The organism is Arthrobacter bambusae, assembly GCF_022606295.1.
GTDB classification, from domain to species: Bacteria; Actinomycetota; Actinomycetes; order Actinomycetales; family Micrococcaceae; genus Arthrobacter; species Arthrobacter bambusae_A.
In genome coordinates this window covers 1-55953 of the sequence record NZ_JAHHZS010000002.1, presented here as the reverse complement: position 1 = coordinate 55953, position 55953 = coordinate 1, and the positions used below count along the sequence as shown (strand labels likewise).

General features: G+C 64.2%; 56 protein-coding genes and 1 tRNA gene (1 of these 57 only partly in view). 24 read left to right on the top strand and 33 right to left on the bottom strand.

What is annotated here, in order from left to right; genetic code table 11:
- The 3 genes in view from KNN17_RS01610 to KNN17_RS01600 are tightly spaced (each overlapping or abutting the next) and all read left to right on the top strand, a layout consistent with a single transcriptional unit that may run on beyond the window.
- Positions 1–521, top strand: the end of a protein-coding gene (locus tag KNN17_RS01610; RefSeq protein WP_241707194.1) for a homoserine dehydrogenase. Its footprint begins 532 nt before the window's first position; only the last 521 of its 1053 coding nucleotides appear in the window; its start codon lies beyond the left edge, outside the window; it ends in the stop codon at positions 519–521.
- A complete protein-coding gene (locus KNN17_RS01605) occupies positions 514–1935 on the top strand; it encodes an aldehyde dehydrogenase family protein (RefSeq protein ID WP_241707193.1) in 1422 nt (473 codons plus the stop codon). The genes KNN17_RS01610 and KNN17_RS01605 overlap by 8 nt, the downstream gene beginning before the upstream one ends.
- Positions 1932–3341: an aspartate ammonia-lyase gene (locus KNN17_RS01600; RefSeq protein WP_241707192.1), complete on the top strand. Its 1410-nt coding sequence runs from the start codon at positions 1932–1934 to the stop codon at positions 3339–3341. The genes KNN17_RS01605 and KNN17_RS01600 overlap by 4 nt, the downstream gene beginning before the upstream one ends.
- An 11-nt stretch (positions 3342–3352) precedes the next feature.
- Here the strand turns inward: KNN17_RS01600 and KNN17_RS01595 are convergent, their stop codons facing one another.
- On the bottom strand, positions 3353–3811 hold the full coding sequence (locus KNN17_RS01595; protein WP_241707362.1) for an Lrp/AsnC family transcriptional regulator: 459 nt from the start codon (positions 3809–3811) through the stop codon (positions 3353–3355).
- Positions 3812–3885: 74 nt separating this feature from the next.
- Between KNN17_RS01595 and KNN17_RS01590 the strand changes: the two genes are divergently transcribed.
- Together KNN17_RS01590 and KNN17_RS01585 are read left to right on the top strand one after the other, a co-directional pair.
- Entirely contained in the window at positions 3886–4605 is a 720-nt protein-coding gene (locus tag KNN17_RS01590; RefSeq protein ID WP_241707191.1) for an HAD hydrolase-like protein, read from the top strand.
- Between the two features lie 62 nt (positions 4606–4667).
- Positions 4668–4877 carry a dodecin gene (locus KNN17_RS01585; protein ID WP_241707190.1) on the top strand — a complete coding sequence of 70 codons (210 nt, stop codon included), beginning with the start codon at positions 4668–4670 and terminating at the stop codon, positions 4875–4877.
- 92 nt (positions 4878–4969) lie between these two features.
- Here the strand turns inward: KNN17_RS01585 and KNN17_RS01580 are convergent, their stop codons facing one another.
- The 3 genes from KNN17_RS01580 to KNN17_RS01570 form a co-directional block, all read right to left on the bottom strand.
- Positions 4970–5242, bottom strand: a complete 273-nt coding sequence (locus tag KNN17_RS01580; RefSeq protein WP_241707189.1) for a hypothetical protein — start codon at positions 5240–5242, stop codon at positions 4970–4972.
- On the bottom strand, positions 5239–5442 hold the full coding sequence (locus KNN17_RS01575) for a hypothetical protein (RefSeq protein WP_241707188.1): 204 nt from the start codon (positions 5440–5442) through the stop codon (positions 5239–5241). The genes KNN17_RS01580 and KNN17_RS01575 overlap by 4 nt, the downstream gene beginning before the upstream one ends.
- A gap of 145 nt (positions 5443–5587) precedes the next feature.
- On the bottom strand, positions 5588–6490 hold the full coding sequence (locus tag KNN17_RS01570) for a helix-turn-helix transcriptional regulator (protein ID WP_241707187.1): 903 nt from the start codon (positions 6488–6490) through the stop codon (positions 5588–5590).
- A gap of 164 nt (positions 6491–6654) precedes the next feature.
- Here KNN17_RS01570 and KNN17_RS01565 point away from each other — a divergent pair, with 164 nt between their 5' ends.
- From KNN17_RS01565 to KNN17_RS01545, 5 genes are read left to right on the top strand one after another with little or no spacing between them, the layout of a single operon-like run.
- On the top strand, positions 6655–7500 hold the full coding sequence (locus KNN17_RS01565; protein ID WP_241707186.1) for an aldo/keto reductase: 846 nt from the start codon (positions 6655–6657) through the stop codon (positions 7498–7500).
- A 29-nt stretch (positions 7501–7529) separates the two neighbouring features.
- Positions 7530–8501, top strand: coding sequence for an aldo/keto reductase (locus tag KNN17_RS01560; protein WP_241707185.1), 972 nt, complete (start codon positions 7530–7532; stop codon positions 8499–8501).
- The gene (locus KNN17_RS01555; protein ID WP_241707184.1) at positions 8495–9502 is read left to right on the top strand and encodes an NAD-dependent epimerase/dehydratase family protein; all 1008 of its coding nucleotides are present in this window, start codon (positions 8495–8497) and stop codon (positions 9500–9502) included. The genes KNN17_RS01560 and KNN17_RS01555 overlap by 7 nt, the downstream gene beginning before the upstream one ends.
- Before the next feature lie 19 nt (positions 9503–9521).
- Positions 9522–10352 (top strand): aldo/keto reductase, encoded by an 831-nt coding sequence (locus tag KNN17_RS01550; RefSeq protein WP_241707183.1) that lies wholly within the window; start codon positions 9522–9524, stop codon positions 10350–10352.
- Between the two features lie 7 nt (positions 10353–10359).
- Positions 10360–11430: a lactonase family protein gene (locus KNN17_RS01545; RefSeq protein WP_241707182.1), complete on the top strand. Its 1071-nt coding sequence runs from the start codon at positions 10360–10362 to the stop codon at positions 11428–11430.
- Positions 11431–11506: 76 nt separating this feature from the next.
- Here the strand turns inward: KNN17_RS01545 and malQ are convergent, their stop codons facing one another.
- Entirely contained in the window at positions 11507–13699 is a 2193-nt protein-coding gene (malQ, locus tag KNN17_RS01540; RefSeq protein ID WP_372489599.1) for a 4-alpha-glucanotransferase, read from the bottom strand.
- Positions 13700–14022: 323 nt separating this feature from the next.
- On the opposite strand from malQ, the gene KNN17_RS01535 reads away from it, so the two are divergent.
- Positions 14023–15045, top strand: coding sequence for a PHP domain-containing protein (locus KNN17_RS01535; RefSeq protein WP_241707181.1), 1023 nt, complete (start codon positions 14023–14025; stop codon positions 15043–15045).
- Positions 15046–15240: 195 nt separating this feature from the next.
- Here the strand turns inward: KNN17_RS01535 and KNN17_RS01530 are convergent, their stop codons facing one another.
- The 9 genes from KNN17_RS01530 to KNN17_RS01490 form a co-directional block, all read right to left on the bottom strand.
- On the bottom strand, positions 15241–16296 hold the full coding sequence (locus KNN17_RS01530) for a HoxN/HupN/NixA family nickel/cobalt transporter (protein WP_241707180.1): 1056 nt from the start codon (positions 16294–16296) through the stop codon (positions 15241–15243).
- Positions 16296–17276 carry an urease accessory protein UreD gene (locus KNN17_RS01525; protein ID WP_372489598.1) on the bottom strand — a complete coding sequence of 327 codons (981 nt, stop codon included), beginning with the start codon at positions 17274–17276 and terminating at the stop codon, positions 16296–16298. Before KNN17_RS01525 ends, KNN17_RS01530 begins: the two co-directional genes overlap by 1 nt.
- The gene (ureG, locus tag KNN17_RS01520) at positions 17273–17890 is read right to left on the bottom strand and encodes an urease accessory protein UreG (protein WP_078106937.1); all 618 of its coding nucleotides are present in this window, start codon (positions 17888–17890) and stop codon (positions 17273–17275) included. The genes KNN17_RS01525 and ureG overlap by 4 nt, the downstream gene beginning before the upstream one ends.
- A 16-nt stretch (positions 17891–17906) precedes the next feature.
- The gene (locus KNN17_RS01515; RefSeq protein ID WP_241707179.1) at positions 17907–18575 is read right to left on the bottom strand and encodes an urease accessory protein UreF; all 669 of its coding nucleotides are present in this window, start codon (positions 18573–18575) and stop codon (positions 17907–17909) included.
- Positions 18576–18631: 56 nt separating this feature from the next.
- Positions 18632–19111: an urease accessory protein UreE gene (ureE, locus tag KNN17_RS01510; RefSeq protein WP_241707178.1), complete on the bottom strand. Its 480-nt coding sequence runs from the start codon at positions 19109–19111 to the stop codon at positions 18632–18634.
- Positions 19112–19130: 19 nt separating this feature from the next.
- A complete protein-coding gene (gene ureC, locus KNN17_RS01505; RefSeq protein WP_241707177.1) occupies positions 19131–20876 on the bottom strand; it encodes an urease subunit alpha in 1746 nt (581 codons plus the stop codon).
- Positions 20873–21277 (bottom strand): urease subunit beta, encoded by a 405-nt coding sequence (locus KNN17_RS01500; protein ID WP_241707176.1) that lies wholly within the window; start codon positions 21275–21277, stop codon positions 20873–20875. Before KNN17_RS01500 ends, ureC begins: the two co-directional genes overlap by 4 nt.
- A 9-nt stretch (positions 21278–21286) precedes the next feature.
- Complete coding sequence (locus tag KNN17_RS01495) at positions 21287–21589, bottom strand: urease subunit gamma (RefSeq protein ID WP_078106942.1); 303 nt, start codon at positions 21587–21589, stop codon at positions 21287–21289.
- Between the two features lie 204 nt (positions 21590–21793).
- Positions 21794–22402 (bottom strand): DedA family protein, encoded by a 609-nt coding sequence (locus tag KNN17_RS01490; RefSeq protein WP_241707175.1) that lies wholly within the window; start codon positions 22400–22402, stop codon positions 21794–21796.
- Positions 22403–22498: 96 nt separating this feature from the next.
- Between KNN17_RS01490 and KNN17_RS22500 the strand changes: the two genes are divergently transcribed.
- Positions 22499–23890, top strand: coding sequence for a CoA transferase (locus KNN17_RS22500; protein ID WP_241707174.1), 1392 nt, complete (start codon positions 22499–22501; stop codon positions 23888–23890).
- A gap of 54 nt (positions 23891–23944) precedes the next feature.
- Here KNN17_RS22500 and KNN17_RS01480 read toward each other — a convergent pair.
- Positions 23945–24017: transfer RNA gene (locus KNN17_RS01480), tRNA-Lys, on the bottom strand.
- 218 nt (positions 24018–24235) lie between these two features.
- On the opposite strand from KNN17_RS01480, the gene KNN17_RS01475 reads away from it, so the two are divergent.
- The 3 genes from KNN17_RS01475 to KNN17_RS01465 all read left to right on the top strand — a co-directional run bounded on the left by KNN17_RS01475 (position 24236) and on the right by KNN17_RS01465 (position 26766).
- Positions 24236–24895 (top strand): hypothetical protein, encoded by a 660-nt coding sequence (locus tag KNN17_RS01475; protein ID WP_078106945.1) that lies wholly within the window; start codon positions 24236–24238, stop codon positions 24893–24895.
- A gap of 238 nt (positions 24896–25133) precedes the next feature.
- Entirely contained in the window at positions 25134–25751 is a 618-nt protein-coding gene (locus KNN17_RS01470; protein WP_078106946.1) for a DUF47 domain-containing protein, read from the top strand.
- 1 nt (position 25752) lies between these two features.
- On the top strand, positions 25753–26766 hold the full coding sequence (locus tag KNN17_RS01465) for an inorganic phosphate transporter (RefSeq protein WP_241707173.1): 1014 nt from the start codon (positions 25753–25755) through the stop codon (positions 26764–26766).
- A 94-nt stretch (positions 26767–26860) separates the two neighbouring features.
- On the opposite strand, the gene pstB is transcribed toward KNN17_RS01465, so the two are convergent.
- The 4 genes from pstB to pstS all read right to left on the bottom strand — a co-directional run bounded on the left by pstB (position 26861) and on the right by pstS (position 30988).
- A complete protein-coding gene (gene pstB / locus KNN17_RS01460; protein ID WP_078106948.1) occupies positions 26861–27640 on the bottom strand; it encodes a phosphate ABC transporter ATP-binding protein PstB in 780 nt (259 codons plus the stop codon).
- A 48-nt stretch (positions 27641–27688) separates the two neighbouring features.
- Entirely contained in the window at positions 27689–28798 is a 1110-nt protein-coding gene (gene pstA / locus KNN17_RS01455) for a phosphate ABC transporter permease PstA (RefSeq protein ID WP_241707172.1), read from the bottom strand.
- Positions 28798–29730 carry a phosphate ABC transporter permease subunit PstC gene (gene pstC / locus KNN17_RS01450; protein ID WP_241707171.1) on the bottom strand — a complete coding sequence of 311 codons (933 nt, stop codon included), beginning with the start codon at positions 29728–29730 and terminating at the stop codon, positions 28798–28800. Before pstC ends, pstA begins: the two co-directional genes overlap by 1 nt.
- Positions 29731–29869: 139 nt before the next feature.
- A complete protein-coding gene (gene pstS, locus KNN17_RS01445; RefSeq protein ID WP_241707170.1) occupies positions 29870–30988 on the bottom strand; it encodes a phosphate ABC transporter substrate-binding protein PstS in 1119 nt (372 codons plus the stop codon).
- A gap of 282 nt (positions 30989–31270) precedes the next feature.
- Between pstS and KNN17_RS01440 the strand changes: the two genes are divergently transcribed.
- Both KNN17_RS01440 and radA read left to right on the top strand, forming a co-directional pair.
- The gene (locus tag KNN17_RS01440) at positions 31271–32401 is read left to right on the top strand and encodes an FUSC family protein (RefSeq protein ID WP_078106952.1); all 1131 of its coding nucleotides are present in this window, start codon (positions 31271–31273) and stop codon (positions 32399–32401) included.
- A 41-nt stretch (positions 32402–32442) separates the two neighbouring features.
- Complete coding sequence (radA, locus tag KNN17_RS01435) at positions 32443–33816, top strand: DNA repair protein RadA (protein ID WP_078106953.1); 1374 nt, start codon at positions 32443–32445, stop codon at positions 33814–33816.
- A gap of 346 nt (positions 33817–34162) precedes the next feature.
- Here radA and KNN17_RS01430 read toward each other — a convergent pair whose 3' ends face one another.
- Positions 34163–35257: an IS110 family transposase gene (locus tag KNN17_RS01430; RefSeq protein ID WP_241707169.1), complete on the bottom strand. Its 1095-nt coding sequence runs from the start codon at positions 35255–35257 to the stop codon at positions 34163–34165.
- A gap of 428 nt (positions 35258–35685) precedes the next feature.
- A complete protein-coding gene (locus KNN17_RS01425) occupies positions 35686–37299 on the bottom strand; it encodes a peptide chain release factor 3 (protein ID WP_078106955.1) in 1614 nt (537 codons plus the stop codon).
- Between the two features lie 335 nt (positions 37300–37634).
- Here KNN17_RS01425 and KNN17_RS01420 point away from each other — a divergent pair, with 335 nt between their 5' ends.
- Both KNN17_RS01420 and disA read left to right on the top strand, forming a co-directional pair.
- The gene (locus tag KNN17_RS01420; RefSeq protein WP_078106956.1) at positions 37635–37895 is read left to right on the top strand and encodes a hypothetical protein; all 261 of its coding nucleotides are present in this window, start codon (positions 37635–37637) and stop codon (positions 37893–37895) included.
- Positions 37896–38130: 235 nt separating this feature from the next.
- Complete coding sequence (gene disA / locus KNN17_RS01415) at positions 38131–39207, top strand: DNA integrity scanning diadenylate cyclase DisA (RefSeq protein WP_078106957.1); 1077 nt, start codon at positions 38131–38133, stop codon at positions 39205–39207.
- Here disA and KNN17_RS01410 read toward each other — a convergent pair.
- Positions 39204–39923 carry a hypothetical protein gene (locus tag KNN17_RS01410; RefSeq protein ID WP_241707168.1) on the bottom strand — a complete coding sequence of 240 codons (720 nt, stop codon included), beginning with the start codon at positions 39921–39923 and terminating at the stop codon, positions 39204–39206. The two genes, disA and KNN17_RS01410, sit on opposite strands and share 4 nt — an antisense overlap.
- Before the next feature lie 160 nt (positions 39924–40083).
- Between KNN17_RS01410 and KNN17_RS01405 the strand changes: the two genes are divergently transcribed.
- On the top strand, positions 40084–41052 hold the full coding sequence (locus KNN17_RS01405; RefSeq protein WP_241707167.1) for an A/G-specific adenine glycosylase: 969 nt from the start codon (positions 40084–40086) through the stop codon (positions 41050–41052).
- Between the two features lie 22 nt (positions 41053–41074).
- Here the strand turns inward: KNN17_RS01405 and KNN17_RS01400 are convergent, their stop codons facing one another.
- A complete protein-coding gene (locus KNN17_RS01400; protein WP_241707166.1) occupies positions 41075–41743 on the bottom strand; it encodes a class I SAM-dependent DNA methyltransferase in 669 nt (222 codons plus the stop codon).
- Between the two features lie 182 nt (positions 41744–41925).
- Here KNN17_RS01400 and KNN17_RS01395 point away from each other — a divergent pair, with 182 nt between their 5' ends.
- Entirely contained in the window at positions 41926–42414 is a 489-nt protein-coding gene (locus KNN17_RS01395; protein ID WP_241707165.1) for a hypothetical protein, read from the top strand.
- 48 nt (positions 42415–42462) lie between these two features.
- Here KNN17_RS01395 and dhaM read toward each other — a convergent pair whose 3' ends face one another.
- From dhaM to lysS, 10 genes are all read right to left on the bottom strand, one after another.
- Positions 42463–43158, bottom strand: a complete 696-nt coding sequence (gene dhaM / locus KNN17_RS01390; protein WP_078106962.1) for a dihydroxyacetone kinase phosphoryl donor subunit DhaM — start codon at positions 43156–43158, stop codon at positions 42463–42465.
- Positions 43155–43805, bottom strand: a complete 651-nt coding sequence (gene dhaL, locus KNN17_RS01385; RefSeq protein WP_241707164.1) for a dihydroxyacetone kinase subunit DhaL — start codon at positions 43803–43805, stop codon at positions 43155–43157. Before dhaL ends, dhaM begins: the two co-directional genes overlap by 4 nt.
- Before the next feature lie 2 nt (positions 43806–43807).
- Positions 43808–44809: a dihydroxyacetone kinase subunit DhaK gene (gene dhaK / locus KNN17_RS01380; protein ID WP_078106964.1), complete on the bottom strand. Its 1002-nt coding sequence runs from the start codon at positions 44807–44809 to the stop codon at positions 43808–43810.
- 162 nt (positions 44810–44971) lie between these two features.
- A complete protein-coding gene (locus KNN17_RS01375) occupies positions 44972–45178 on the bottom strand; it encodes a hypothetical protein (protein ID WP_241707163.1) in 207 nt (68 codons plus the stop codon).
- Between the two features lie 120 nt (positions 45179–45298).
- Complete coding sequence (locus KNN17_RS01370; RefSeq protein ID WP_241707162.1) at positions 45299–45808, bottom strand: amino-acid N-acetyltransferase; 510 nt, start codon at positions 45806–45808, stop codon at positions 45299–45301.
- Positions 45809–45836: 28 nt separating this feature from the next.
- Positions 45837–47939 carry a S9 family peptidase gene (locus KNN17_RS01365; protein ID WP_241707161.1) on the bottom strand — a complete coding sequence of 701 codons (2103 nt, stop codon included), beginning with the start codon at positions 47937–47939 and terminating at the stop codon, positions 45837–45839.
- Positions 47940–48093: 154 nt separating this feature from the next.
- Entirely contained in the window at positions 48094–50586 is a 2493-nt protein-coding gene (locus KNN17_RS01360; protein WP_078106967.1) for an ATP-dependent Clp protease ATP-binding subunit, read from the bottom strand.
- Positions 50587–50951: 365 nt separating this feature from the next.
- Positions 50952–51278: a histone-like nucleoid-structuring protein Lsr2 gene (locus KNN17_RS01355; RefSeq protein ID WP_078106968.1), complete on the bottom strand. Its 327-nt coding sequence runs from the start codon at positions 51276–51278 to the stop codon at positions 50952–50954.
- Between the two features lie 160 nt (positions 51279–51438).
- The gene (locus KNN17_RS01350) at positions 51439–51615 is read right to left on the bottom strand and encodes a hypothetical protein (RefSeq protein ID WP_241707160.1); all 177 of its coding nucleotides are present in this window, start codon (positions 51613–51615) and stop codon (positions 51439–51441) included.
- A gap of 2 nt (positions 51616–51617) precedes the next feature.
- The gene (gene lysS, locus KNN17_RS01345) at positions 51618–53147 is read right to left on the bottom strand and encodes a lysine--tRNA ligase (protein WP_241707159.1); all 1530 of its coding nucleotides are present in this window, start codon (positions 53145–53147) and stop codon (positions 51618–51620) included.
- A 77-nt stretch (positions 53148–53224) separates the two neighbouring features.
- Here lysS and KNN17_RS01340 point away from each other — a divergent pair, with 77 nt between their 5' ends.
- The 3 genes from KNN17_RS01340 to KNN17_RS01330 are packed head-to-tail and all read left to right on the top strand — an operon-like array spanning position 53225 to position 55841.
- Positions 53225–54112: an alpha/beta fold hydrolase gene (locus KNN17_RS01340; protein WP_241707158.1), complete on the top strand. Its 888-nt coding sequence runs from the start codon at positions 53225–53227 to the stop codon at positions 54110–54112.
- A gap of 9 nt (positions 54113–54121) precedes the next feature.
- Positions 54122–54976 carry an alpha/beta fold hydrolase gene (locus KNN17_RS01335; protein WP_241707157.1) on the top strand — a complete coding sequence of 285 codons (855 nt, stop codon included), beginning with the start codon at positions 54122–54124 and terminating at the stop codon, positions 54974–54976.
- Between the two features lie 31 nt (positions 54977–55007).
- A complete protein-coding gene (locus KNN17_RS01330; protein ID WP_241707156.1) occupies positions 55008–55841 on the top strand; it encodes an alpha/beta fold hydrolase in 834 nt (277 codons plus the stop codon).
- Positions 55842–55953: the final 112 nt, after the last annotated feature.

Sequence of the window (55953 nt, the reverse complement as noted above, 5' to 3'; positions counted from 1 at the left end):
GCATCCTCAACGGCACGAGCAACTATGTCCTCGGGCGGATGGAAGCCGGCCTTGATTTCGAAACGGCCGTCAGCGAGGCGCAGGAACTTGGCTACGCGGAGGCAAACCCTGCCGCGGACATCGAGGGCTACGATGTCCAGCTCAAGGTCCTCATCCTCGCTAACGAATTGCTCGACGCGGGCATCGAACTCAAGGACGTCCAGCGGCAAGGGATCTCGACCGTCACGGCCGAAGATGTCCGGAAGGCGTCCCAGGACGGACGCCGCTGGAAGCTCGTCGGTTCGGCCCGGCGGAATCCTGACGGGACCATCACCGCAGGCGTAGCCCCCATCGCACTCCCCCTCGACCATGGACTCGCCGGGGTTTCAGGCGCGACGAACGCGGTGTCTTTCGACACTGACCTCCTCGGTCCGGTCACCGTCTCCGGACCCGGAGCCGGTCGCGTCGAGACCGCCTATGCCTTGCTATCGGACATCATCGCGATGCACGCAGCCAAGGCAGGGGCACCCGCACATGTCTAGCACCACGCTTTGCGCCCAGGAAACCAAAATGCCGCAGTTCCGTGAAGTAACGAGTCCCTACGACGGCAAGGTGGTCGGTGCAGTTCCGCTGAGCGATGCCACCGCCGGCGAAGCAGTGCTCAACGTGGCCCGGACCGGCGCACGGAAGGCACAAGCCCTCTCCCGCAACGCACGCGGAAAAATCCTCGATGCCGCGGCTACGGACATCGAGCACAGAAACGATGAGTTCGCACAGACCATAGTTGCCGAGTCCGGAAAAACCATTCGCCAGGCACGAAAGGAAGTGCTGCGAGCTGTCAACACACTAAGGCTTTCCGCCGTCGAAGCACGCAGGAACGCCGGCGAAGTCATCCCCTTTGACTCCTATGAGGGTTCGGAGGACCGGACGGGGTGGTACTCGCGGGAACCGCTTGGCATCATCGCAGCGATCACGCCCTTCAATGACCCCCTCAACCTGGTGGCGCACAAGATCGGTCCGGCCATCGCTGGGGGAAACGCCGTCGTCCTCAAGCCCTCGGCCCTGACTCCCCTGTCGGCGCAGCTGCTCGCGGACGCCCTGGTGGACGCCGGGCTCCCCCAAGAGGTCCTGACCGTGATTCACGGTGACCGGGAGGTGGCCGAAACCATCATCCGGTCCAGGGATGTGAGAATGGTGTCCTTCACTGGCGGGTTCTCCACTGGAGAAAGCATTGCCCGCGCCGCCGGCCTGAAGAAGCTATCCATGGACCTCGGCGGAAACGCGCCAGTCATCATCCTGAGCGACGCCGACATCGACGACGCCGTGGAATCCTGTGTCTCCGGAGCGTTCTGGGCCGCTGGCCAGAACTGCGTAGGGGTACAGCGGATCCTCATAGCCACATCGTTGTATGCTGACTTCCGCCAGCGCTTCCTGGACGCGACGGCCCGCCTGGTTGCCGGAGATCCGTCGGATGAGCGGACGGACGTCGGCCCGATGATCAGTCGGGCCGCGCTGGACCAACTCCAAGCCAAGCTGGATGAGGCGATCCAGGAGGGCGCAACTCTTCTCGCTGGCAACGTGGCGGAGGGCAATGTGCTTCGGCCGACTGTCCTGGAGGCCGTCCCGGCGGACAGCAGGCTCTGGAAAGAAGAAGTGTTCGGGCCTGTAGTCATGCTGCACGCCTTCAACACCTTCGAAGACGCCATCGACGTCGCAAACGCCATCGACTTCAGCCTGCATGCCGGCATTTTCACGGATTCCCTGGGCAACGCGATGGAAGCGGCCAGGCGGCTCGATGCAGGCGGGGTGATGATCAATGATTCTTCGGACTACCGCTTTGACGGCATGCCGTTTGGAGGGTCCAAGTACGGAAGCATGGGCAGGGAAGGGGTCCATTTCGCCTATGAAGAGATGACCCAGCCGAAAGTTGTCTGCATCAGAAACGCGAAGCCATGAAAACCCGCAACGAAGCTGATTCGCTGGGAAAAATTCTTGTACCAGAGAGCGCATACTGGGGGGCGCATACCGCCCGCGCGCTGGGAAACTTCACCATTAGCGGCATCCCCATCTCCTCCCACCCTCACTTGGTTCGCGCTCTGGCAATGATCAAGAACGCCGCAGCGCAGGCCAACTGCGAACTCGGCGTGCTCTCGCCCCGGCAAGCAGCAGCAATCCGTGAATCCTGCCAGGAAATCCAGGACGGGCTGCACCACGAACAGTTCTGCGTCGACGTCATTCAAGGCGGCGCGGGAACGAGCACCAACATGAACGCCAACGAAGTGATCGCGAACCTTGCCCTGGAAAGACTGGGCCACCGCCGCGGCGAATACCAGCACTTGCACCCCATTGACCATGTCAATCGATGCCAATCGACCAATGACACCTATCCAACAGCAATTAAACTGGCCCTCATTTTCGCGGCTGCGGAGCTCAATCAGGAACTCGGCCACCTCGCTGAAACCGCCAGAAGCAAGGGTGCCGAGTTCGGCGCGGTCGTGAAGATGGGCAGGACCCAGCTTCAGGACGCTGTCCCGATGACCCTTGGCCAGGAGTTCAACGCCTTCGCCGCCACCTTGGAGGAAGATCGCTCAAGGCTCCTTGAGTCCACCGAGCTGATGCGTGAGTGCAGTCTGGGCGCCACCGCCATCGGCACCGGCATCACGGCCGAACCCGGCTATCAGCGATTGGCGCTGCGGGCACTCTCTGAGATCTCCGGCGTCGCACTCGTTCCTGCCGCCGATCTGGTCGAGGCGACGTCCGACGTCGGGGTTTTCATGCACATGTCGGGCATGCTGAAAAGGACGGCAATCAAATTGTCCAAAATCAGCAGCGACCTTCGCTTGCTGTCCAGCGGCCCGCAAAACGGCTTTGGTGAAATCACTTTGCCTCCCCGCCAAGCCGGGTCGTCCATCATGCCGGGGAAGGTCAATCCTGTTATTCCGGAGACGGTGAATCAGATCGCGTTCGCCGTTGCGGGAGCCGACACAACGGTCACCATGGCGGCAGACAACGGCCAGCTCCAGCTCAATGCCTTCGAGCCGGTTATCGCGCATGTCCTCCTTCAAGGCGTTTCGTGGCTCAAACAAGGAGCACACATTCTCCGGACGCACTGCCTGGACGGCATCGAAGCGAACGTGGAGCGTATCGCGGGCCAGACAGCAGCGTCCGCCGGCCTTGCAACAGCACTGGTACCGGCCATCGGCTACGTAGCGGCAGCTGAAGTAGCCAAGGAAGCCCTCCGGGACCGATCAACCATTCTCGACGTGGTCACGGAAAGAAAACTCCTGGACCGGGCCGTTGCTCGATCGATCCTTGAATCCGCTGCGTTTCCAGCCAAGGGCACCCACATGAAAGCGGTTTGACCACTAAGTGGTCACGCGGTCGGATCCACATCACGTCGGATGAGACTGGAAAGCGTCATGGCCGTCACCGTATCCGTGACACCTGGAAGGGCGGCAATTTGCTCCCAAATCTCCTGGACTCTCTCCAAGGACCGGGCTTCAAGCCTTACCAGAAGATCAAAGTCACCACTGACGACGTCGCACAAGACCACTTCCGGAATCGAGCGCAAAACGGTGACGACGTCTGAACCACGCACTCGGTCTTTCCTGTAAACCATGAGGAAAGCCGAGACAGGACTTTGCCCCGATGTGCCCGCAACCACGGTATATCCCTGGATATATCCTTGCCGTTCCATCCGGTCGACCCGCTGCCGCACGGCATTCCTTGAAAGCAGGACTTTGGTCGCCAGTTCGGCATGACTAATGCGTGCATTCTTGGTGAGCTCCGCGAGGATCCTCTGGTCTATCTGATCAAGACTCACTCGGCCGATGTCCACCCTTCAAAAAGTAAATTCTCGTGCACAACCCAAGCAGAACCAGATCCACGACCGAAAGCTCCAAAAAGATGATACTTCCGCATCACACACGCCCGCCGTTCGGCGGCATCACCTGCGTCCTGTTCGACATGGACGGAACGCTCATCGACTCAGCCTTAGGTGTTACTTCGAGTGCCGCCCAGGCCTTGGAATCCGTAGGAGCGACTCTCCCGTCACCGGATGAACTGCTCAGGTTCGTCGGCCCACCGATGGTGGACTCATTCAGAACAGTCTCCGGGCTGGATGAAGCGACTGCCCAGAGAGCCCTCCAACATTACCGCAAGGCATACGCGGATCACGGCGCGGAGCAATCCAGTCTGTACGAAGGGGTCATCGAGTTGCTGGAGCAACTGCAGTTGGCCGGAATCCCCATGGCTGTTGCTACCTCCAAAGTGGAAGATCAAGCACTGCGACTCGCGCGACGCTTTGGAATCGAGAGCAACTTCATCAACATTTGCGGGGCATCGGACGTCGAAAGAAGATCGACCAAGCCAGAAGTCATCGGTGAAGCGCTGCTCCGCCTCGCCTCCGAGGGCGTTGACATCTCCACTCCGGTAATGGTCGGCGATAGAAGCTACGATGTCGCGGGCGCAGCCGAACACGGAATTTCCACGTTATTCGCGCTCTGGGGATACGGGGGAAAAGAGGAAGCGTTGCACGCTGCCGCCGTTGTCACCTCACCCGCAGCCTTGCTACCGATGATCCTGGCAGCAGCGCCACCCCTAGTCCCCCGGCCCCGCGTCCGCTAGTCTGCTTTCACGGCCTGCCAGGCCCGCAGTTCAGGCATCAAGGACGATCATGAGGAGCAAGAATGGCTGACCACACATATAGCGTTTCCGAAATTGTCGGAACTTCGTCCGAGGGCGTCGACGCCGCCATCAGGAACGGAATCGCGGCTGCGAGCCAGACCCTCCGGAACCTCGACTGGTTCGAGGTCAAGGAAATCCGGGGCCACCTCAACGAGGGCGCCGTCGCCGACTGGCAGGTAACCATCAAGCTCGGCTTCCGCCTCGAACGCTAGAAACCTCGAGCGTTAGCCCGCTAACCCCAAAACGACAATGGCCGTCAGCCTTTCTGTGGAAAGGCTGACGGCCATCGGTTGCGAGGCTGGACTCACCCGCGGATCCAGACTTGGACGGGGTCACCGCCACAGAGGAGTCGCCGGCCACGGCCGGCAAAATCGATCCATAGGAATTCGTGGTCGGAAGAAACTTCGTCCACAAGGCCGGCGTCGAAACCCCATTTGTCCTCGTGGATCCAGACGGTTTCGCCGCGGCTGAGCTCCGACCATTTCGACGGCGGCAGGCGCAGTGCCGCTCCAACGGGCCGTTGCGCCGACGTCGTGAAGTGGCTTGGGCCCCAAGCGCCCAAGGTTTCGGGGCTCATCGGGACTCGACGACCAGGTACTGGCGGTGCCACACCGTTGCCGCACCGTTGTGGGCCGGGAAGACGTGGCCTTCGAAGAACGTGTGCACCACGTGGGGTTCACCTTCGGGGCTCCACTGGCCGGATGCCGGGCAATGCGAGCCCGTGGATCCCGCGGACCCGGTGGTTGCCCGCTCCCTCAGCAGCGCGATGCGTTTCATCCTTGAATTCCATCCTTGGTATGCGAAAAGGTCTGGATTCAGCGTAAACGCGATTCAAAAGCCGACCAATGGGCACATAGACAAAATCACACCGATTCACTATGCAGCAGCACAGTGACGTGGAGCACTTTTGGCTGAAATCCGTTCAGCTCTCGTCCATAGCGTGGCGTTCGGACAGCTCCGCGCTCGTCGTCGTTCCCGCACCAAACGCCGTTCCAGCACCGTAACTGCCCAGCAACTTCAGGGCATCGTCCGACGGCGAACCCGCCTTCGCGGAGTAGACCCGCAGGACCTGGTCCGGGTCCTCCGGCAGGGCCAGGTTCTCGAAATTCAGTTCCAGGTCCCCCACCGTGGGGTGGTGCAGGCGGACCGTGCCGGCCGAGCGTGCCGCGACTCGATGCCCTGCCCACCATTGACGGAAATGTTCGCTGTTCACTGCCAGTTCGCCTACGAGCTGGTTGGCTTGGGGGTCGTCGGGGTGCCGCCCGGTATCCGCCCGCAGGGAACCGGCGGCTTCTGCGGCGACCGTCTTCCAGTCCCGGAACAGTTCGCGTGCGTGGGGGTCCAGGATCAACCAACGCGTGAGGTTCCGCTCAGCCGGCGGCATGGACGGAAAGTCGGCAAACAACAGGACTGCCATGCGATTGGCTCCGAGCACGTCGCTGCGCCGACCAAGCAAAAGCGCCGGAACGTCGCCCACGGCGTCCAGAAGTTGACGCAAGGCCGGCCGCACCCGTGGTGCGGGAGTCGGCGTCTTGACAGTCGACGCACAGTGCTCCAGCAGGTCCATCATGTGGGTGTGCTCGCTTGAATCCAGGCGAAGTGCCCTCGACACCGATTCAAGGACTGCCCGGGACGGATGGATGTGGCGTCCCTGTTCGAGCCGCGTGTAGTAGTCCGTGCTGACGTCGGCCAAGCGCGCAATCTCTTCCCTGCGCAGCCCGGGAACGCGGCGCGCGCCGGAAGCTTCCGGCAACCCTGCATCCTCCGGCGACATCCGGGCACGCATGGCTTTGAGGAACTTTCCAAACTCGGCGCTTTGACCCATGTCCCTATTCTTCCTTCCGGAGGGCCCTGTTTCTACGGCCAAGGTAGGACTGCGAGTCCTAGGAAAAACAGGGGGCGTCAAAACTACTGCTTGTTGTGCCGAAACTGCATAGGCTCGAAAAAGCCAGCCAGGCAATCCACCCACCAGCGACGAAAGGGCCGGACATGTCCAAAGCTCAGAATTCCACCGTTCCCGGGCTCGTCCTGAATAACTCGGTCACCATCCCCCAGCTCGGCTTCGGCGTCTTCCAGGTCCCGCCTGCCGAGACCCAGAAGGCCGTCGAGGACGCCCTTGAAGCCGGGTACCGGCACATCGACACCGCCGCGGCGTACCGGAACGAAGCCGGCGTCGGTGCGGCAATCAAGGCTTCCGGCATTGCCAGGGAGGAACTCTTCATCACCACCAAACTCCGCAATGGCGAACAAGGCCGTGCCGCGGCGGCATTCAACCACAGCCGCCGCGAACTCGGCCTCGACGTCATCGACCTCTACCTGATCCACTGGCCCGTGCCGTCCCAGGGCTTGTTCGTGGACGCGTGGAAGGCCCTGGAAAAGATCCATGCCGACGGCGGCGCCCGGGCCATCGGGGTGTCCAACTTCCTGCCCGAACACCTCGATACTCTCCTGGCATCGGCCGACGTCGTTCCCGCCGTCAACCAGATCGAACTGCACCCGACCTTCCAACAGCGGGAACTGGCCGCGAAGAGCCGCTCCTACGGAATCGCCGTCGAGGCCTACAGCCCGCTGGGGCAGGGAGCAGACCTTGGGTCGGCAACAGTCACCGAGCTTGCCGAAGCGCACGATGCCACCCCGGCCCAGATCGTGCTGGCCTGGCACCTCGGAACTGGCAACATCGTCATTCCCAAGTCCGTCCACCCGGAACGGATCCGCCAGAACCTCGCAGCGGCGGCGCTGCAGCTTTCCCCCGAGGAATTGGCGGCCATCAGCACGCTCGACGACGGTACCCGCCTCGGCGCCGACCCCGCCGTCGCGTCCTTCAGCCAGATGTAAACCCACCACAGCGTAAGGAAACCTAAACCATGCAGTACACCCACTTGGGCCGCTCAGGCCTCAGCGTCTCCCGCCTGTGCCTCGGAACCATGAACTTCGGCCCTCAGACCGAGGAATCGGCAGCGCACTCCATCATGGATTCCGCGCTGGACTCCGGCATCAACTTTTTCGACACCGCCAACGTCTACGGCGGCACGCAGCACCGGGGATGGACCGAGGAAATCCTGGGCCGCTGGTTCGCCAAGGGCGGCGAGCGCCGCGAGCGCGTCGTCCTGGCCACCAAGCTCTACGGAACCATGACGGACCGCCCCAATGAGTCCAAGCTCTCCGCCCTCAACATCCGGCGCGCCTTGGACGCAAGCCTCAAGCGTCTTCAGACGGACTACATCGACGTCTACCAGTTCCATCACGTGGACCGGAACACGCCGTGGGACGAGATCTGGCAGGCCATCGAGGTTGCTGTGCAGCAGGGCAAGATCCTGTACTCCGGAAGCAGCAACTTCGCTGGCTGGCATATCGCCCAGGCCCAGGAGGCTGCCGCACGGCGCAGCTACAACGGACTCGTGAGCGAGCAGTCGATCTACAACCTGCTCACGCGGAACGTCGAACTGGAAGTCATCCCGGCCGCCCAGCAGTACGGCCTCGGGTTGATCCCGTGGTCGCCTCTACACGGCGGCCTTCTGGGCGGCGTGCTGAAGAAGGACCGCGACGGCGTCCGTCGCCTTGAGGGCCGCGCGGCCGAAACGCTGAAGAAGCACGAAGACCAGATCCGCCAGTACGAGGACTTCGCCGACGATCTCGGCCAGCAACCCGGCGACGTCGGCTTGGCCTGGTTGCTGCACCAACCGGCCGTGACCGCACCGATCGTGGGTCCACGCACGCAAGAGCAACTGGATGCCGCCATCAGGGCTTTGGATGTCACCCTCGACGCCGATGCCCTCAAGCGGCTCGACGACATCTTCCCGGGCCACCGGACGGCGCCCGAGGACTACGCGTGGTGACGTCGGCACCGTTGCGCCTGCTGTTCATCGGCGGGACGGGGACCATCAGCGCGGCGGCGGCGGAGCGCGCCGTCGCGCTGGGCCACCGGCTCACCATTCTCAATCGCGGACTGAGCTCGGAACGGCCGGCTCCCGCGGGCACGGAACTGCTCCAGGCAGACATCCGCAACCCCGCCGAGGTGGCGGAGGTGCTGAGCGGCCGCGAGTTCGACGCCGTCGCGGACTTCATCTCCTTCACGCCGGAGCATGTGGCCACCGCCGTGGAGTTGTTCCGCGGCCGGACCGGCCAGTACGTGTTCATCAGTTCAGCGTCGGCCTACCAGAAGCCGCCCGCGCACTTGCCGATCCTCGAGTCGACCCCGCTCAGGAACCCGTTCTGGAAGTACTCGCAGGACAAGATCGCGTGCGAAGACCTGCTAGTCCGGGCCTACCGCGACGAGGGATTCCCCGTCACCATCGTTCGGCCCTCGCACACTTATGACCGCACGCGGATCGCCCTCCTGGGCGGCTGGACGGACATCCATCGGATGCGGGAAGGCCTGCCTGTGGTAGTCCACGGCGACGGTACCTCGCTGTGGACCCTCACCCATGCAGATGACTTTGCTGTCGCTTTCGTTGGTCTCCTTGGCCGGCCGCAGGCTGTGGGTGAAAGCTATACCATTACCTCGGACGAGGCACTCCCGTGGGACCAGGTCTACCGGCTCTTCGCCACCGCGGCAGCGGCGCCGGAACCCGAACTGGTGCACATCGCCTCGGACACCATTGCCGCGCACTCCCCGGAGCTAGGCCCCGGGCTTCTCGGGGACAGGTCGCATTCCGTGGTCTTCGACAACACCAAGATCAAGACCCTGGTGCCCTGGTATCGGGCAGAAATTCCCTTCGCCGCGGGCGCACGGGAGATCGTCCGGTGGCATGATGAACATCCAGGCATCAAGCACGTGGACCAGGACTTCATGAAACTCAGCGATCAACTGGTCCAATGGGCGCGGAGGCCGATCTAGCAACCGAAAGGACAGGACCATGGCACTTGCTCCGACCGTCAGGCTCAATGACGGTAATGCCATTCCGCAGATCGGCCTCGGAACCTGGCCGCTCGACGACGCCCAGGTCGCCGCGGCGGTGGTGTCCGCCGTCGGGCTTGGCTACCGGCACGTCGACACGGCGTACCGCTACGGTAACGAGGCCGGCGTCGGGCAGGGCGTGCGGGATTGCGGCCTCCCGCGCGAGGAACTGTTCATCACCACCAAACTGGACGGCACGCATCAAGGCCGCGATCGTGCCGTCGAGGGGCTCGAGGGATCCCTCAAGCGGCTCGGACTGGACTACGTGGACCTCTTGTTGATCCATTGGCCGCTCCCCCAACGGAATGAATTCGTGTCCACTTGGGAGACTTTCGAGCGGCTCCAGGCTGAGGGGAAGGTGCGATCGATCGGCGTGTCCAACTTCAAGCCCTCGCATCTCGAGCGGCTCCTCGAGGAAACATCGGTGGTGCCGGCCGTCAACCAGATCCAGATCTCGCCGTCCATTACCCGGATCAACGAGCGGGCATTCAATGGCAGCCATGGCATCGCCACGGAATCGTATAGTCCGTTGGGGGCCGGCCGCGATCTCCTGAACGCGCCGGTGTTGGCCGCGATCGGGAAGAAACACGGAAAGACTCCGGGTCAGGTGGTGCTGCGCTGGCACGTCCAGGAAGGGCTCGTTGCCATCCCGAAGTCCGCCAATCCGCTGCGCATGAAGGAAAACCTGGACGTTTTCGACTTCACTTTGGATCACGACGATCTGTCCGCGATCGCTACTTTGGACGCGGGTGCCGATGCCGGAGTCGACTCGGACGTACAGGGACACTGAGGACGGCATGGCAGAGGACATCGAGGGAACGCTCATCTGGACAGGTGCGTACACCGTGGACAGCGACGGGATCGGAACGGGCATTGGGGCGGTTTCGGCCCGGGGAGGTGGCCACCTGAGTTGGCTCGGCACTGCCGTCGAAGCACCGTCGCCGTCGTTCCTTGCCGTTCACCCCGCGCTGCCCGTGGTCTATGCGGTAGCCGAGGCCGCCCAGACGGTCCGGGCATACCGGCAGGCGGGGCCCTTCGTCCTTGAACCCTTGGGCGAGGCCTGGCCGGCTGGGTCTGCGGCCTGCCACGTCGCCGTCGACCCTTCCGCCCGTTTCATCGTGGTCAACTGTTGGGGCGACGGCAACGTGCTGCTGTACGGGCTCGACGACGACGGCGGCATCACCTCGCGCTTTGCCGCGCCGCCGGCGAAGGACCCGTACGCCGGCGTCGACGGAGGCATCGACATCGCCACAGGCGGCCCCAGGGTGAGCCGCGCCCACGCAAGCCTCATGCTCGAGGACGGCCGGATCATGACCACCGACCTCGGGTTCGACCTTGTGCGGGTGTGGAACTACTTCCCGGACAGCGGCCTGCTCCCGGACCACCAGGTGGCCCTCCCCATGGGCAGCGGTCCGCGGCACTTGGTCCAGCACCCCTCTGCCGACGCCGTGTTCGTCCTGACCGAATATTCCATCGAGGTCGCAGTGCTCTTGCCCGGCGGGGACGGCCGCTTTGCGCTCCACCATCGCGGTCCTGCGACGGCGGGTGGATCCGCGGACGGCGACGCAGCAGCGGAAATCGCGCTGTCCCCGGACAATCGCTTCGTCTACGCGGGCATCCGCGGCTCGAACCGGATCTCGGTACTCGCCGTCGAAGGCAGCGGAACCCGGCTCCGGCCCGTGGCGGACGTGCCCAGTGGTGGTGACTGGCCCCGACACCACCTGGTCCGCGACGGCTGGCTCCACGTGGCACACGAGCGATCCAACCAAGTCACAACCTTGGCCTTGGACCGTGCCACGGGCATCCCGGGCGAAGTCCTCGAGCAGCTGAGCGTAGGTTCACCCACCGCTTTGGTCATCGCGACCTGAGTTCACCCATCCATGCGTGAGATCTCGGCGTTTTCGCGACCCGAAAGAGGCGAGATCTCACGCCTCGATGCGGTGCCTAACCCCGCACAGCCTCGTCCACGGCAGCCAGCAGGGAGTTGAACCGCGGGTTGGCATCAAGGTCATCAATCAGTACCGCGCGGCCGTGGTCGTCGGCCAGCGGCACTTGCCAGTTGGGGTAGACCTCCGACGTCGTTCCCGGCTGGTTCTGCACGCGCCTTTCGCCCACGGCATCCACCAACGCAACGCCCAACAGGACTGAGGGCGCGAGGGCCAGCAAGCGGTGGAGCGCCTCAATGACTTGCTCTTCGCCCAGCGCTTTTCCGTCGGCCGGCAAGAGGCCCTTTTCCTGCAGCAACCCCATCATCTTGTCCAGGCCGGCCTCGTGCTCGGCCCGTTCCTCGGCCACGCTTCGTTCGAGCAAACCCAGTTTGCTCCGGAGTTCCACGTGATCGCCGGCGAGGTACCCGGCAGTCGGCGGGAGGTCGTGGGTGTTGACGCTTGCGAGGGCCCTCGTTCGGTACCGTTCGGGCGGGAGAGGCGAGTCGCCGTCGTACTCGAACCAGAGGATCGACGTGCCCAGGATGCCGCGGGCCGCAAGGTAGTCCCTCACCCACGGCTCGAAAACGCCCAAGTCTTCGCCGATGACCACCGCGCCCGCGCGGTGCGCTTCCAGAGCGAGGATGCCGATGAGGGCCTCGTGGTCATAGCGGACGTAGGCGCCGTCGCGGGCGGAGTTGCCAGCGGGCACCCACCACAAACGGAACAGCCCCAGGATGTGGTCCACACGGATTCCGCCGGCATGGCGGAGGACGGTGGAGAGCATCGCGCGCAGCGGCGCGTAGCCCGCCTCGGCCAAGCGGACCGGGTGCCATGGCGGCTGGTTCCAGTTCTGGCCCAACTGGTTGTACATGTCCGGCGGTGCGCCCACACTGACGCCCGGCGCGAAGCTGCTGCGCAGGGTCCAGGCGTCGGCGCTGCTCAGGTCCGCCCCGACAGCGAGATCGTGCACGACTCCCAGCCTCATGCCGGATCGCTTCGCCGCGGCCTGGGCCGACTCGAGCTGCTCATCGCAGATCCACTGCAGCCAGCGGTGGAAACCAATCCGATCGGCCAAGGCCTGCCGCATCGCCTCAACCTCGGGCGAGCCAAGGGTGGCCTCGGGTTCCTGCCAGAAGGGGTCGTCCGGCGAGCGGTCCTCGCGGATGGCGCACCAAAGGGCGAAATCGTCCAGGCCCGCACCGGACTCCCGGCAGAACTCCTCGAAGGCGCGCTGCCGGGCAGGAGAAAGCTTGACGGTGTGAAGGAGTTCCAGTGCAGCGAGCTTCGCGGCGAAGATCTGGTCCCGGTCCAGCCGTTCCGCGTCCTTGTTGAGCGCGTGGACGTCATCCAACAACCGGTCCACCGTGGCGCGCTTGCGGGGTTTTACATATGCCAATTCGGGAATTTCTTCAATGCGAATATAAATGGGGTTGAAGAACCGCCTGGTGGACGGAGAATACGGCGACGCTTGAACCGGAGGCACAGGGTCCGCGGCGTGCAGCGGATTCACCAGGATGTAGTCGGCCCCGCGCGCCCCGGCCAAGGACGCCAGATCAGCCAAGTCCGCGAAGTCCCCGATACCCCATGAGCGCTTCGAGCGCACCGAGTACAGCTGCGTGGCGAGTCCCCAGCCCCGCCGCTCTTCCAGCTGTGCTGCCGTCTGCAACGTGGCCGGAACCACGGCCAGCGCCGCGGTGGCCGTCACGCCGTCGGACTCGGCCGTGAGCGAGTGCCAGCCGAGCGGCAACCCGGCGGGCACCTCAAACGTGGCACGGCCTGTGGGCACTCCATCCACGTCGCGCGAGGGCGCCCAATCCTCCTGCTGGGTGGCTTCGCGTTCCGTTCCGTCCTCGAGCGAGATCGACAGCCGGGCCGGCGAACCGTCGCGGACGTGGACGTGCACAGCCGCGGTCGTTCCCTCTTGGACGACGACGGCGGGCGGCAGCATCCGCCGCCACGGCGCCACTTCTGCGTCCACGAGGGCCGCCTCGATCTGCTCGTTGGAATGGGCCGTAACCCCGAGGGCGCCCAGCACTTGAATCAACGTGGTGGGCGAAACGTCGTGTTGCAGCCCATCCCAGCCATGGAACGACGTCCCGACGCCGTGAGCATCCGCGAGCCGGTGAAGCAGGTCCTCGTCAGTGGCGGGGTTCATAGCGATGGGCTTCGCCGTGGTGTCGGTGTCCTGCTGGATGGGGGTGTTGGTCATGTCCGCCTCGTCTGCGATGTGATTCGTCCGAACGTTCATACCGCCCCGCGTGCAACTCGAGCGAGGCAACTGGTTCCGATTATTGCAGGGCAGTGCGGGCCGTCCCAGTAATTCCGGCAGCATGACGCCCCACCCCGGGACGCCCGCTCACATATACGCCCCCAAACCCAGACCCCCGCTCACCTCATGTGAGCGAGCGTCGGTCGTGGAACCGACATAGGTGAGCGAGCGTCTGAAATCTCAAACGCTCGCTCACCTATCGGCACCCGAATCCAAACCCTCGCTCACCTACGTCTGGGCGCGGTGTGGTACATGATTGAGCCATGGACGCCATCGACGCGCTCAACGAAACCGCCTTCTGGCTGGAACGGGAACTGGCGGACAGCTTCAAGGTCCAGGCCTTCCGCCGGGCCGCGGGCGTCATCGCCGGCCTGAGCCAAGAGGAACTGGCTGCCCGGGTCAAAGATGGCCGCCTCAAGCGGACCAAGGGAATCGGCAGCCGGACCTTCGAGGTGATCAGCCAAGCCCTGAGCGGCGCTGTTCCTGACTACCTCGAGAATCTCCGCCGTCGTGGCGCCGAGCCCTTGGTCAACGGTGGGCACGAGCTAAACGCCGAGCTCCGGGGTGATCTGCACAGCCATAGCAACTGGTCCGACGGCGGCTCGCCGATAGAGGTCATGGTGACCGCTGCGAATATTCTCGGACGGGAATATCTCGCTTTGACCGATCATTCCCCCAATCTCACCATCGCCAACGGACTCAGCCCCGAGCGTTTGATGGAGCAGCTCACGGTCGTGGATGGGATCAACAACGGGCAATCGTCCAGCTTTCGGCTATTAACCGGAATCGAAGTGGACATTCTTGAAGACGGCGAGTTGGATCAGTCCGCGGAACTGCTGAGCCAACTCGACGTTGTGGTGGCCAGTGTCCACTCGAAGCTCCGATCAGACAAACGGTCGATGACTCGACGCATGCTCGCCGCTATCGAAAACCCCCATACGAACGTCCTTGGTCACTGCACCGGCCGCTTGGTCAAAGGATCACGAGGAACACGGCCCCCATCGGAGTTCGACGCAGAAGAAATATTCGCGTCGTGCGCGGAACACTCAGTCGCGGTCGAGATCAACTCGCGGCCTGAACGCCAGGACCCGCCGGACGAATTGATTCGTATTGCCCTCGATGCCGGCTGCCTTTTCAGCATTGACAGTGACGCGCATGCCCCGGGCCAGCTCGATTTCCTGCAATATGGTGCCGAGCGCGCGGGAGCCAACGGCGTACCCGCCGATCGGATCATCACAACATGGCCGGTCGATCGGCTTCTCGAGTGGCTCCAGCCCAAGCCGTAGCCCGCCGTCGCCGCCAACTATTTAATGCCCGACGGCGACTTCCGCACCCAGTGCCGACCCCCGCCGTCGACCCCCGGCGATACAACTGCAGGAGGGTTGACAAAAATTGCCCCAAAAGAGAGCGAGCGTCGTCGATTTTCCCGGCATAAGTGAGCGGGCGTCGTCAGAATTCGGGTTATAAGTGAGCGGGCGTCGTCAGGGCTTCCCACGGAGCGCTGCGCGGACCCGGAACCGCACGGCTGCGACCACCCAAACGACGACGAACAGCCCAATCAGCACCAGCCCGGCGTCGCCGAGGTCTATTTCGCCCAACCACGTGGTGACCGGATCGCGCAGCCCGAAGGCCGCGTTGAGGAAACCACCCAGCGTGATGACCGAGATGAAGAGCGCCGAGAAGGCCGAGATGCCAGTGATGATCGCATTGAATCCAAGCTTGCGCCGGGGATCGTTGATAGCCGACTTGTACATACGCATCATGGCCACCCCGTTGACGGAATCGCAGAGGGTCATTGCCGCGGTGAAAGCCAGCGGTAGTGCCAGGAGGGCGAGCACGGACACTCCCGCAAGCGAGGCCGCCGTCGTAAGCACCAGCAGCCCGATGGTGGTGGCGGTGTCGAATCCGAGGCCGAACAAGAACCCGATCACGTAGATGCTCCGCGGACGCTGGACCTTGGACAGCGGCTTGGCCAGGAGGCGCGCGATGAACCCTTTGGTTTCGAGGTCGTCGACGGCGATCGCGCCACCGGCCTGGGCGGCGCGGTACAACTGCATCGTACGAAGGAACGCAGACCCGTTGAAGATACCCATGGCCAGGAGGAAGATCCCGGAGACGCCGCTGCCGATCAGCCCCAGCACGAGGTGTCCGGTGGTGCCGTCCTCCATGAGCTGGCCCACGAGGCTGGCGCCGCCGACCACCATTACACCGGCCAGGATCACCACGGAGCTGTGGCCTAGGCTGAAGGCAAAGCCGACGCTTACTGGGTCCTTGCGTTGCGCCACGAATTTTCGCGTGGAATTGTCGATCGCGGCGATGTGGTCCCAGTCGTAGCTGTGCTTTATGCCGGCCACATAGGCCGTCAGCACGAGCCCCAACGCCAGCGGCTGCCCGCCACCGGCGCCACCCACCAACAGGAGCACGACGGCGCCAAGGTGCAGGAGGACGACGGAGCCGAACATGAACGCGAGGCGCGATTTCATCGGGAGATGCTCACGCCGGCGGTACATCGAGGCAAGTTCCGCGAGTGACGTCATCAGTACTTCCTGAGGTTCAGCGGGGCCCTGCCGTACCAGCTTTCGCGCAAGAGGCCGGTACAGGCGCCCAGCAATCGATTCAGTTCCTCGGTGCTGTTCGAAAGGGACCGCAGGACCAGGCCCGTTGTGCCCGCGATGCTCCGACTCAGGGACAAGCCGGAGTACGCGTCATACCCTGCCGTCAGCCGGTGCAGTTGATCGGCGAGCGCCTGATCAACCCGCGGATCCACCACAACGAGCGAACCCAGGTGGCTGTACCCCTCCATGAAGCCCAACCCGGTCACATCGCCCAGGGGCGGCCGGATCAGGAGGTTGTCGAGCGCGAGCAGCGCCGCGCCGTCGTCGCCCTCCACCTGGATCTCGTTCCGGAGGCGCAGTTCCCGGTACTTGAAAGAAGCACCGTCCGGCGACCAGCCCGGAGTGATGACTTCCGCCATGACCAGGCTCGACGTCGGGCGCACAGTGATGCGCGTATTCTGCCGATAACTGGCCTCCCGGTAGGCGATGAGCTGGTCCGGAGCCAACTCCAGCTCCGCCCCCTCCCCCAGCCGGATTGTCATCCGCTGCTCGGCAAACGATTCCGGCGTCCGATAGATCTTCGTGGCCGACTGCGTCGTCAAGAGCAGAGAGGCCCCATCCTCGACCTCGACATCCACAACATAGAGATCCGCCCCCAAATACGCCCCGCCCGGATTGACCATGACATAACAAACCTGTCCCGACCCATCCAAGTAATGCGGCCTCAACACCCGCAAGGCACCCTGATGAAACTGCTGCACGGCCACGGATCGACCAGCACGCAAGGCGACCCGCAGGCTGAGCTCGCCCCGCGGCGAGTTGCTCGAAGAGGCGGCGAAGCCGGATTTGGGGGCCGCGGCGTGGCGGGCACCGCGAAGCGGGCACGGCCCCAAATCCGGCGGAGCCGCCGGAGGTGACCCATCCGCCGGTGAGAGCTCAGCCGCCGTAGCCGTCGTGCTCATTGGGCCAGATCGAGCATCAGGACATCGTGCCGCATCCATGCGATGACCTTGTCGAGCCCTTCGTCGGTCTTCAGGTTGGTGAAGCAGAACGGCTTGTCGCCGCGGAATTCCTTGGAGTCCCGCTCCATCACTGACAGGTCTGCGCCGACGAACGGGGCGAGGTCGGTCTTGTTGATGATGAAGAGGTCCGACTTGATCATGCCTTGGCCGGCTTTGCGGGGGATTTTTTCGCCCTGTGCGACGTCGATGATGTAGATCGAGAAGTCCACGAGTTCGGGGCTGAACGTTGCGGAGAGGTTGTCGCCGCCGGATTCGACGAAGATGACCTGCAGGTCCGGGTGGCGTTTCTTGAGTTCCTCGATGGCGGCCGTGTTCATGGAGGTGTCTTCGCGGATGGCGGTGTGCGGGCAGCCGCCGGTTTCGACGCCAATGATGCGGTCCTCGGGCAGGATGCCGTTGGCCGCGAGGATTTTGGCGTCTTCGATCGTGTAGATGTCGTTGGTGATGGCGGCCATGGAGATTTCCCGGCTCATGTGGCGGGTCAGGCGCTCCACGAGCTGCGTTTTGCCGGCACCTACCGGGCCGCCGATGCCGATCTTGATGGGTTCAGACATGTGTCCTCCTTTGGTTCTAGCTCATGAACATGCGTGCACGTTGCCATTCGTGCCGCATCTGCGAAATTTCCAGGCCGGGGCTGACGGCTCCGAAGTCGTCCCAGCCGAGGTGCCGGACATGTTCGACGGCGGCAGCGACGTCGTCGTGCGCTTCGCGCAGCAGCCGCTGCCCGGAGTTCTGGCCGAGCGGGATGGCGCGCACGGCGTTCTGGGTCAGGGAGGTGACCGCCGCGAAAAGGTACCCGGCCAGCGCTTCTTCGAAGGGCACGCCCAGCGAGCGCGCGACGACGGCGAACGCCAGCGGCTGATGGCCGGCGGCCCGGCCCGTGGTCACCAGAGTCCGGTACGCCTCCAGCTCGGCCGACCGAAAGACTTCGGTTCCGATCTCGATCAGCCGCCCGCCCATTTTGGTACTGGCCTCCCGCAACTGCCGAGGCAAGAGCTGGGCGCTCAAATGAGCATCCAACTCCCCCACACTCACCCCTTCATAAAGGAACCGAAAGCCCAAACCATCGGAATAAGTCAACTGCTGCCCCACAAACGCAGCCAGCCAGGTGCCGAACGAGGCTTCATCGTGAACCAACCCGCGGTCAATGTACGTCTCGAATCCAAGAGAATGCGCAAACGCCCCAGTAGGCAACGCGGAGTCAGTGAGCTGCTGCAACGCAAGCTGATAAGAAGCCATGCCACCCCCTCAAGGCGAGACGACAAAGCAGCCAACCCGACCATCGGCCCAGGAGACTAGTGCGTGTGTTCAGCATGGCGGAAAGGCACCGGCATGACGCGTTCCTGGCGGTCGTAAGGCACACCGACGTGCTTGAGGTAGTCCTCGACCGTGTGGTCGTACTGGCACACCATGACTTCGGCCCCGTACTCGGAAGACCCGTCGAAGAACTGGGCCTGGAGGTGCCGGTTGCCGAGGGAGTGCGCCACTACGCCCATTTCGTAGATGCTGCGGGCGGCGATGACCAGGACGTCGCTCGGCAGCACGGACACCACGATCAGGTTCGCGTCCTCGACGACGAGGATGTCGCCGTCGCGCAGGTCGCCGGATCCGGCCGGGAGGCGGATGCCGAGCTCTTTCCCGTGGTCCGTGGTGACGCGCTGGATGCGTTTGACCAGTTGGGCGCTGGGTAGGACGACCTTCTCCTTGTGGTGGCCGGCGTACTGTTCGGGGTCGGGCAGTTCGTGCAGGTTGCCGAGGATCTTTTCGATGATCATGTGTTTCTCCTCGGGCGATCTAGAAAAGGAAGTAGCGCTGGGCCATGGGCAGCACGTCGGAAGGCTCACAGGTGACGTCTTCGCCGTCGACCGTCACTTTGTAGGTTTCGGGGTCGACGGCGATATCGGGCGTCTCGCCGTTGAACTTCAGGTCCGCTTTGCGCAAGTTCCGGATGCCGGACACCGGGCGGATGACGCGTTCAAGGCCAAGCTCTTCCGGTACACCGGCATCGATGGCGGCCTTCGACAGGAAAGTGATGGAGGACTGCTGCAAGGCCTTGCCGTGAGTGGCGAACATCGGGCGCATGGTGCGCGGCTGCGGGGTGGGGATGGAGCCGTTGGAATCGCCCATGAGGGCGTAGGCAATCTGGCCGCCCTTGAGGACCAGTTCCGGCTTCACTCCGAAGAAGGCTGGATTCCAGAGGACGAGGTCGGCGAACTTGCCCACTTCCACGGAGCCGATGGAGTCCGCCATGCCCTGCGCGATGGCGGGGTTGATGGTGTATTTGGAGATGTAGCGCTTGATCCTGAAGTTGTCGCTTTCCCCGCCAAGGCCGTTTGCAGCGCCGTGGCTTGCACCTGACGGATCCTTGAGCACACCCCGCTGCCGCTTCATGGCGTCGGCCACTTGCCACGTGCGGATGACGACTTCGCCCACGCGGCCCATGGCCTGGGAATCCGAGGACGTCATGGAGAAGATGCCCAAGTCTTGGAGCACGTCTTCGGCGGCGATGGTTTCGGCCCGGATGCGGGAATCGGCGAACGCCACGTCTTCCGGGATGTCCGGGTTGAGGTGGTGGCACACCATGAGCATGTCCAAGTGCTCTTCGATGGTGTTGCGCGTGTACGGGAGCGTGGGGTTGGTGGACGCCGGGAGCACGTTGGTCAGTCCGGCGATCTTGATGATGTCCGGGGCGTGCCCGCCGCCCGCGCCTTCCGTGTGGAAAGTGTGGATTACGCGGCCGTCGATGGCCTTGATGGTGTCCTCCACGAATCCGCACTCGTTAAGGGTGTCGGTGTGGATGGCTACCTGGACGTCGTATTCGTCGGCTACGCGCAGGGACATGTCGATCGACGACGTCGTGGCGCCCCAGTCCTCATGGACTTTGAGGCCCACTGCTCCTGCGCGGATCTGTTCGGCGAGCGGCTCGATGGCGGACGCGTGGCCCTTGCCGAACAGGCCGATATTGATCGGCAGCCCTTCCGCGGCTTGCAGCATCCGTGAAATGTGCCATTTGCCAGGCGTGATGGTGGTCGCCTTGGTGCCTTCTGCGGGCCCCGTGCCACCGCCCACCATGGTGGTGATGCCGCTGCACAGGGCCGTGGGGACCTGGTCCGGGGAAATGTAGTGGATGTGGGTGTCGACGCCGCCTGCGGTGAGGATCTTGCCCTCTCCGGCGATCATTTCGGTGCTGGCCCCGATCACGATGTCCACGCCGTCGGCGATTTGGGGGTTGCCTGCCTTGCCGATCTTGAAGATGTGGCCGTCTTTGAGCGCCACGTCGGCCTTGTAGATTCCCGTGTAGTCGAGGACCATCACGTTCGAAATGACGGTGTCCGGGACGTCCTCATCCCGGGTCACTTGGCCGTTCTGCCCCATGCCGTCGCGGACCACCTTGCCTCCGCCGAACATGACCTCTTCGCCGTAGACCGTGTAGTCCTTCTCGATCTCAAGGAAAAGCTCGGTGTCCGCCAAGCGGATGGAATCGCCCGTCGTCGGGCCGTAGAGGTCTGCGTACTGCTTGCGCGAAATTTCGAAGCTCATTGGGCTGTCCCTTCCTTGCTGGCCCCGGGCCCTTCGGTGGCGGCAGACCCCCCGGTGGAAGCGGCAGCGCCGCCGTCGTTCTTTCCGGCGTCCGCGTCAAGGGGACCATTGACGGCGTTCCGCAGTCCGTAGACTTCGCGGCTGCCCGCAAGGGCCACGAGCCTGACGGTCTTGGAATCGCCTGGTTCGAAGCGCGCGGCCGTTCCCGCGGGGATGTCCAGCCGGCGGCCATAGGCGGCTTCGCGGTCGAAATCGAGCGCGGGGTTCGATTCGGCAAAGTGGTAATGCGAACCCACCTGGACGGGGCGGTCGCCACGGTTGACTACTTCGACGGCGATTGCCTCGCGTCCGCTGTTGCAAGCGATGGGCTCCGATTGGAGACGGTATTCACCGGGAATCATGTTGGCCTCCTAGCGGATCGGATCGTGGACGGTGACGAGCTTGGTGCCATCAGGGAAAGTCGCCTCGATCTGGACATCATGGATCATCTCGGGCACTCCCTCCATGACATCCTCACGGCGAAGCAGGGTGGTTCCGTAACTCATCAGTTCGGCAACGGTCTTGCCGTCCCGGGCGCCCTCGATCAGTTCGTAGCTGATGATCGCCACGGCTTCGGGGAAGTTGAGCTTCAGGCCGCGGGATTGCCGACGGCGGGCGAGGTCTGCCGCGACCACGATCATGAGCTTTTCCTGCTCACGGGGCAAAAGATGCATCGGTTCTCCTTAAAAGTTCTGTGCTGCAGAAGCGGACATCAGATCACTCGAGGCTCAGATAAGCCGAGGACGTCGGGGCAGCTACTACGGTTATAACGCCAAACGTCAGACATATCCAGTTCGACCTTTCACTACCCCTCCCGAACGAATTGTGACCAGCCTAAAGCCCTGAGGTTTCGGCGGGATTTCCACGCTCCTGCGGCATCACGCCTTCTTGGCGCGGTGCCTCCTGAGCTGCCACACAAGCAGGATCGCCACTACGATTACTGCCACCACAGCCGCGGCGCCCCGGCCCACCACGCGCGCCACTTCTTCGTACGAATTTCCGGCCACATAGCCGAGCGTCACGAACAAGGACCCCCAGATAATGCCGCCGCTGAAGTTCCAGAACGCGAAGCGCCGGTAGGGCATGCGGCTGAGTCCTGCGAGCGCGGGCATGACGGCACGAAAGAAGGCGGTAAACCTGCCCAGGAGCACCGCCAGGCCGCCTTTGTCCTTGAGGAAGTCTTCGGCCCTCTGCAATTGGGCGCGCCTCTTGTCCAGAATTTTCAGCGCCATCACCCGCGGGCCGAGGTGCTTGCCAATCTCGTAGCCCACGGTGTCTCCCGTGATCGCGGCAGTCACCACAATGAGGATCATGGCCCACAATTCGAAGAGCCCCCGGCTTGCAATCACGCCGCCGACCACCGCTGCCGTTTCACCGGGGATCACAAAGCCCACAAAGATTGCATCCTCAGCGAACACGAGGGCAAAAACGATGCAGGCGATCACGAGCGGGCTGGTATTCAGGAGTCCGTCCAAAAGCGCTTGCATGAAGAACAGTCTGGCAGTTGAAGGCCCACTTGGGCAGGAAGCGTTGGATCCGGCTGCCATTGCTCGTTTCGTGTTGGCCCGTCAAGAATGGTGAGTGTGAACGACAGTTTCGCTGATGCGGCCTCCCGGATGTGGCACGCAATCGGTGCCGATGATGCTGATTGGCCGGCCACTCAGCTAACGACTACCGGACCGAGGTCGGTTCTCCCGGCGGCGTTCGACGTGACAGGACTCGCGACGGGAACGGTCGCCGTCGCGACAGTGGCCGCTGATCAGTTCCTCGCAGCCCGCCGCCAGTCAGGGCCGCGAGCGGTGACGATAGACAGTCGGGAGTCGTGCGCGGCGTTCGCCTCCGAGAGGCTGTTCGCCCCGATCGGCTGGACCCGCCCACCTTTGTGGGACCCCATCGCCGGCAACTACCGCGCGGCCGACGCCTGGATCCGGCTGCACACCAACTACGCGAGCCACCGCGCCGCCGTCGAGCGCGTTCTGGGCGCCCACGACCGCGACACGGTTCAGGCCGCGGTGGCAGGGTTGCGCGCCGAAGAGTTGGAGACGGCGATCGTCGACGCGGGCGGATGTGCCGCCGTCATGCACCACCGCGGGCAATGGCTCGCTTCCGCTCCAGGGATGGCGACGGCGGACGCGCCGCCCATGTCCGTCGTCGAGCGCCCCTCGCCGGGCAACGGGATGCCGAACGCCGTCGGGCGTCTGCCCTTCGACGGGGTCCGCGTGCTGGACCTGACGCGGGTGATCGCTGGACCGGTGTGCACCAAGTTCCTCGCTGGTTACGGTGCCGACGTGCTGCGGATCGACCCGCCAGGCTTTGACGAGGTGCCCTCGTTGCTGCCTGAGACGACGCTCGGCAAACGTACCGCCGCTTTGGATCTCACTGCCCCAAGCGACCGCTCGACGTTTGAGGAACTGCTCGCGGGTGCCGATGTGCTCGTATCGGGGCTGCGGGCCGACGCCCTGAAACGCCTGGGTTACGACGACGAGGCGCTGGTCGCCGTGAACCCCGGCCTGATCATCGCCAGCCTGGACGCGTACGGGTGGGAGGGACCTTGGCGCAACCGCCGCGGCTTCGACAGCCTGGTCCAGATGAGCTGCGGGATCGCTAACGACGGAGCGACGGCCACGGGCGAAGCGGAGCCGACACCGCTTCCCGTTCAAGCGCTCGACCATGCGACCGGCTGGCTATTGGGTGCGGCCGTTGCCCGTGCCCTGACCCGGCGGCTCACCCACTCGATGACCGCCCGCATGCAGGGCTCACTCATTGGCACGGCAAACCTGCTGTACTCGCTGACCCCGCCGGACGACCACCTGGCCGTAGCTACACCGACAGACTTCACCCTGACCGCAACCACCACTCACTGGGGGCCGGCGCAACACGTGCCTCTCCCCGGTCGCATCGACGGCATCCCCGCGCGGTGGTCGCAGCAAGCCGGACCGCTCGGCCGCCACCCGGCCACGTGGGCCACGCCGTAGTTTCGCCTGGCACAGGTAAACCCCCGGAACCGAGCGGTTCCGGGGGTTTAAGGGTGGGCCCTGTGGGGATCGAACCCACGACCCACGGATTAAAAGTCCGATGCTCTACCAACTGAGCTAAAGGCCCCTGCCGACTGTAGAAACAGCCATAAATACTGTACCTCAAGCTCAAGGCCGTTTTGACACAGGCAGCACCCGCGCCGTCCTGACCTCTTTTGATCCAAACCCCGACGACGACACACGCCCACAACGGCGAGTCGCGGTGCCCACGGATTCAAAGAAGGTCAGGAAGGAACGCCCCCAGTCAAGAGTGCACGAGCGAAAACACAGGAGTAGCGTTGGGGCATGAGCGAACAATCGGGACCTCCTGTGTACGGCGGAGCAAATAGGCACCACAAGCCGAAACCCTTCGCGCCGGTTGACTTCGAGCCTTTTGCCGGTGGAGCGGACCCCGCGCGCGTGTCCGAAGCCGCGCACCTTGCCGCCCAGGCCCTCGTGCGCCGAGGCAGGGACAGTGACGATCCCAAGATCACCAGGCGCCTCGTGAAGCTCGCCGACGAGCAAGGCCTTGAAGCCATCGCCGAAATGTGGGCCGAGAGTCCCGCGCGGTCCTTGCCCGGCGCCTTGTGGCGGCTCTATGCGTTGCGCGCGGCCACCATGCAGAACTCCGAGCGCATTTCCGTGTACTTCAAAGCAGGCCGGGACACCGCCCAGGTGTCGCACGTTGTGGCGGGGGCCGCCGAGCCGCCGGGAGCCGACGAGATGAAGCAGATGGCGGATGCCATCCTTTCGGGAGCGTTCGACGGCGATTTCGACGTCGCGCTGGAACGCTCAGCCGCGTTTTGCCGCGTCGTCGCGCTCGGCCAAGCCACCTTGGCGGACAGCGCCGAGCATTCGAACGAAGGCCACGCAAGCAAGCTGACCCGGAACTCCCACCAGCTCGTGAAGACCGCCGAAGATCTGGAGCACGCGGCCAATGCATGGCGCCTCGGAGAGCTGGACTGACGTGAAATATAAGGGCGACGGGCCGTCACAACCACCCCGACCGCCAGCTGTCAATGTTGACTTAGCTCGGACGACGTAGAAAACTGAAACTGGTGTCGAACCGCGAAACCCCCGGGCTTCAACTTATAGCCGCTTCGAGCGGCCTACCGCCGAGAGGCGTATCCGGTTCGGCACCATTTTTATGCCCTTCGGCGAAGACGCCGCCCCATCCCGATCCCTCCCGCCTACCGGAAGCCAAATGAAGCTGCGTCTCTTCCCTCAAGAACCCGCCGGGTTGCAATTGTTGTCGCAAATGGCCCGCCAGATTCTTGAGGCAACAGGGACGCTTTCTGAGATCTTCGGAGCTCCTGTCGCGGAGCACGAACGGCTTGTGGAGGAGATGCACGAGCACGAGGCGAAATCCACGGATCTGCATTTCGCCCTCCTGACCCATATGCGCACGAGTTTCGTGAACCCGCTCCCCCGCGAAGACATGTATGCCCTTTCCCGTTTCCTCAACGAGGCCATGGAAAAGCTGGATGCCGCGGGTGAGCTCGTGGCCCTCTACAAACTGGACCGGGTGCCCAAGCGTGCGGCGGACCAGTTGGAGATCATCAGCCGCCAGGCGGAACTCACGGTCGATGCCATGCGCCAGCTGGACGATCTTGACGAACTCGAGGACTACTGGATCGAGGTCCTGCGGCTGGCGAAGCGTGCGGAACGCAGCCACCGGACCTGGGTGGCCGAGATGCTCCGTGACATGAAGTCCACCCAGTTTTCCAGGAATCGCGACGTAGCCAACCAACTGGTCGACGTCACCAAGGACATGCGCCGGGTCGCTACCCAGGTAGGCAGCATCATCGTCAAGGAAGCATGAGGTGGCGGTCGCGTTCTACGCCCTTGTGGTGGTACTGGCGGCTGGCTTCGCATTCCTGAACGGCTTCCGCGACGTCTCCACCGCCGTCGCACTCTCTGTGCGGACGCGTGCCCTCACTCCGTCTGTAGCCGTCGTGTTGGCGGCTGTCTTCAACTTTGCCGGTGTACTGCTCAGCGGCGGATTCGCACTGATTTTCAGCCAGTCGTGGGTGGTCCTGCCCCCGGGAATGACCGGCCTGACTGTGCTCACCGCAGGGCTGTGCAGCGCCATCCTTTGGGGAATCTACGCTTGGTGGCGCGGTGTGCCGCTCTCGTCAACCCACGCTTTAGTGGGAGGCCTGGTGGGCGCCGGAGCCGCCAGCGCCGTGATGGGTGGCAGCTCCGTCAACGGGGTAGACGATATCCTGCTGGCACAAGTGGTCTTGCCGCTGCTGCTGTCCCCCGTGATTGCCTTCCTCGGCGCCTACCTGCTCGTGTGGCCTGTCACGTGGGCCGCGCGCTACACCCAGCCCGACGTCGTGCATAGCCGCTTCCGTCATGCACAATCCGTCTCGGCCGCTGCCGTCGCGTTCGGCCACGGACTGCAGGACGGGCAGCGATCCGTAGCGGTGATCCTGTTGGGCGCCGTTGCGGCCGGGGTGTCCGGCCCCAACGACCTCCCGGTCTGGGTCATCCTGCTGACGGCTGTCATGCTCACGGCGGGAACGCTTTGCGGCGGCTGGCGCATCTCGTACACCCTCGGCTACAAGCTCACGAGGGTCGACCCAATGCGGGGATTCATAGCCCAGAGCCTGACCTCGCTGATGCTGTTCGTCGGCGCCATCGGATTCCACTTGCCGCTTTCCACCACGCACACGGTCACGTCGGCAGTGCTTGGCGCAGGAACCAACCAGAACTTTTCGGTCACCAACCGCCGGATGGTGCTGCGCATACTGGGATTCTGGGTCGCGACGCCGATCGTCACCGCCGTGGTGGCGTTCGTCGTCGGGCTGGCGCTCTCGCCGCTGTCGCACTGACTTGAGGAGTCGTCCAGGCACGCGAAAGCCCGACGCCGGCAGTCACCTCGGAAGGTGACGGTCGCCGTCGGGCTTTTAGGGAGCCGCTGGGGCCTTATCCGAACCGGCCGGAGACGTAGTCCTCGGTGGCCTTCTGGGACGGGTTGTTGAAGATGGTGGTGGTGTCAGCGAACTCGATGAGCTTGCCCGGCTTGCCGGTGCCGGCGATGTTGAAGAACGCCGTCTTGTCGGAAACACGTGCAGCCTGCTGCATGTTGTGCGTCACGATCACCACGGTGTATTCGTCCTTGAGCTCGTTGATGAGGTCTTCGACGGCCAAAGTGGAGATCGGGTCCAGCGCGGAACAGGGTTCGTCCATGAGGATGACCTGCGGTTCCACTGCGATCGCACGGGCGATGCAGAGCCGCTGCTGCTGGCCGCCTGAGAGGCCGGAGCCCGGTTTCTCGAGGCGGTCCTTGACCTCGTTCCACAGGTTGGCGCCGCGCAGGGACTTCTCCACGAGCGCGTCGGCCGCGCCCTTGCTGATCTTCCTGTTGTTCAGCTTCACGCCGGCCAGCACGTTGTCGCGGATGGACATGGTGGGGAACGGGTTGGGCCGCTGGAAGACCATGCCAACCTGGGTGCGGACCGTCACGGGGTCCACGCCGGGGCCGTAGAGGTTGTCGCCGTCGAGCAGGACTTCACCCTCGACGCGCGCCCCGGGCAGTACTTCGTGCATGCGGTTGAGGGTGCGCAGGAAGGTGGACTTTCCACAGCCGGACGGGCCGATGAACGCCGTCACCGATTTGGCTTCAATGTTGATGTTGACGCCTTCAACAGCCAGGAAGCTGCCGTAGTAGACGTTCAGATCCTTGACGTCGATCCGCTTAGACATGGTGTTCCTTCGGTGCTGTGGTTGGAAGTGTGCGGGTGGCCTGGCGGGTCAACGGCCGGCCTTGGGGGCGAAGATCCGGGCGATCAGCCTGGCGCCGAGGTTCAGGAGCATCACCAGGATGATCAGGACCAGTGCGGCACCCCATGCCCGCTGGCTCGACGGGTCCGGGTTGGACGGCGAGGTCGGGTTCAGGATCTGCGTGTAGATGAACGTAGGCAGCGAGGCCATCCAGCCGCCGAACACGTTGTTGTTGATGGTGGTGGCGAAACCGGCGGTGACGAGGATCGGGGCAGTCTCGCCAATCACGCGGGCGATCGCCAAGGTGACGCCGGACGCGATGCCGGAGATCGCCGTCGGGATGACCACCTTGAGGATGGTGCGCCACTTGCGGACGCCCAGCGCGTAGGCAGCCTCGCGGAGCTCGTTCGGGACGATCTTGAGCATTTCCTCGCTGGAGCGGACCACCACCGGGATCATCAGTACTGAAAGCGCGACGGCGGCGACCGCACCGGTCTTGGTGCCGGGGCCGACCACGGCGAAGAAGAACGCTGCAGAGAAGAGGCCTGCCACGATGGAGGGGATTCCGGTCATGACGTCGACGAAGAACGTGATGGCGCGGGCGAGGGCCCGGTCATTGCCGTATTCCACCAAGTAGATCGCGGTCAGCAAGCCCACCGGAACCGAGATGACCGTGGCGAGCAGCGTGATCTGCACCGTGCCCAGGACAGCGTGGTAGATGCCACCGAGGACCTTCGTGCCGTCGTCCACGCTCTTGTTGTCGAGGGAACCTGTGACGCCGTTCATGGATGTGGTCAGGAAGCCGGGGGTGATGATGCCCGGGATGCCGTTCACAAGGACGGTCCAGATCACCGAAATCAGGGGCAGCAGGGCCACCAGGAACGAACCGACGATGAGGCACGTGGCGAGCTTGTCGCGCGCCTTGCGGCCGCCTTCGACCACTGCGCTCCAGCCGACCAGGCCGATCGCGAAGAGGATGGCGGACACGAGGCCCCAGCCGAAGGCGTTGAAGCCGATCAATGCAAGGATCGCTGCGCCGAGAACCAGGGCGACGGCCAGGACGACGTACGGTGCGAACGCGGGCAACTGGCCCTTGGTAAGTGCGGAGCGTTTGCGCGCTACGGGGGCTGTGACAGTCATTAGTTGGCTCCCGAAAATTCTTTGTGCCTGGAGATGATCCAGCGTGCAATCATGTTGACACCGAGCGTGATGACGAACAATACCAAACCGGCTGCGATCAACGTGCTGACCTTGAGTCCGCTGGCTTCAGGGAAGTTCAAGGCGATTTCCGCGGCAATGGTCTGGTTGCCGGTCTGGATCAGGCTTGCGGTCAGGGCACCGGAGGACAGGACCAGCGCGACGGCCATGGTCTCGCCAAGTGCACGGCCGAGGCCCAGCATGATCGCGCTTACGATACCCGGGCGGCCGAACGGCAAAACGGCCATCTTGATCATTTCCCAGCGGGTCGCGCCGAGGGCCAGGGCGGCTTCCTCGTGGAGCTTCGGGGTCTGCAGGAAGATCTCACGCGACAGGGAAGTGATGATCGGCAGGACCATGACGGAGAGGACGATGCTCGCGGTCAGGATGGTCTTGCCGGTAGCCGAGGCGGGGCCTTGGAAAATCGGCAGCCAGCCCATGTAGGTGGCCAGCCAGCCGTAAGCCGGCGAAATTTGGGGGGCAAGGAATGCCGCACCCCAGGCGCCGTAGACCACGGAAGGAATGGCCGCGAGAAGGTCCACGACGTAGCCAAGACCCGAAGCAAGCCTGCGGGGCGCGTAGTGCGAGATGAACAGGGCAACGCCGATGGCGACGGGGGTTGCAATCACAAGAGCGATGACGGCGGCAATCAGGGTGCCAACCACGATCGGCCCGATGTAGGCGAAGAAGCCCTGGCCGCCTTGGATGTCTGAGGGCGGAGCCACGAGCGCCGGAATGGCCTGGATGACGAGGAAAAGTGCGACGCCGAAGAGAACCACGAGGATCAGGCATCCCGCAGCCAGGGTGGCTCCGGAGAAGACCTTGTCCCCGGCGCGTCCGGCACCTTGGGAAGTGGTCAAGGAGTTGGTGGTCACTTCACGATCCTTCAGATTCACTCAAAAATGGCCAAGTTCCCCGCCCCGCCCGGTGATGTTTCACCAGCGCGGGACAGGGAACCTCGATATTCAGGGTAGTGGTGCTGCGGTCCGCAGCACCACTACTCCATTGTGGTCCTTAGGCCTTGGCCTTGATGGAGTCAACAGCAGCCTTTGCCTTGTCCTGCAGCGCCTTGGAGAGCGGAGCGGACTTGGCGGAGCCGGCGGCGGCCTGCTGGCCGGCGTCGGAGACTACGTAGCTCTCGAATGCCTTGACCAGGTCAGCGGTTGCCTGCTTGTCGTAGGTGGTGCAGACGACGTGGTACGAAACCAGGACGACCGGGTAGGCCGAGGAATCCGTGGTGGTGCGGTCGAGCTTGATGGAAAGGTCGCCGGCCGGGCGGCCTGCAACGGGCTTGCCCAGTTCAACGGCCTTGGCGGCAGCGTCGGCGGAGATCTTGACGAAGTCCGAGCCAACCTTGATCTGCGCGGTGCCGAGCTTGCCGGAAACTGCGGAATCGTCAGCGTAGGTCACGGCACCAGGGGTGTCGGTGACCGTCTTGACGACGCCGGAGGTGCCCTTGGCGTTCTCGCCCTTCAAGGATGCAGGCCACAGGCCGGCAGCCTTGTCGGTCCAGACGGAGGGAGCGGCGGATGCCAGGTAGTCCGTGAAGTTCTGGGTGGTTCCGGAGTCGTCAGAGCGGTTGACCGGGGTGACCTTGAGGTCCGGAAGCGTGACGCCGGCGTTCAGGGCGGCGATTGCCGGGTCGTTCCAGTTGGTGATCTGGCCACGGAAGATCTTGGCAACCGTGGTGGCGTCGAGCTTCAAGTCCTTGACGTTCGGGATGTTGAAGGCTACGGCGATCGGCGAGATGTAGACCGGGATGTTGATGGCGCCGTCGGTGCCGCACTTGGTCTTGGAGCTGGCCAGCTCAGCGTCGGTCAGGTAGGCGTCAGAGCCTGCGAACTGCGCGGAGCCGTCGAGGATGGCCTTGCGGCCTGCGCCCGAGCCGTCCGGGGAATACTGGACCGTGGCACCCGGGTTCGCCGAAGCGAAGTTGGTCTTCCAGGCGTCCATTGCGGCGCCCTGCGCCGAGGAGCCGATGCCGGTCAGGGTGCCGGTGACCTTGACGCCTGCGGCGCTCTGGGTAGCTGCCGGGGCGCCGGTTGCGTTGTCTGAACCGCAAGCGGTCAGCGCAAGGGCGCCGACTGCGAGGACCGCGATTGCCGCGTTGCGGCCGAAGCGAGTTGCCTTCACTGGGATGTACCCCTTCCAGGGATTCTCTGATGCGTACCGAGGGAGAAAGTCGGCATACGAAAGATTTGCGTACGAGTTTGTACCTTTATTGACGGTATGAGCCGCAGGTAACGGGATCGGCGGTCCAAAGTGAACGGCAGATGAACGGCTGTGGACCATTGGCTTACAAGTGCAGCGTCGCCCTTGCGCTTGGCACGCCGTGAGGGATTAAGTGACGCCCCTCACTTTCCGGCTCCCACGGCGTGCCGCACCCCGCACGCCGCTCCTGAATAGACTTGAGCCATGACCGCCCCACAAGGACTTTCAACAAGCAAGAAATTCCTGCGGGCGCGGCTGCGCACCGGCTTCGTCCGCAGCAGGAACTCCCTGGTTCCGGCCGTCCAGATGACCGTCTGCGCGGTGGGCGCCTACGCGTTCGCCGAATACATCCTGGGGCATACAGGACCCCTTTTCGCCGCAACTTCGTCGCTGATCGCGCTCGGCTTCTCGCGGGATCCGCGGCTTCGCCGGGTCGTGGAGGTCGGGCTTGGCTGCACCCTCGGGATCGTCATCGGCGATCTGCTGCTCCACTGGCTGGGTTCGGGGATCTGGCAAGCCGCCGTCGTGCTCCTCTTCTCCATCCTGCTGGCCCGGTTCCTGGACAGCGGCACCATCTTCACCACCCAACTTGGCCTGCAATCGCTCCTCGTGGTCTTGCTGCCCGCGCCGGCCGGGGGGCCTTTCACCCGCAGCATCGACGCCGTGGTGGGCGGGGTTTTCGCGCTGCTCGTCACCATGCTGGTACCGAAGGACCCGCGACGGGAGCCGCGCCAGGACGTCCGCAAACTCCTCCACGAACTCTCGGAGGTCCTCCGTGAGTGTGCCGACGCATTGATCAACAGCGATTCGACCCAGGCCTGGCATGCGCTCATCCGTGGCCGGAATTGCCAGCCCCTCGTGGACCGGATGCGCCAATCCCTCAAAGCCTCGGGTGAGGTGGCGACGCTCGCCCCGGCGTACCGGCGGCACCGCGACGAATTGACCATGCTGGAGGAATCGCTGGATTCCATCGACCTCGCCCTCCGCAACGGCCGGGTGTTCGCACGGAGACTCACGAGCGCCATCAACCATGCAGCATTGACGGACGAGGCGACGGACAGCATTTCCGAGGTCCTGCAGGACACTTCTGCCGCCGTCGAGGAATTGTCGCTCGGCCTCGCGGAAGTGCACGACGGCGCCCGCCGCGCCCACCTACGCGGCGCGCGGCAGGACTTGGCCGACATTGCCACCCGGCTGCACCCCAAGATCCTGCATGTGCAGAAGCTCGAGGGCGAAACAGTGGTGATGCTCTTCCGCCCGCTGATGGTGGACCTGCTCGAAGCCGCGGGCATGGATCCCCGGGAAGCAAGGGACGTGCTTCCTCCCTTGCAGTGAGGCGTGCCTGACTGTCCTACCCCTCCACTAGCCTTGTACGCATGGCTTCCAAGACCTCACGCACCTCAAAGACACCCGCGTACAAATGTGCCGAATGCGGGTGGACCACGGTCAAGTGGGTGGGCCGCTGCGGTGAATGCCAGGCGTGGGGCACCGTGGAAGAATCCGGCGCCACAGTTGCGCGTACGACGGCGGCAACAACAGTTTTGGAGCCGGCCCGCCGGATTGCCGAGGTAGACGGGACCACGGCCGCGTTCCTGCCCACCGGCGTCGACGAACTGGACCGCGTCCTGGGTGGAGGGCTGGTTCCGGGCGCGGTGATCCTGCTTGCGGGGGAACCCGGCGTCGGGAAATCCACCCTCCTGCTGGACGTCGCGGCGAAGTTCGCCCGCACGGGCCAGGACGTCCTGTACGTCACGGGCGAGGAATCGGCGGCCCAGGTCAAGCTCCGTGCGGAACGGATCGACGCGGTGGCGCATACCCTCTATCTCTCCGCGGAAACGGACCTCGGACAGGCGCTGGGGCAAGTGGAGAAGCTTGAGCCGAAGCTGCTGATCGTGGACTCGGTGCAGACACTCAGCAGCGCCGACGTTGAAGGCAGCGCTGGCGGCGTTTCACAGGTCCGGGAGGTCGCGGCGTCCATCATCGCAGCCGCAAAGCGACGCAACATGACTACCCTGCTGGTTGGCCACGTGACCAAGGACGGCTCCATTGCCGGTCCTCGCCTCCTGGAGCACTTGGTGGACGTCGTGTGCCAGTTCGAAGGCGAGCGCCATTCCCGCTTGCGTTTGTTGCGCGCGGTCAAGAACCGCTACGGCGCCACGGACGACGTCGGCTGTTTTGACCTTAACGAAACCGGCATTGAAGGCCTAGCCGATCCGAGCGGCCTTTTTGTGTCCCGGACGCGCGAGCCGGTGTCCGGCACCTGCATCACCGTGACCATGGAAGGGCGGCGCCCGCTGCTGGCCGAGGTGCAGTCGCTCTTGGCCGAAAGTGCCAGCTCGCAGCCGCGCAGGGCGACGAGCGGCTTGGACAGCTCGCGTGTCGCCATGCTCCTGGCAGTGCTCCAACAGCGGGGTGGCTGCATCCTGCACAAGGACGACTCCTACGTGGCCACTGTCGGAGGGGTGAAACTGAGCGAGCCGGCAACCGACCTGGCGGTGGCGCTTGCCGTGGCCTCGGCAAAGGCGCGCAAAGCTCTGCCGCAGCGGCTGATTGCCTTCGGCGAGGTTGGCCTGGCCGGCGAGGTCCGGCCGGTTCCGGGGATCAACCAGCGCATCCACGAGGCGCAGCGGCTTGGTTTCACCCACGCGGTGGTGCCCGCCAGCCCCAACGGACCGGGGCCCGTCCCCGAGGGTTTCTCGGTCCGGGAGGTGGCACACCTGGCGGAGGCCTTGGAGCTCCTGATCACCTGATATGTAGTTCTCATTTGTCAAGAGCGTGAGGAAGCGGTCCGCGGGCTGGGTTGCCTGGGACCGCTTCCTTTTTTGTTCCTCCGGGAGGAGCCGTTGGGTGTGGTCAGCGTGTCGTTGGCGACTGCGCGGTTAGACTGATATGCGCGGGTTGGGTACCGCAGGACGATGTGTTCGGCTGGAGGTTACCGCTGGTCTAGCAATGACGGGCGTGGCCTCGTTTCGGGTTGCCCATAGGTGTATCGCGGGTTTACTCCACGCGCTGCAAGGAACCACTGTCCAACTGGTCGTTCCCGGGGGGTATTTGGTGTTTGCTGCCTTGGATGAGGCTGGCAAGTGCTTGTCGAAATCAGGGGCTGGCCGGATGTGTGCCGGTGGCCAGGGACCAGCACCAGCCGGAGAGTTCGCGGGCGATGGCGACGTTGGCGATGACCGGGCGTTTGCGGCGTTCGAGGTAGCTGAGCCAGCGTTCGTGCAAGCGCCGGTTCCCGGCATGTCCCCGGGTTCGTGCTTCGGAGGTGGCTTCTTCCCAGCGTGAACGCATGAGCCGGGAGGGGTTGTTATATGGCCTGCGGTGGTGCCAGGCCGCTTCAACGAGCAGCCGGCGGGCGTGGCTGTTGCCTGTTTTCGTGATGGAACCCTGCGATCGGGATTGTCCGGAAGAATGCTCCGTCGGGACCAGGCCAAGGTAAGCGCCGATTGTGGAGCCGGTGAACCGGTCCCAGTCGCCGATCTCCACGGCCAGTCCAAATGCGGTCAGCGTGGAGATGCCGCGCAGGCATTGGAGGGCGCGGACAACCGGAGTGTATTCGCTTCCATATGCCATCGCTGTGATCGCTTGGTCGAGGCGGTCACGGCGGTCTGAGATCTCATGCATCGCCTCAAGGGAGGACTCGTAGGTCAGCTGCCGGGCCGGTGCGTCGAAGCGCTGGCGGGCCAGCCAGAGTTCATGGGTGCCAGTCCAGGCTTGCCCGCCGGAATAGACGATGCCTTGGCGCAACAGCAGTTTGGAAATCCGGTGCCGGGAACGCATCAGATCGCCGCGAACGTCTTCGCGGGAGCGGACCAGATCCCGTGCTGCTTCTTGGTCCGCTGATGGAATTCTTACCCCGGTGACCTCGCCCAGCTTCAGCAGCCGGGCCAGATGCAGTGCATCCTTCGCGTCGGTTTTTACCCGGTCCCCGGACGGGCGCTGGAGCTTCGATGGTGCCGCGACCACTGTCTCGATTCCGGAGGCCAGCAGGAACCGGGCCAGGCCGAAGCCGGTCGGTCCTGCCTCGTAAACGACTCTGACCGGTGATGGCAGGGAGAGAATCCAGGCGAGAATTTCACCATGATCCGGAGTCATCCGGTGCAGAAGGACTTCGCCGGTCTGCGCGTCTAACGCGCATGAGACAACGGTGCGGGCATGGACATCCAAGCCGACGCTTGTACGCTCGAACATAGCTGGAACCTCCAAATTTCAAATGTGGCTCTACCTGTTCGCCAAGTGTGGCAGGCAACCCACGTCTTGCTTTGAAAAGGAGGTTCCAGCCCCCGGACCACATTTCCCGGACCCTTCTAATAGAGGGCCATCAGCGCCGGAACAAGATCCGGAGCGTCCAACAACCCGTCATCGGGGACGGGGGACCAAAAAGCTGGACGCTCCGGAAACGGTCCGGCGACAATGGGCCTTCAGAAGGGTCCAGAGGCTCCACGGGGGTTTCGCCTAAGCCGGCCACCTCCTGCTACATATCGTCTAGCGGGTGGCTTGGCTTCGGAGTGTCAGGCTTCGACGTCCCACGGGACATGCCCCCTGCTCGAACCAAGCACTGGACATAACGGCATTATGTCCAGTCCTCGACCGATTCGAGGGGCATGTCCGGTGGATTACTATTTCGCGGGGTTGTGCGTGCCGATCGGGACCAGTGTGAGCTTCGGGTGGTTCTTCTCGATGCGGCGGAGAGCCCAGACATCGTTGAACAACGCGAGGTATTCCCCGTCGGACCTCAACAGCACCTCAGCGCCCGGGACGTTGGCGAGCGTCGGCATGGCGTCCGCCGTCGAGATCCTCGCCATCGAGTACGGGAGCCGCTCCAAGCGCATAGGTGCGTTGAAGTCGTGTGCCATGCGGTCTTCCACCACCTCGAACTGCATCGGACCGACTGCGGCGAGCACGGGTGCCTGATCGCCCCGGACGTCGGAACGGAGCACCTGGATGACGCCTTCGTGCTCAAGCTGTTCGATGCCGCGGCGGAACTGCTTGAAACGGCTGGGGTCCTTGGACCGGGCCACTTGGAAATGCTCGGGCGCAAAGAGCGGAATGGCGGGGAATTCCACGGGTTCGTCCAGGAACAGGCTGTCTCCCACACGGAGCGAGGACGCGTTCACCAAACCCACGACGTCCCCGGGGTAGGCCTCGTCGATGACTTCCCGTTCACGCCCGAAAACCTGCTGGGCGTACTTGGTGGCGAACGACTTGCCGGTGCGTGTCTGCGTGACCACCATGCCGCGCTCGAAAACGCCGGAGCACACACGGATGAATGCGACGTGGTCGCGGTGGGCCTTGTTCATGCCGGCCTGGACCTTGAAGACGAACCCGGCGAAAGGAGCATCAACGGAACGGGGTTCGCCGTCGACATCCGGACGGGGTGCGGCCGGAGGCGCGAAATCCACCAAGGCATCCAAGATCTCCTTGACCCCGAAGTTCAGGGCCGCCGAGCTAAAGAGGATGGGGGTTGCCGTCCCGGCGTGGAAGCTCTCCACGTTGAATTCGAGGTTGGATTCGATCACCAATCCGGCTTCGTCGACGGCGTCGCTCCAGTTGTTGCCCTGGGTTTCGGCCGCTTCTTCCGGGGTGAAGTACTCGGTGATGGCGATGTTGGCGCCGGCGTTGTTGCGTGCGAACCGCGCGAAGCGGTCGTTCCGCAGGTCCCAGACTCCGCGGAAGTCGCCCGAAATGCCCACGGCCCACGTCAAGGGCATGGGCTGGAGGCCGGTGCGCTCGGTGATCTCGTCCATCAGGGCGAGGGCATCCAGGCCCGGACGGTCCCATTTGTTGATCACCGTAATGATCGGCAGGTTCCGCTGCTTGCAGACCTCGAACAGCTTCATGGTCTGTGTTTCCAGGCCCTTGGCGGCGTCCACCAGCATCACTGCGCAATCGACGGCCGCCAGGACGCGGTAGGTGTCCTCTGAGAAGTCGGCGTGGCCCGGGGTGTCCAACAGGTTGATGACAGTGTCCCGGTAGGAGAACTGCAATGCCGCTGAGCTGATGGAAATGCCGCGGTCCTTTTCCATCTGCATCCAGTCGGAAACGGTTTCCTTGCGGTTAGCCTTGCCGCTCGACGCACCCGCGGTGCCGATGACTTTGGCGTGCAGTGCGAGGGCTTCCGTGAGCGTGGACTTGCCGGCGTCAGGGTGCGAAATGACCGCGAAAGTCCGACGCCGGGAGGCCTCATGGTGAATTTCCTGGACTCGGGCGGGGCTCAGGACTTCTTGGGACACGGTGCTACTTTCGCTGCGATCGGGGCGTAGCCCGCACTGGAATGACGGGCCGAACGTGGATTGGAGGCTGGATACGGGCCCCGTGCCGGCCGGGAGCCAGCTCAGGAAGCGGCACGATTTGTGCGCAGCCAAGACACCAAGTTTATCGCAGGCCGGGCCCACGCCGGCGGCAGGGTCCAAGGCCGGCGCTTAACAGGATCGAAACGAGGTGCACAAACCACCGAAACGACCCGCCGATAGTTTGAGTCAATGGTGGACATGTCCGGCCCGCGTTGGAGCCGATCGCCAGGAAGACACCCGAGCTGCCGGCTTGGCATGAAAGGAACAGGGCATCGATGAAACCAGGGAATGACTTGTTCTACGATCCCCTCGGACCCTCCCCCGCGGCGGACTCCACCGGGTTCGCCGAAGCGAACTCCACGGCCGCCAGGAGACGGCCCCGGCAGGCACACCACCCGGACGCCGGCACAGGCGGAACCCACGCTCCCGCGAGGCAGTCGCATCCGGACGCGGGAAGGGCTGCGGCCCGGGAAGCCGCGCTGCAAAGCGTACGACGCGACCTTGAGCGGCTCGCACGCCTCCGGACGGCTCCGTGAGGGCCCCGGGATGCGAGCCCAAAGTGGCCGTGCGCCGTCCGCCGTCGAACGCGTTTCGAAGCCCTCGCCACATAACCCTCTTTGGGGCACTTTAAGGCTTGCCCGTGCGGTTGTTGCCGGTCTATACCTCTATCATTGAGCTTGCGGGAAACCTGGCATTTTGATCCCGTCGACTGATTGCTGAAAACCGGCACACTTGCGGACGCGCCTGCGTGCACCTTTGAAGGGAACACCTATGGCTCGGAGCCCCGAAGATTCGCTCAAGGCGACTCTGGGCAGGGTGGCCCCCGGAACACCGTTGCGCGACGGCCTGGAACGCATCCTCCGTGGGCGCACCGGCGCATTGATTGTGCTGGGAACGGACCGGACCATCGAGTCCATCTGCTCCGGCGGTTTCGAAATCGGCATCGATTTCTCCCCGACGCGGCTGCGTGAGCTCGCGAAGATGGACGGTGCCATCATCTGCGACAAGGACGCCGGAAACATCCTTCGTGCCGCAGTCCAGCTTGTGCCGGACTCCAGCATCGAGACGCAGGAATCCGGAACCCGTCACCGGACCGCCGAGCGTGTGGCCATCCAGACCGGAGTGCCGGTGATTTCGGTCAGCCAGTCCATGCAGATCATCGCCCTCTACGTCAACGGCCTCCGGCACGTCCTCGAGGGTTCCGAGAAGGTGCTGGCCCGCGCCAACCAGGCTCTCGCGACCCTTGAACGTTACAGCGCCCGCTTGGACCAGGTCACCAGTGCCCTGTCGGCCCTCGAAATCGAGGCCATGGTCACCGTCCGCGACGTTGCTGTAACCCTCCAACGCCAGGAAATGGTCCGGCGCATCGCCGAGGAAATCGCACAGTATGTCCTGGAGCTCGGTGAGGACGGCAGGTTGCTCTCACTGCAGTTGGAAGAGCTCACAACGGGCCGCGGCCCGGGCAGCGACGTGATCATCCGCGATTACGCCGGCACCAATGCCTCGCCGGAAGACATCGACGGCGCCGTGCAGGCTCTCTTGGATCTTGGCCCCACGGAGCTGATTGACCTCAGCAAGATTGCCGGGATCATCGGTTTCGCCGGGGGCATGGACGTGCTCGACGCCGGTGTGCAGCCGCGCGGCTACCGCCTCTTGTCCGGGTTGAAGTCGGTTCCGAAAGCCGTAGCCGACCGCTTGGTGGAGCATTTCGGCGGACTCCAGTACCTCATGGCCGCCACTATCGACGACCTCATGACGGTGGATGGCATCGGCGACCAGCGCGCCCGGACAGTCCGCGAAGGGCTCAGCCGCATGGCCGAAGCCAGCCTGCTGGACAGGTTCCTCTAGCCGAGCTGGAAGACGGTTTTCGTGCTCGCCTTGTTTCCCAGGATGGCCTTGAACGTGTAGGTTCCGGTGGCCGGTTTGGCCGAGATGACGCCGCAGCCCTCGGTCGTCCGGTTGCGTTGCCACGGGAAGTTGGCAGTCTCGCTCTTGCCCGGATCGATCTGCTTCACGAGGTCATCGCCCTTCGCCTGGCAGTCCTTCGAGGAGAAGATCCGGTCCTCGCCGCTCATCACCAGGAACTCCATCTGGGAGGTGCCGACGTTGACCTGGCACGGTGCTGCTCCGCCGTTGGTGATCTTCATGCTCAGTACGGGGTTCTGCCCGGCCGCATAGGCAGGCTGGTCCGTGGACGCCGTCACCGTCACAAGGTTGAGATCGCACACCGGGGTGGGCGTTGGCGTTGTAGTGGCCGCAATCGGATCCGCCGAGGGCGTCTGGCTCGCAGGGGTGGCTCCGACCGCCTGGGGGTTGGATGCGCCGGAGTCGGCCTTGCTTGCAAGGGTTGAGCTCATAGCCGCGACCCCCGCCACGAGCATCGCCAGGACCGTCAGGAGGGCACCGAAAACAACCAGCCTTCGACGCCGGTAAACGGCAGGGCTCGTCCGTCGCCTTTGGGGCCGGCCCCCATTTGCAGAACCGCTGTCGCTTGCCGTCCAGGCAGCGCTTTTCGCCGGAGGCGACGTGCGCGCCCTCGGCGGTTGCTTGCCCTTGTTGACCATGCTTCTAGGCTAGGCAACGCACTGCCCGGATGGCGCCGCACCACGCCGCCGGGGCCCGATCGGAGCCAGTGTGACCTACATCATCCCCGCGACTCCACTACAGTGGATGGCAGGAATCGGCCGCCATCAGGGCACGCCACGAACCGCAGCGAGGATCTCCATGTCACTGCCAGGCGCCTCTGAACTTGCCGGCATCCACCACCTCACGGACCTGCACCAGTCCATGGACCGCTGGTTCTCCGAGGTGGCCCGGGTGTTGCCGTGGAGATCGGCGGACTGCAGCCCGTGGGGGATCCTGGTCAGCGAAGTGATGCTGCAGCAGACTCCGGTGGTTCGCGTCCTGCCGGTGTGGGAAGACTGGATGGAACGCTGGCCGGAACCTGCGGATCTCGCCAAGCAGCCCTCGGGTGAGGCCGTGCGGCATTGGGGCAGGCTCGGTTATCCCCGCCGCGCGCTGAGGCTGCACGCGGCCGCCGTCGCAATCGTCGAGCAGCACGGCGGCAGGGTGCCGGACACGCACACGTCGTTGTTGAGCCTCCCCGGCGTCGGCGACTATACGGCCGCAGCCGTGGCCGCTTTTGCCTTCGGGCGCCGCGAAACCGTAGTGGACACGAATATCCGGCGCGTGCATGCCCGGCTCGTTTCGGGACTTGCGTTGCCGGCTCCATCGCTGACCGCCTCGGAGATGCGTCTCGCCGAATCGCTCATGCCCGACGACGTCGGGCTCTCCGTCCGCTGGAACGCCTCCGTCATGGAGCTCGGAGCGCTCGTGTGCACCGCCCGCTCCCCCAAGTGCATGGATTGCCCCGTCCGCGACTCGTGCGCGTGGCTCGCGGCCGGTGAACCGCCCCCGACGTACACGCCCAAGGGGCAGGCGTGGCACGGCACCGACCGGCAGCTGCGGGGTGCCGTCATGGCCGTATTGCGCGTGGCCGATTCGCCGGTAGCCCCTGAGCTGTTCGAACGCCCCGCGGCCGACCTCGGTTTCGACGGCGAAGGCGCGGCCGTGCCGCTGGCTGCCCTGCACCGCCTGAACTCGGCCCCGGAACAGCTGGAACGCGCCCTCGAGGGGCTCCTGCGCGACGGTCTGGCCGAGATGCACGACGGCGGGCTGCGGCTCCCGGCCTAGGCTTCCGTCTGCGCTGGTTCCGCTACGATCTGGCCGGTATGCGGGCTGGCTTGCGGGCTAAAAGATACGCCTGCCGGGTTTTCTCGTATCTGTCGTCCGGTTCGCGGAGCAGCTGCGCTTCCACAGCAAAGCCCGCCTGAAGGAGCAGTTCCGTGATGCGCTCAGGCGGCAAGCGGTAGGCCTCAAGGTCGATTTCGTGTCCATAGGCGAAGCCCAGGTGCCTCGGCTCGTCACCGGCCTGGAACGCGAGCAGCAGCAAGCCGCCATCCCGCAGGCTCCGGTGGAATTCCGCGAACACCCCCGGCAAACGGGCCGGTGGCGTGTGGATGATCGAGTACCAGGCGACGATCCCACCCAAGGCGCCGTCCGCGAGCTCCAGCGATTCGATCGACCCTTCATCGAACCGCAGGCCGGGGTGGTCCCGGCGAGCGACCGACACCATCTCGGGCGACAGGTCGATGCCGAAAGCCGCCAGGCCAAGTGAATGCAGGTGGGCCGTAATCCGTCCAGGTCCGCAACCGAGGTCGGCAACCGGCCCGTCTCCCGCGGACTCCACGAGCTTGGCAAAGGTACCCAGCATGGCCCGGTCAAAGGGTTTGCCGTCGAGCTCGTTGCGCAGGAGTTCTGCGTAATCGGCAGCTACCGTGTTGTAGGCGGCACGGGTGGCCTCCACGTCCGGGTGTTCAGTCATGCAAAGAACCCTAATGTTTGCGGTCGGCCTCGTCCTTGCGCCGGGCCGAAACCGGCGGAAAGCCGGCCGTGACCTTCCCGTGAGGTCGCGGAGCAGCAACGATCCGTGGGTGTCGGTAACGATGTGCCTGCCAGTTGCAAGCGTGCCGTTCCGGTCCGTGGCTGCGGGATTATCCTCAAAATATGCGCAGGTTGTGGGTCGCCATCGCTTTGGCTACGACGGCGGCGCTCTGCTCGGGATGCGAACCTCAAGTCACCGTTTGCCCGGCAATTGCGATGGCACCCGTGGTGTCCCTGACAATCACGGCTGAATACGCGCCAACGGTCCGGACCGTCCATTTGAAGGCATGCCAGGACGGGAAATGCCGCGAAGGCGATGTGGACCTGCGCCCGGGCAGCGTATCGGTACCGCAATCCTGCAGTCCTGAACCCGAAGGCTCATGCTCTGCCGTCACGTCACCGGATGGCACCCGCTACGGCTTCCTGAACATGGGAACACTGACGTCCTCGCCCATCGATGCCGAAGTGACTGGCACGGACACAACCGGCGGGACCTTGCCGGTCAGGACAATCAACTTCACGCCAAGAACCGCCAAACCCTGGGGCGAGCAGTGCCAGACCACCATCACGGCGAGCCTCCTGCTCGATGCCCACGGTCTGCGGCAGTCCTGAACCCCCATCCGGCGCCAATCCGGTGCGGCGTCAGACCCCGGAGCTGCGTTAGATCTCGCCGAACCCCTGTTCCACCAGCCGCCTGACGTAATCCACGGCTTTCGATGAATCCTTGCCCCAAGCTTCGATCCTGAGCTTGCCGCCCTTGCCCACGGCAAGGCTCATGAGTTCCATGATGGATGTTCCGTCGGCTCCATTGACCGTTGCCTCGACATCCATGCCGGCCAGTCCGCCCGCAATCTTCGCCGCGGGCCTGGCGTGCATTCCCATCGGGTTGATGAGTTCGAACTCGCCGCTCTCCTCCGGTTCGCCCCTTCCTTGGGGTTCAGCGGATCCCCCCATATCAATAGCGGGCTCCGGACCGAATCGAACCGCCTCCGCGGCGGCCTTCACCGCAGCCGCCGATGCGCCACCTTGGGTGGCCACCGCCGCGGCAACCAAGCCTTCCACCAGCGGAGCATCGGCAAGAAGGACTTTGTCCGCCTCGCTGCAGAAATCGGCCGCTGATTCCGCCGTCATGACCGCGGAACCGAGGTCCGTCAGAACCACCACGCCATCCCCGGCAGCCTCCGCAAGTCCTGCCTCGAATGCGGCGATGGCTTTCTCCAGGTCCGTTCCAATCCGGCCGTCGTCCGTGCCGCCAACGGCGTAGAACTTCACATCGGGGGCCATCTGCGCGGCTAATTCCACCGCACCTTCCGCGATCTTCCGGCTGTGCGAGACCACCACCAAGCCCACCGTCATTCAGCGGGCCCCTCGGGGAATCCCGCGGCGGTAGCGGCGGCGCGCAACAACAGCGCAGAAGACGCTGCCCCGGGATCGCGGTGCCCGGCACTGCGTTCACCGAGGTAGCTTGCGCGCCCCTTGCGCGCTACCAACGGATCAGTCGTGACGGCCCCGACCTCGGCAGCCTCGGCCGCTGCGGCCAGAACGGCCACGGCATCTCCACCCGCCACCAGGACCTCGTCCGCCGCTTCCACAGCCGGAGACCAGGCATCCACCATGGTTTTGTCACCCAGCTCGGCCTTGCCGCGGGCAACAATTCCGTCCCGAGCCGCGGTCAGGGCTCCGGCGAGCGCCGCCGCATCAAGATCCGCGTTCTCTCCCAGCGCCGTGCCTGCCCGAAGATACGCGGTCCCATACAGCGGTCCCGCGGCCCCGCCCACTTTGGACATCAGGGCCATCGCAGCCAGCTTCAGGGCCGCGCCGGGGGTTTCGGGTGGAGTCTGGGCGAGCTTCTCCATGACGGCCTGGAATCCCCGGTCCATGTTCTCGCCGTGGTCCGAGTCGCCTATCGCGCGGTCCAAGGCAATCAGTTCTTCCCGATGCTCGGCCATGAGCCGTGCAGAGAGCGTCAACCATTGGACCGCCCACTCGACCCCCAGGCCCACCGTCACATCCCCCAACGCAGTGCCGGAGTGTGGACGGGTGCGTCCCACAGGGCAGTGAGCTCGTCATCGAGCCGCAACACCGAGATGGAGCATCCCTGCATCTCAAGCGATGTGACATAGTTGCCCACCAATGAGCGTTCCACCTTGGCTCCTCTTTCGGCGAGGATCTGGGCCGCCCGGCGGTAGACAATGTAGAGCTCACTGAGCGGCGTACCACCCATGCCGTTGACGAAGAGCAGCACTTCCTCGCCGGACTTGATCCCGAGGTCCTCCAGGACAGGGTCCAAGAGGCGGCTGGTGATGGCGTCGGCGCCTTCCATGGCGATCCGGTGCCTGCCCGGTTCACCGTGGATGCCAATGCCGATTTCGATTTCGTCCTCAGCGAGCTCGAAGCTGGGTACCCCGGCATGCGGCACGGTGCAGCCCGACAATGCGACGCCCATAGTGCGCACGTTGCGGACCACGCCCTCCGCTACACCCGCGACAGCTTCCAGGGAATCCCCGCGCTCCGCGGCGGCGCCGGCAATCTTTTCGACCAGCACGGTGCCACCCACGCCGCGCCGACCTGCGGTGTACAGGGAGTCCTCGACAGCAACGTCGTCGTTGACGAGCACCGAACGGACGCTGATTCCTTCCGCTTGGGCCATCTCTGCCGCGGTCTCGAAATTCAGCACGTCACCGGTGTAGTTCTTCACGATGTGTATGACGCCGGCGCCGGAATCGACGGCCGCAGTGGCCGGAATAATCTGGTCCGGGGTGGGCGAGGTGAAGACGGCGCCCGGCACGGCGGCGTCGAGCATTCCATGCCCGACAAAGCCGGCATGGAGCGGCTCATGGCCGCTCCCTCCTCCCGATACAAGCGCCACCTTGCCGGCCACGGGCGCTCCTTTTCGAACGACGAAGATGGGGTCCATATGGACGTCCACGAGGTCGGCATGGGCCATGCCGAATCCCTCGACAGACTCGTCCACCACCGAGCGGGGATCGTTGATGAGCTTTTTCATGGCGCGCTCCTGGGGCGTTGCTGGTAGGTGATTTGACCCTACTACCAGCGCCCCGGGCACGGTAGGGGAATGGGCCTCACGTGGAAAGTCCGGAACGCGGAAACACAAAAGGGACAGCCCCCAATGGCTGTCCCTTCAGAAATACGTTCCGTATGCGCCTGTTCAGTGCGGCGGGCCGCCCGCCGTCAAACGGCCGACGCTGAAGTCTTGGGCTGTTGCGCCCTTGGCCATCGAATCCGGCCACAGATCCGTGCACGCGGACCGCATGCACCCTCCGGTTCCCTGCTTGCGCGACTCCAGCGCAGAGCCGGGACGCGGCATGTCGATCTGGAAACCTGAAAAGTCCGGAAACATAACGTGGTACTTCATTTCTCGCCTCCACAGTATGGTTGGCTCGCCGCAACCGAGCCTCGATTAGTTTATCCATCAAGTTGATATACGTAAAGACCGAGGCTTGGAATATTCAGCAACAGGGAGAAGAAACCCGGGCTAAAGGACCTTGATCATGCGGGTATTGCCCAGCGTATTGGGCTTCACCCGGGCCAGGTCGAGGAACTCCGCCACGCCTTCGTCATGTGATCGCAGCAATTCCGAGTAGACCTGGGGATCGACGGCGGTTTGGTCCGCCATGACTTCGAATCCGTGGCGCTTGAAGAAGTCCACTTCGAACGTCAGGCAGAAGACCCTGGCGACGCCCAACGCGCGGGCGTCCTCCAGGAGCTGCTGGACAAGGACGTGGCCCACGCCCTTGCCCCGCCAATTGTCATCCGCCGCCAGCGTGCGCACCTCGGCCAGGTCCTCCCACATGACGTGCAAGGCACCGCAGCCGATCACCTCGCCGTCGGACGATTCGGCAATCCGGAACTCCTGAAGGCTCTCGTAGTAGGCCACGGTCTCCTTGGCCATCAGGATTCGCTGCTCTGCCAACGGGGCTACAAGCCTCTTGATCGCGGCAACATCGCCGGTGCGGGCAGGGCGGATACTGAAGGCGGAAGTCACAGCCCCAATCTTACGAGGCGAAGCGCGCCTAAATACCCAGGTCCTCCGGAACCGGAACCTCCTGTCCCATGACCTGCCTGGCCAGGAAGTGCTCCACGACGCCGTACCAGACCTTGGCGTGCTGCGGCTGCAGGATCCAATGGTTCTCGTCGGGGAAGTACAGGAAGCGGTGCTGGGTCTCGCCGTTCTCGTCGGCGGGCAGCCCGGAACTGGAAAGAAGTTCGTACCAAAGCCTCAGGCCCTCGCCGATCGGCACCCGGTAGTCCTTGTCACCGTGGATAACCAGCATGGGTGTGGTGATTTTTGCGACGTGGAGATGGGGCGAATTGTCCATTGCCATCTCGGGGGTCATTTCCTTGAGCCAATACTGCGAGGCGTCCGTGGTGGGCCCGAACTGGTCCATGGCCCACAAACTGGCGTGCGTCACGATCGCCTTGAAACGGTCCGTGTGCCCGGCCACCCAGTTGGCCATGTAGCCACCGAATGACCCGCCCATGGCTGCTGTCCGGGACGCGTCAATGTCCGGCCGCTGGACCACTGCGTCGGTGATGGACATGAGGTCCGTGAACGGCGCCTTGCCCCATTGGCCCCAACCGCGCTGGATGAATTGCTGGCCGTAGCCGGTGGATAGTGCAGGGTCCGGCAGCAGCACGGCATACCCCTTCGACACGAGCAGCCACGGATTCCATCGCCAGGTCCAGGCATTCCACGAGCCCAACGGCCCGCCGTGGATCCACAACAACAAGGGCGCCGGATTTGCCTCCGACGCGCCTTCCGGGAGCGCAAGGTACGCCGGCACCCTCGAACCATCGGCCGCACTCGCCTCCACCCGCTCGAGCGAGCCTTTGATCCTGGGGCGCTCAGCCGGGGCGGGGAGCCGCTCCACGTCGCCCGAGGCGAGGTGGATCCGGACGGCTTCAGCCGGGAATTCATACGAGCTGCGCAGTGCATATGCGCTCAGTCCATCCGGGGAAACCACGACGTCGGTGTACGCCGCCGCGTCTTGTGTCACCCGGGTGACCGTACCGTCGGCGACGGCGATCCGGAAGACCGGCGTGGCGCCGTCGTCGTCGGCGGTGACGAGGAGCGAACTCCCGTCCGGAAGCCAGGCCCCGGGGTTGCCCCAGCGGTCCCAAGTGGGCGCGAGGGGCTCGAAGTCAAAGGTCCCGCCGGACCCGACGTTCAAGAGGTGGAGTTTGACCTGGGGTGCCCGCTCCGGGGTGCTGTCGCTTTCGCTGACTACGGAGAGCAATTTGTTGTCGGGGCTGACCGGGCCGGGGAAGTAGCTCATTCCCTCGTGGTCGAGGAGTACCTTGAGCGAGCCGGAAGCGACGTCGACGGCGGCGAGCACAAAGCGCGTGTCGGCCTTGGCGAGCGGCTTGGCCATGCTCGTATAGATGGTCTTGCCGTCCGGACTGACCACCGCGTGGGTGTTGCGGAGACTGGCGCCGACGTCGGGGGTAAGGTTGCGCAGCTTCAGGGGCTCGGTAGCGTCCACGGTGGCGGGCTTGCCGGATTCAGCCGCCTCTCCGCTTTCCACGGCAAACAGCCGGGGCTGGGCCGGGCCCAGGTCTGCGTCCCAGTAGCGGACCGGGTAGCCCGCGTGCAGGATGGCCGCCACTTTGTTGTCCTTGCGGCTCTTGCGCCGCTCCTCGTCATTTTCCTCATCCGTGGAACCGGCGAGGACCGAGGCCGTCACGAAGGTGGCATCCGCGGCCGACGCGGCCATGACACCTCCGACGCCTCCGGCGCGGGAGTGCACCACGCGGGCCTCGCCGCCGTCGGCAGGAAGGAGCCACAATGCGCTCACGGGATCTGCTTCGGGGCTGTCCGGATCGGGCCGGGCCGAGGTGAAGTAGAGGTCCCCGTTGGAGGCAAACACCGCGCCGGTCTCTCCCTTGGCGCTGCGTGTGATGCGACGGGCGCGCTTCTTTCCGGAAGGATCAAGCTCCCAGAGGGCAGTGACGTATTCAGTGCCCTTGGCATTGAGGGTGGAAACCGTAGTGACCAGGCGGCTTCCGTCGGCGCTGAGAGCCAGGCCACCGACCCGGGGGATGGCCAGGTAGTGGTCGAGATCGTGGAAAGGAGTTTCGGGTTGCGTGCTCGGGGTCTCTGAGGCATTCGAATCCATGCTCTGATTCAACACGAGATGTGCCGCAGATCACAGAAGGTTCACTAAGAGTGAAACACTTATTTCAGATATTGCGCACCCGGAACGCAAAACCCCGCCCACTCCTTGTGGGAGCGGGCGGGGCCTTTGAGCGGGGACTCGGCCGAACCGGAGCCTAGGCGCTCGGAGCGATTTCCGGAATGCGCGGCTTGGCGTTGCCGGCAAAGGTGAACTTGGCTTCGTCGCCTTCGCCGTCCACGTCGACCACCACGATGTCACCCGGGTGCAGTTCGCCGAAGAGGATCTTCTCGGAGAGCTGGTCCTCGATCTCGCGCTGGATGGTCCGGCGCAGCGGCCGCGCACCCATGGCGGGATCGTAACCCCGGGTCGCAAGGAGAACCTTGGCGGCCGTGGTGAGCTCGATGCCCATGTCCTTGTCCTTGAGGCGGCCCTCGAGACGCGTGACGAACAGGTCCACGATCTCGATGATCTCGTCCTGCGTGAGCTGCGGGAACACTACGACGTCGTCAACGCGGTTGAGGAACTCGGGACGGAAGTGCTGCTTGAGCTCCTCCGTGACCCGTGCCCGCATCCGGTTGTAACCGGTGGTGGTGTCCGTGCCGGACTGGAAGCCCGTCGCCACGCTCTTGGAGATGTCGCGGGTGCCCAGGTTGGTGGTCATGATGATCACCGTGTTCTTGAAGTCCACCACGCGGCCCTGGGAGTCGGTCAGGCGCCCGTCTTCCAGAATCTGCAGCAGCGAGTTGAAGAGATCGGCGTGGGCCTTCTCCACCTCGTCGAACAGGACCACGGAGAACGGACGACGGCGGACCTTCTCGGTCAGCTGCCCGCCCTCTTCGTAGCCGACATAGCCCGGAGGGGCACCGAAGAGACGCGAAACCGTGTGCTTCTCGGAGTACTCGGACATGTCCAGCGTGATGAGGGCATCCTCTTCACCGAACAAAAATTCCGCCAGCGCCTTGGCGAGCTCGGTCTTGCCGACGCCGGTGGGTCCAGCGAAGATGAACGAGCCACCCGGACGCTTGGGGTCCTTGAGGCCTGCACGCGTGCGGCGGATGGCCTGGGAGAGGGCACGGATGGCCTCGTCCTGGCCGACGACGCGCTTGTGCAGCTCGTCTTCCATTTTGAGGAGGCGGCTGGATTCTTCCTCGGTGAGCTTGAAGACCGGGATGCCGGTGGAGTTCGCGAGAACTTCGGCGATCAGCTCCTCGTCTACCTCGGAGATGTCGTCCATGCCGCCGGACTTCCAGTTGCGTTCCTTCTCGGCCCGCTCGGCAATGAGCTTCTGCTCCTTGTCGCGCAGCGACGCGGCGCCTTCGAAGTCCTGGGCGTCGATGGCCGACTCCTTCTCCATCTTCACCTCGGCGATGCGCTCATCCATGGCCTTGAGCTCCGGCGGAGCGGTCATCCGGCGGATGCGCAACCGGGCACCGGCTTCGTCGATCAGGTCGATCGCCTTGTCCGGCAGGAAGCGGTCCGAGATGTAGCGTTCAGCCAATGTTGCGGCAGAGGCAAGGGCGCCGTCGGTGATGGTCACCCGGTGGTGCGCCTCGTAACGGTCGCGCAGGCCCTTGAGGATCTCGATCGCATGCGCGACGGAAGGCTCCTTGACCTGGATCGGCTGGAAGCGGCGCTCCAACGCGGCGTCCTTCTCGATGTGCTTGCGGTACTCGTCCAAAGTGGTGGCACCAATGGTCTGGAGTTCACCACGGGCCAGCATCGGCTTGAGGATGGACGCGGCATCGATCGCACCCTCGGCAGCGCCGGCACCCACGAGCGTGTGGATTTCGTCGATGAAGAGGATGATGTCGCCACGGGTGCGGATTTCCTTGAGGACCTTCTTCAGGCGCTCTTCGAAATCACCACGGTAGCGGGAACCGGCCACCAGGGAACCGAGGTCAAGCGTGTAGAGCTGCTTGTCCTTGATGGTCTCCGGGACGTCCCCGCGGACGATCGCCTGGGCGAGGCCCTCGACGACGGCGGTCTTGCCGACGCCGGGCTCACCGATCAGCACCGGGTTGTTCTTGGTGCGGCGGGAGAGGACCTGCATGACGCGTTCCATCTCCAGCTCGCGGCCGATCACGGGATCGAGCTTGTTCTCCCGCGCGGCCTGGGTCAGGTTGCGGCCGAACTGGTCCAGCACCACCGAACCGGCCGGGGTGCCTTCCTGCTGGCCCGGGCCTGAGCCGGGACCGGCAGTTTCCTTGCCCTGGTAGCCGGAGAGCAGCTGGATGACCTGCTGGCGGACGCGGTTGAGGTCGGCGCCAAGCTTGACGAGGACCTGCGCGGCAACGCCTTCACCCTCACGGATGAGGCCAAGCAGGATGTGCTCGGTACCGATGTAGTTGTGGCCGAGCTGCAGGGCTTCCCGGAGCGAGAGCTCAAGCACCTTCTTGGCGCGCGGGGTGAAGGGGATGTGGCCGGACGGGGCTTGCTGGCCCTGGCCGATGATCTCCTGTACCTGCTCGCGGACGCCATCGAGCGAAATGCTCAGGGACTCAAGCGCCTTGGCGGCAACGCCTTCACCCTCGTGGATCAGACCCAAGAGGATGTGCTCGGTACCGATGTAGTTGTGGTTGAGCATGCGTGCCTCTTCTTGGGCAAGCACAACAACGCGACGGGCACGGTCCGTAAATCTCTCAAACATTTCGCCACACTCCTAGCTACGACGTACTTTGATGCTACGTGCCAATGCTGGAATTTTGGGGCGTGTTCGCCACAGGGGAAACATGGCCACACCGGGAATAAGTTCACCCGACTCGCCCGTGGACCCCAGGGTCACGGCGGAGACCAGATCCGGGGCTTCCACCATGGGGCGGACCTTCTGCCGCCACCCGCGCGAGCCGGCCGGCCGCCGTCGTTCTTCTCAGCAAACGTCGCGATTGCCCACCGGGCATTCCCAGCCTGCTCCAAGTCTTCCAGGGAATAGTGGCGCACCACACCGTTAACCGCCTAAACAGGGGGTTAAATGACAATACCCCGACCCTGGGGCCGGGGTATTGATACTTGGTGTCAGGAATTGGCCTTCTGGTACGCTTCCTGAATTTCGGCCTGAATACGGCCACGGCTGTTTACGGTATAACCGTTCTCGCGCGCCCATTGACGGATCTGTGCGGAGTCCTGGTTTCTCCCAGAGGCAACGCGGCTACGCGTTGCACGGCCGGTCGATGTCTTGCGCGCCTTCGCTACAAATGGCGCAAGAGCGTCGCGGAGCTTCCCAGCGTTGGCACTGGACAGGTCCATTTCGTAACTGACGCCATCAAGGCCAAAGCGGACAGTTTCATCCGCGGAGCCCTCATCCAGGTCGTCAACGAGGATAATTTTGACTTTCTGTGCCATGAAAAGACTCTCTTTTGGAGGGGCCGGATATGCAGAATAGCTAGACTACTAATTAACGATTATCGTCCAGCGGATGGCACCCCGTCAAAGGGACAGTCAAAGACATAGTCAAAGACGCCGGCAAGGCACTATTAAATCCCGGGGGCGGCCTGAGAAAGAGCTATTTGGCAGGCGTCGGGCCGTCGTCCGCCGGCTTGGCAATTCCGAATCCAGCTTCTTCCTGGGCGCGGGCTTCTGCTTGGCGCTCTGATTTGTCCGCGTTGAAGATAGCCTTCATGGCAAACCAAAAGAGAAGTCCGACGACGACGGACGGTGCAAGAACGGCAATGTATTCCATGGTCAGTGCCCTTCGGGCTTGAGGAGTGGGAACAAGATGGTTTCCCGGATGCCTGCTCCGGTGAACAGCATGACCAAACGGTCGATGCCCAAGCCGATGCCGCCCATGGGCGGAGCACCGTACTCAAGGGCGCGCAGGAAGTCTTCATCCAACTGCATGGCTTCGACATCGCCGGCGGCCGAACGACGCGACTGCTCCGTAAGGCGTTCGCGCTGGATGACCGGGTCGATCAGTTCGGAGAAGGCCGTGCCGCGTTCCATGCCCCCGATGATGAGGTCCCAGGCCTCGATCAGGCGGCCGTCCTCCCGATGCGGGCGGGCAAGCGGCTGCGCGGAGGGCGGGTAGTTATAGACAAAGGTCGGGTTGAGCAGCGTGGGCTCGACGATCTCGCCGAACAATTCGACCACAAGCTTTTCGGCGTCCCACTTGGGATCCACCTTGACCCCGTGCTTCGCGGCAATCGCCTGCAGTTCCGCCACCGTGGTGTCCGGAGTGATCTTCTCGCCGATCGCCTCGGAGAGTCCCGGGTAGACAGCGACCCAAGCCCATTCGCCGTCGAGGTCGATCTCTCCGGCGTCAGTCTGGATGGTGCGCGTGCCCACGACGTCTGCGACGTTCAGGATGATTTCCTTCATGCGCTCGGCCATGACGAACTGGTCCGCCCACGCCTCGTAGCATTCCAAGGTGGTGAATTCGGGGCTGTGCGTGGAGTCGACGCCTTCGTTGCGGAAGACGCGGCCCATGTCGTACACGCGGTCGATTCCGCCCACCACGGCGCGCTTGAGGAAGAGCTCGGTGGCGATACGCAGCGTCATCTTCTGGTCGAAGGCATTCATATGCGTCTCGAACGGGCGGGCCGTGGCACCACCGTGGACGAGCTGCAGGATGGGGGTCTCCACCTCAACATAGCCGCGGCGGTCCAGGGTGTCGCGAACCGAGCGGGTGATCGCGGCGCGGGTGTAGACCATTTCGCGGGCCTCGTCGCGGACCATCAGGTCCACGTAGCGTTGCCTGACGCGGGTTTCCTCGTTCAGTTCGGCGTGCAAGACCGGCAGCGGGCGCAGGGCCTTGGAGGCCATGGACCAGGAATCGGCCATGACGGAGAGCTCGCCACGCCTGGAGGAAATGACTTCGCCCTTGATGAAGACGTGGTCTCCGAGGTCTACCAGCGCCTTCCAGTCCGCGAGGGTTTCCTCGCCGACGTTCGCCAGGCTGAGCATCGCCTGCAGGCGCACGCCCTTTCCGTCCACACCGCCCTCCTGGAGGGTGGCGAAGCAGAGCTTGCCGGTGTTGCGCACGAACACCACGCGGCCGGTGATGCCCACGATGTCGCCGGTGGTCTCGTCAGCCTGCAGATGGGCGTACTTCTCGCGGATCTCGGCGAGGGAATGCGTCCGCTCAACACCCACCGGATAGGCCTCCGTGCCGCGCTCGATCAGCTTGCTGCGCTTTTCCATGCGGATGCGCATCTGTTCGCTGGCGTCTGCGGGCTCGGCGGCGTTGTGCGGGGATGGGGTGTTTGCGGAAGTCACAATCCACAAGTTTACCGGGGATTCCTTAGAGTTCCCTATCTTCCCCTCCCGCCCCCGCGGCAACATAGACTCGGGCTGTGGAGACATGGACAGTTGAAACCGACGACGACGGCGGCCACCTTGAGGTGCACTCCTTCCGGCCGGCGGCCGAGGGGTCGATTCCCGGCGCCTCGAGCGATACGGAGGCGCCCGGCGTCGTGCTTGTTCACGGCACCTTGGTGACCGATTCCCTCTACTGGCCATTCGCCCGGAACCTGAGCGTCCTGCTTGGCCGGCCGGTGCATTCCTACAACCGGCGCGGCCGTGGCCGTTCGGCACCGCAGCCCCCTGACTACTCCGCTGCGACGGAGACCAGCGACCTGATTTCCGTGATGGAAGCCAGCGGATCCACGGATGTTGTCGGGCATAGCTATGGCGGATTCGTCGCGCTCCAGGCAGCCCTGCGGGCGCCCATTTCCCGTCTCGTCACTTACGACGCCGCGGTTTCCCTCTCCGGGAACTTGAACGAGCGCTGGCGGCCGCAACTGGAAGCAGCCGTCACTGCCGGCCAACTCGACCATGGGTGGGCGCATTTGGTCCAGGGGCTGGGTACGGCCGGCCCGATTTCGTATTTGCCGCTCGGGGCGCTGCGGATGATCAGCATCCTCTCCGCCAAGACGAGGCTGGGATCCGAGATGAGGGACCTGCTGCCGACGGCGGTGCTGGAGATGCGGGCGATCATCGACACCGACTCCCATATCCAAGATTATGCGGAGCTGAAAACGCCAACCCTGATGCTCAGTGGTGGGTGGAGCCCGGCATACTTTGCCGAAATCGCCCGGCAGCTCGCAGCTGCCGTTCCGCTAGTGGACTTCGCGGTGGTCCCCTTGCAGTTCCACGAGGGGCCCCTCCGGCCGGGGAAGCAGCTCGCGGTGAGAATTGCCCGCTACCTGGCACAAGGAACGGCGAAGGCTCCTTCACCCTAGGATGAAGCGGTGAGAGAACGTGAGGTCCCTACGCCCGACGGCGGCAAGCTCGCCTTGTACAGCTACGGCGCGGTGGATGCGCCCGGGGAGCGGCGCGTGCTGCTCGTTGGCGGCGCTTTCCTGACCGCGCTCATCTACCGGCCCTTTTCCATGGCGCTGGCCAAGGGACTCGGCGAAGGCTGGGCAGTCGACGTCTACGATCGCAGGGGTCGCGGCAGTTCGACAGAGCTACCGGCGAATTACTCCATGGCCACGGAGATTGCCGACGTCCGCAGCATCATGGACGCCACGGGCGCCAGGAACCTCCTTGGCCACAGCCTCGGCGGCTCGGTGGCACTGAACGCTGTCCAGGAGTTTGCTGGAACAAGCTACGAGCCGGACAAGCTGGCCGTGTACGACGCCGCCGTGAACATCGACGGAAGCATGGACACAGGCTGGCTGGATGGTTTTGCCCGATCCGTCGATAGCGGGAAGGTGGGCCATGCCCTGGCCCGGATGAAGCGGGGCATGCAGCCAGGCACCGCCATGGCGCGGATCCCCGAGCCCATTCTGGCGGGACTCATGGCGCTCGTTTCCCACACGAAGGTCAACAAGGTCCTCAAGGAACTCATGCCAACCGGCGTCGCCGAACTTAAAGCGGCCTACGACGAAGCCGCGCTCCCCCGGGATTTCTCGGTGCTCCCTCGAAACACCCGGTTCATGGTGGGCAGCAAAAGCCCCGAATATTACAAGGTCACCGCCGAACGGCTGTACGCCGCCGTCGCCGGAAGCACGCTGGTGGTGTCGCCAAAAGGCTTCCACGGGTCCATCCCCGCCGCGGTCAAGGAACTCGTGACGGATATTTCCAGCTACTTCAAGGACTGACGGAATCCTGCGGCTCCGTTAGGCTCGAAGCATGACGCGCGAGAACATCACAACGGCCGACGGCGGAACCCTCGAGCTCTTCACGACGGGCGGTGAGCTTGCCGCTGCCGGCTCAGGCGTCGTCGTCGTGCCCGCCTCCATGGTGACCGCCGCAGACTACTCCAAGTTTGCCCAGAAACTCAGTGCAGCCCTTGGCCGCCCGGTCCACACCTTCAACCGCCGCGGACGCGGTGAGTCATCGCCGCAGCCCGAGGACTACACCCTCGACGTCGACATCCGTGATCTGTCCGAGGTCATGAAGCACACGGCCAGCACCGACGTCTTCGGGCACAGCTTCGGAGGCGCAGTGGCCCTGCACGCGGCACGCACGCTTCCGGTGGAACGCCTGGCGGTCTACGACCCCGCCGTGTCCGTCAACCACAGCGTGAAGGCCGAGTGGACGGGCGAATACGAACGCGCGACGGCGGCCGGAGACTTCGACCGCGGGCTCGCCGTGCTCGTGAAGGGGGTCGAAACGGAGGGCGCCTTCGCGCGGATGCCGCTGTCCATGCTGACCCTCGTCACCAAGCTGGCCTCGGGCACTCCCATGGGCAAGCAGATGCGCGAGCTCATGCAGGCCGGCGTGCGCGAGATCAAGGCAGTCATCGCCGCGGACATGCCCGCTGAGCCGTTCCTCGAGCTACCGCTTGAGACGCTCATTGTGGTCGGTGAAAAGAGTCCTGCCTACTTCGGGGTGGCGTGCGGCCAAATCCACGACGTCCTCTCCGGATCGAGCTACACCATCCTGCCCGGCCACGGCCACGACGGAGTGATCCGCGCGCCCGACAAGCTCATCTCCGAGCTCTCCGAATTCTTCGCCGGCTAAGACCCCCGCTCACCTATGGCGCGTTCTGGCCGGACGCCGGCTCACCTATGGCGCGTTCTGACGGGACGCGCGCTCACGTCAGGTGGGGCGGGGGTCGGGGTCAATGCCCGTG

What these genes read in the sequence shown, in the direction of transcription:
- KNN17_RS01605 (WP_241707193.1), top strand. Translation starts at nt 514, where the DNA reads ATGTCTAGCACCACGCTTTGCGCCCAGGAAACCAAAATGCCGCAGTTC.
- KNN17_RS01600 (WP_241707192.1), top strand. Translation starts at nt 1,932, where the DNA reads ATGAAAACCCGCAACGAAGCTGATTCGCTGGGAAAAATTCTTGTACCA.
- KNN17_RS01590 (WP_241707191.1), top strand. Translation starts at nt 3,886, where the DNA reads ATGATACTTCCGCATCACACACGCCCGCCGTTCGGCGGCATCACCTGC.
- KNN17_RS01585 (WP_241707190.1), top strand. Translation starts at nt 4,668, where the DNA reads ATGGCTGACCACACATATAGCGTTTCCGAAATTGTCGGAACTTCGTCC.
- KNN17_RS01580 (WP_241707189.1), bottom strand. Translation starts at nt 5,242, where the DNA reads ATGAGCCCCGAAACCTTGGGCGCTTGGGGCCCAAGCCACTTCACGACG.
- KNN17_RS01575 (WP_241707188.1), bottom strand. Translation starts at nt 5,442, where the DNA reads ATGAAACGCATCGCGCTGCTGAGGGAGCGGGCAACCACCGGGTCCGCG.
- KNN17_RS01570 (WP_241707187.1), bottom strand. Translation starts at nt 6,490, where the DNA reads ATGGGTCAAAGCGCCGAGTTTGGAAAGTTCCTCAAAGCCATGCGTGCC.
- KNN17_RS01565 (WP_241707186.1), top strand. Translation starts at nt 6,655, where the DNA reads ATGTCCAAAGCTCAGAATTCCACCGTTCCCGGGCTCGTCCTGAATAAC.
- KNN17_RS01560 (WP_241707185.1), top strand. Translation starts at nt 7,530, where the DNA reads ATGCAGTACACCCACTTGGGCCGCTCAGGCCTCAGCGTCTCCCGCCTG.
- KNN17_RS01550 (WP_241707183.1), top strand. Translation starts at nt 9,522, where the DNA reads ATGGCACTTGCTCCGACCGTCAGGCTCAATGACGGTAATGCCATTCCG.
- KNN17_RS01545 (WP_241707182.1), top strand. Translation starts at nt 10,360, where the DNA reads ATGGCAGAGGACATCGAGGGAACGCTCATCTGGACAGGTGCGTACACC.
- malQ (WP_372489599.1), bottom strand. Translation starts at nt 13,699, where the DNA reads ATGACCAACACCCCCATCCAGCAGGACACCGACACCACGGCGAAGCCC.
- KNN17_RS01535 (WP_241707181.1), top strand. Translation starts at nt 14,023, where the DNA reads ATGGACGCCATCGACGCGCTCAACGAAACCGCCTTCTGGCTGGAACGG.
- KNN17_RS01530 (WP_241707180.1), bottom strand. Translation starts at nt 16,296, where the DNA reads ATGACGTCACTCGCGGAACTTGCCTCGATGTACCGCCGGCGTGAGCAT.
- KNN17_RS01525 (WP_372489598.1), bottom strand. Translation starts at nt 17,276, where the DNA reads ATGAGCACGACGGCTACGGCGGCTGAGCTCTCACCGGCGGATGGGTCA.
- ureG (WP_078106937.1), bottom strand. Translation starts at nt 17,890, where the DNA reads ATGTCTGAACCCATCAAGATCGGCATCGGCGGCCCGGTAGGTGCCGGC.
- KNN17_RS01515 (WP_241707179.1), bottom strand. Translation starts at nt 18,575, where the DNA reads ATGGCTTCTTATCAGCTTGCGTTGCAGCAGCTCACTGACTCCGCGTTG.
- ureE (WP_241707178.1), bottom strand. Translation starts at nt 19,111, where the DNA reads ATGATCATCGAAAAGATCCTCGGCAACCTGCACGAACTGCCCGACCCC.
- ureC (WP_241707177.1), bottom strand. Translation starts at nt 20,876, where the DNA reads ATGAGCTTCGAAATTTCGCGCAAGCAGTACGCAGACCTCTACGGCCCG.
- KNN17_RS01500 (WP_241707176.1), bottom strand. Translation starts at nt 21,277, where the DNA reads ATGATTCCCGGTGAATACCGTCTCCAATCGGAGCCCATCGCTTGCAAC.
- KNN17_RS01495 (WP_078106942.1), bottom strand. Translation starts at nt 21,589, where the DNA reads ATGCATCTTTTGCCCCGTGAGCAGGAAAAGCTCATGATCGTGGTCGCG.
- KNN17_RS01490 (WP_241707175.1), bottom strand. Translation starts at nt 22,402, where the DNA reads ATGCAAGCGCTTTTGGACGGACTCCTGAATACCAGCCCGCTCGTGATC.
- KNN17_RS01475 (WP_078106945.1), top strand. Translation starts at nt 24,236, where the DNA reads ATGAGCGAACAATCGGGACCTCCTGTGTACGGCGGAGCAAATAGGCAC.
- KNN17_RS01470 (WP_078106946.1), top strand. Translation starts at nt 25,134, where the DNA reads ATGAAGCTGCGTCTCTTCCCTCAAGAACCCGCCGGGTTGCAATTGTTG.
- pstB (WP_078106948.1), bottom strand. Translation starts at nt 27,640, where the DNA reads ATGTCTAAGCGGATCGACGTCAAGGATCTGAACGTCTACTACGGCAGC.
- pstA (WP_241707172.1), bottom strand. Translation starts at nt 28,798, where the DNA reads ATGACTGTCACAGCCCCCGTAGCGCGCAAACGCTCCGCACTTACCAAG.
- KNN17_RS01440 (WP_078106952.1), top strand. Translation starts at nt 31,271, where the DNA reads ATGACCGCCCCACAAGGACTTTCAACAAGCAAGAAATTCCTGCGGGCG.
- radA (WP_078106953.1), top strand. Translation starts at nt 32,443, where the DNA reads ATGGCTTCCAAGACCTCACGCACCTCAAAGACACCCGCGTACAAATGT.
- KNN17_RS01430 (WP_241707169.1), bottom strand. Translation starts at nt 35,257, where the DNA reads ATGTTCGAGCGTACAAGCGTCGGCTTGGATGTCCATGCCCGCACCGTT.
- KNN17_RS01420 (WP_078106956.1), top strand. Translation starts at nt 37,635, where the DNA reads ATGAAACCAGGGAATGACTTGTTCTACGATCCCCTCGGACCCTCCCCC.
- disA (WP_078106957.1), top strand. Translation starts at nt 38,131, where the DNA reads ATGGCTCGGAGCCCCGAAGATTCGCTCAAGGCGACTCTGGGCAGGGTG.
- KNN17_RS01410 (WP_241707168.1), bottom strand. Translation starts at nt 39,923, where the DNA reads ATGGTCAACAAGGGCAAGCAACCGCCGAGGGCGCGCACGTCGCCTCCG.
- KNN17_RS01405 (WP_241707167.1), top strand. Translation starts at nt 40,084, where the DNA reads ATGTCACTGCCAGGCGCCTCTGAACTTGCCGGCATCCACCACCTCACG.
- KNN17_RS01400 (WP_241707166.1), bottom strand. Translation starts at nt 41,743, where the DNA reads ATGACTGAACACCCGGACGTGGAGGCCACCCGTGCCGCCTACAACACG.
- KNN17_RS01395 (WP_241707165.1), top strand. Translation starts at nt 41,926, where the DNA reads ATGCGCAGGTTGTGGGTCGCCATCGCTTTGGCTACGACGGCGGCGCTC.
- dhaM (WP_078106962.1), bottom strand. Translation starts at nt 43,158, where the DNA reads ATGACGGTGGGCTTGGTGGTGGTCTCGCACAGCCGGAAGATCGCGGAA.
- dhaK (WP_078106964.1), bottom strand. Translation starts at nt 44,809, where the DNA reads ATGAAAAAGCTCATCAACGATCCCCGCTCGGTGGTGGACGAGTCTGTC.
- KNN17_RS01375 (WP_241707163.1), bottom strand. Translation starts at nt 45,178, where the DNA reads ATGAAGTACCACGTTATGTTTCCGGACTTTTCAGGTTTCCAGATCGAC.
- KNN17_RS01365 (WP_241707161.1), bottom strand. Translation starts at nt 47,939, where the DNA reads ATGGATTCGAATGCCTCAGAGACCCCGAGCACGCAACCCGAAACTCCT.
- KNN17_RS01360 (WP_078106967.1), bottom strand. Translation starts at nt 50,586, where the DNA reads ATGTTTGAGAGATTTACGGACCGTGCCCGTCGCGTTGTTGTGCTTGCC.
- KNN17_RS01355 (WP_078106968.1), bottom strand. Translation starts at nt 51,278, where the DNA reads ATGGCACAGAAAGTCAAAATTATCCTCGTTGACGACCTGGATGAGGGC.
- KNN17_RS01350 (WP_241707160.1), bottom strand. Translation starts at nt 51,615, where the DNA reads ATGGAATACATTGCCGTTCTTGCACCGTCCGTCGTCGTCGGACTTCTC.
- KNN17_RS01330 (WP_241707156.1), top strand. Translation starts at nt 55,008, where the DNA reads ATGACGCGCGAGAACATCACAACGGCCGACGGCGGAACCCTCGAGCTC.